Here is a 55,792-nt window from a genome sequence, read left to right on the forward strand (position 1 = left end):
CGCGCAGGCCGCATCGTGTTCGACGGGCGGCCCGACCAGCTGAGCCAGTCCGTCCTGACCGAAATCTACGGGGCCGAGGATTGGGACGCGATGCGCAAGGAGGATGCGGAGCAGAAGGCCGCCGAGGAGGACGATCGCACGCGTCTCGAGGCGATCGCCTGATGCGGGAGAGCTATCCCGCGCGCTGGAGCCGCCCGCCGCAGATCGTCACGGATCGCCGGCTTCGCATTGCGCTGCAGCTGGGTGCGGCGATCTATCTGCTTCTGGCCTTCGGCACGATCGAGGTGGACTGGCAGCGCGTGGCGGTCGGCATGGAGCGCGGACAGCGCTTCGTCGCGGGGTTCCTCCAGCCCGATTTCGTCAGCCGCTGGAACGACATTCTGCGCGGCCTGATCGAAAGCCTGACGATGACGCTGACCTCGACGATCCTGGGTGTCGCGCTGTCGGTGCCGATCGCGATCGGAGCGGCGCGCAACCTCGCGCCGCGCCCGGTCTATTATGTCTGCCGTTCGATCATTGCCGTCAGCCGGTCTCTGCAGGAGATCATCATCGCGATCTTCCTCGTCGCGATGTTCGGCTTCGGGCCGTTCGCGGGGTTCCTGACGCTTTCCTTCGCGACGATCGGATTCCTGGGCAAGCTGCTCGCCGACGATATCGAGGAGATCGACGCGCGGCAGGCTGAGGCGGTGCGCGCCACCGGGGCCTCCTGGGGGCAGCTTGTCAATTACGCGGTGCAGCCGCAGGTGATGCCGCGACTGATCGGGTTGTCGCTCTATCGTCTCGACATCAACTTTCGCGAGAGCGCCGTCATCGGCATCGTGGGGGCGGGCGGCATCGGCGCGACGCTGAACACCGCGATCGACCGCTACGAATACGACAGTGCCGGCGCGATCCTTCTCATCATCATCGGTGTCGTCATGCTCGCGGAATACGGGTCGAGCTATCTCCGGAAGTTCCTGCAATGAGCGAAATCGACCACTACTCCCAGGTCTGGACGCACAGGACGCCGCGTGCGCGGCTGTTCCTGTGGGCCTTCTGGGTGGCGCTTGCGGCGCTTGCCGTCTGGTGCTGGCAGATCATGACGGCGAACACGATCTGGGCCTTCGTCTGGGACGCCCCGCGGCAGGCGGCCGATATCGGCTCGCGCATGCTGCCGCCGCGCCTCAGCTATCTGCCGGAACTGATGGGGCCGCTCTGGGACACGATCAACATCGCGACGCTCGGCACGATCGGCGGCGTGATCATGGCGGTTCCGGTGGCGTTCATGGCCGCGCGCAACACCTCGCCCGCGCCGGTGATCCTGCGGCCCATCGCGCTTTTCATCATCGTGGCGTCGCGCTCGATCAACTCGCTGATCTGGGCGCTGCTGCTGGTCGCGATCATCGGGCCGGGGCTTCTGGCGGGGATCGTCGCGATCGCCCTCAGATCCATCGGCTTCGTGGGCAAGCTGCTCTATGAGGCGATCGAGGAGACGGATCGTCGCCAGATCGAGGCGATCGAAGCCACGGGTGCGAGCGGCGCGCAGGTCCTGAGCTATGGCATCGTGCCGCAGATCCTGCCGGCCTTCTGGGGGATCTCGGTCTTTCGCTGGGACATCAACATCCGCGAAAGCACGATCCTGGGCCTCGTCGGGGCAGGGGGCATCGGGATCAAGCTTTCGGCGTCAATGAACACGCTCGCCTGGTCGCAGGTGACGGTCATCCTGCTTCTGATCCTGGCGACCGTGATCGTCAGCGAATGGATCTCGGCCAAGGTGCGCAAGGCGCTGATCTGACGCGATCAGATCGTGCGGTCGGGCGGCTGATCCTGAGTGGCCCAGATATCGTCGTTCTGGGGCTTCGGGGGCGTGGCGTCCGTCACGCCGCGATGGATGTTCACCTTCGAGATGAAATGCGCCGAGATCGGGGCCGTCACGAAGAGAAACGCCATGATCAGCATCTCGTGCAGCGATCCATCGTGATGCGCGAAGGCGTTGATCATCGAGGCGAGAAGCAGCGCCCCCACGCCGAGGGTCGATGCCTTGGTCGGCGCATGGAGCCGTTTCATGGGGCTGTTGAGCTTCACCAGGCCGATCGAGCCCACCAGGATGAAGACCGCACCCACGATCACCCAGAAGACGATGAGGATATCGACGATCGTTTCGGTCATTCGATGATGTCCCCCCTCAGCACATAGCGGGCAAGCGCGACGGTCGAGACGAAGCCCAGCATCGCGAAGATCAACGCGCTTTCGTAATAGACTTGGGTGCCCCAGTTCATGCCGACCAGCACGATGATCGCGATGGCATTGATGACCATCGTGTCGAGCGCGAGAATCCGGTCGCCGACATTCGGACCCTTGAGCAGGCGCACGAATGCGAGGATCTGCGAAAGGGCCACGGCCCCGAACGCGATATGCAGCGCTAGGTCGATCATTCGAAGATCTCCTTCAATCGGCGCTCGAAACGGTTCTTGATGTCGTCGCGCACCACGTCCGGCTCTGGCGCGTCGAGCGCATGCACCAGAAGCGAATAGCCGTCGTCGCTCAGATCGGCGCTGACCGTTCCGGGGGTGAGGGTGATCGTGCCGGCGAGGACGGTGATCGCCTCGGGAGATTTGAGATCGAGGGGCACGACGACCCAGTTCGACTTCATCTGGCGGTTCGATTTGAACAGCACGATGATGGCGACCTGGATGTTGGCCTTGAGGATCTCCCAGATGACGACAAGCACATAGAAGGCGAGCTTGAAGGGGCGCACGATGCGGGGTCGGTCGGGCCAGTAGGCGGCGGTCAAGATCGGGATGAGAAGGGCCACGATCGTGCCGAAGACGATCGTGCCGAGGCCGATCGAACTGTTCAGCATGCACCAGACGACGACGAGCAGAAGCGTCAGGTAGGGGTGGGGAAGGATCCGCGCGATCATTCTGCCGCCTCCTCTTGGTCTGCGCCGCCCGTTGCGGCGTCGGCATCGCCGTAATCGTCACCGTGATACTCGATCACCTTGCCTTCGGTGCCAAGGATCGTCGCGATGTAGTCCTCGCCGTCGAAGAGCTGGGCGGCGGTTCTCTCGACCGTGGTCGTGACGGGGCCCGCGAAGATCGTGAGGGCGACGATCATCGCGAGGAGCATGCCGATCGAGACCGCCATGAGTGGCCCGGGATTGGGCGCACCGTCGGAAATGTTTGCCTCGTCGGCCTCGGTCTCGAACGCATCGGCCTGTTTCGCGGCGATCTGGTGCGATTTCCAGAAGACCTGGCTGCCCGCCCTTGCGAAACCGACGATCGCGACGAGGGACGTCAGAAGGATCACAGCCCATGAGATCACGGCGAGATCGGAGCCGCGCGCGGCATCGAGGACCAGAAGCTTTCCGATGAACCCCGAAAGCGGCGGAAGACCGCACATCGCGATCGCGGCGAGAAAGAACATTCCCGCCGTGAGGGGGCCGCCGCTGACGGGTGATCCCGCCTGCAGGTCGGTCCCGGCGCGACCGCGGCCCACCTGAACCGCGTCGACCAGCAGGAAGAGCACGGCCGTCGCAAGCGTCGAGTGCATCGCGTAATAGAGCGCGGCGGCGATACCCTGGGGCGTGAAGATCGCGAGCGCGGTCATCAGCATCCCCATCGATCCGATGGCTGCAAAGGCCACCAGCCGGTCGATGCGACCCGCCCCCAGAACGCCGATCATGCCGACGGCGAGCGACAGGAGCGCGGCCGGCAGGAGCCACGTGTCGAACAGCCCCTGCGTCACCGCCAGATCGGGCGGGAAGATCAGCGTGTAGATCCGGATGATGCAATAGGCACCGACCTTGGTCATGATCGCGAAGAGGGCTGCAACCGGGGCAGGGGCCTCGGAATAGCTCGCCGGAAGCCAGAAATGGAGCGGCAGCACCGCCGCCTTCACCGCGAAGACGAGGAGGAGCAGGACCGCAGCCACGCGGATCCCCGCCGAGGACCCCGCATCGATCGCGGCCACCCGCTGCGCCAGGTCGGCCATGTTGAGCGTTCCCGTCTCGGCATAGAGCGTGCCGAGCGCGAAGAGGAAGAGCGTCGATCCGAGCAGGTTGTAGAGCACGTATTGCGTGCCCGCCCTGAGCCGCGGCCCGCCGCCTGCGTGGATCATCAACCCGTAGCTCGCGATCAGGAGGATCTCGAAGAAGACGAAGAGGTTGAAGACGTCGCCCGTGAGGAAGGCCCCCATGATGCCCATGACCTGGAACTGGAAGAGGGCGTGGAAATGCTTGCCGCGCAGGTCCCAGCCGGACCCGATCGCATAAAGCAGGACGGGAAGTGCCAGCGCCGCGGTCAGCAGGGTCATCAGCGTCGACAGCCGGTCGGTGACGAGCACGATGCCGAACGGGGCCGCCCAGTCACCCAGCAGATAGACGTCGATCGACCCGTCGGACGCCCGCCAGAACAGGGCGATGGTCAGTGCGAGCAATCCGATCGTTCCGGCGACCGACAGGATCCGGGCGAGCGACGGTTGATGGCGCGCGGCGAGCACGATGATCGCCGCAAGCATGCCGGGAAGGAGGACGGGAACGACGGTCCAATGGCTCATCAGCTCGACTCTCCGCGTGCGGTGGCGGTTGCGTCGGGCTGGCCCGGGCGGACGTCGGGCGCATCGACGAGATCGTCGTCGCAGCTGAGCCACGAGCCGAGCGCGACCACGACGACCACGGCCGTCATCCCGAACGAGATCACGATCGCTGTCAGGACAAGAGCCTGCGGCAGCGGATCGGCGTAACGATCGACGCCGTCACGCAGCACGGCCGGCGCATTGGTCGTCAGTCGCCCTGCCGAGAACAGGAACACGTTCACCGCATAGGTCAGGAGCGAGATTCCGATGATTACCGGAAACGTCCTGAGGCGCAGCACGAGGTAGATGCCAGCGGCGGTCATGACGCCGATGGCGGACGCGACGAGAAGCTCCATGTCAATGTGTTCCTTCGGGTTCGTCTCGGGACGGATCGATGTCCATCGCATGTTCGCTGGGTGCGTCGCCCTGCCGGCGCGCGAGGCGCGAGAAGCTTTCGAGCGACAGCATCACGGCGCCGACGACGGCGAGGAACACGCCGAGATCGAAGCCCAGCGCGCTCGCGAGCTCGAATTCCTGCATCGGAGGAATGCGGAAATATCCGAAGGACGAGGTGAGGAAGGGATAGCCGAAGAACCATGCACCGATGCCGGTGAGGCCCGCAACCAGAACGCCAGCCCCGATGATCGTGTGATAGGGATAGCGTTGCCGCGCATCGGCCCAGGCGAAGCCCGAGGCCATGTACTGCATCACCACGCCGATCGCGACGACGAGGCCCGCGATGAAGCCGCCGCCGGGTTCGTTGTGCCCACGCAGGAAGATGTAGACGCCGACCATCAGGATCACCGGCAGGATCACCCGGGTCAGCACCACCATCATGAGCGGATGCGCGTCGCCCGCGCGCCGCTCCTCGTAGCCGCGGTTGAGCAGCCGGCGGCGCACGGAACTCGATAGGAGGGTCTCGGTAAGGGCGTAGATGACCAGCGCCGCGATTCCGAGGACGATGATCTCGCCGAACGTGTCGAAGCCCCGGAAATCGACGAGGATCACGTTGACGACGTTGTCGCCGCCGCCACCGACATAGCTGTTCTCCAGGTGATACTGGGAGATCGAGGGCTGCACGAAATCCCGCACCAGCATCGTGTAGATGAGCGCGCCGGATCCGAGGCCGCCCACGATCGCGATCACGCCGTCGCGCAAGCGCCGCGACACGGACGATTCGCTGGGTGTCCTGTTCGGCAGGAAATTGAGCGCGAGCAGCAGAAGGATGATTGTCACGACCTCCACGCTGATCTGGGTGAGCGCGAGATCCGGAGCGGAGAAGTAGTTGAAGCCGATCGAGACCACGACCCCCACGATCCCCATCAGGATCAGCGCGATGAGGCGGTTGCGATGGAACAGGACCAGCGAGATCGCGGCGACGATGAGAAGCCCCCACGAGATCAGCGCCGCGAAATTGAGCGGAAGGATCTCGCGGGTTGCAGGGCCGGCCGTGCCGGTGAACCAGGCATGCCCGGCGAGCGCCACGACCGTCACGATCATGATGCCGGCATAGCGGGTGAAGGCCCCGTTATGCAGCCCATGCGTGATCCCGCGGGCGAGGGCGACCGCACCCCCGACGACCCCGTCGAAAAGGGTCTTGGCCTCGGGGCGGGGGGCAGCCTCCCACGCGCGGGAAAGCGGCGAGAAGAGCGCAAGCAGGATCGCACCGCCCAGCACCGCGATGACCGACATGATGAGAGCGGTCGTCACGCCGTGCCAGATCGCGAGGTGATAGTCCGGAACCTCGGCCGCCGTGCCGATCACGGCACCCGTGACGATCTTGACGAAGGGCTCGGCCAGGAACGGCGCGACGCCCAGGCCCACGACGGGGATGATGAGAAGCGCGGGGGAGATCCACATGCCGGACGGCGGATCGTGCGGCTTGGCCGGGTAATCGTCGCGGACCGGGCCGAAAAAGGTGTGGACGATGAAGCGGAAGGAATAGGCCGCGGAGAAGAGCGCGGCGAGCGTCGCCACCGCAGGCACGAGCCAGGGAAGGTCGAGAAGTACGACATGCGTCGCTTCCTCGAGCATCATTTCCTTGGAGATGAAGCCGTTGAAAAGCGGAATGCCGGCCATCGCGAGGGCCGCGAGCGTGCCGATCGCGAAGGTGATCGGCATCAGCTTGCGCAGCCCGCCGAGCCGCCGCATGTCGCGCGTATGAGCCTCGTGATCGACGATGCCCGCCGTCATGAAGAGTGCGGCCTTGAACGCGGCGTGGTTGAGGATGTGGAAGACCGCAGCCATCGCCCCGAATGCCGACCCCGTTCCGAGCAGGAAGGTGATGAGGCCGAGATGGCTGACCGTCGAAAAGGCCAGAAGCGCCTTCAGGTCGTTCTTGAAGAGCGCGATGACCGCGCCGATCAGCATCGTCAGGAGGCCTGCGCCGCTGACGAGCCAGAACCACCAGTCGCTGCCCGACAGCACCGGCCAGAGGCGGGCCATCAGGAAGATCCCCGCCTTCACCATGGTTGCCGAATGAAGATAGGCCGAGACGGGCGTCGGGGCCGCCATCGCGTGCGGCAGCCAGAAGTGGAACGGGAACTGGGCCGACTTGGTGAAACACCCCAGAAGGATCAGCAGGAGCGCCGGAACATAGAGCGGCGATGACTGGATCACGTCGCGATTGTCGAGAATCACGGTCAAGTCGTAGCTGCCGACGATGTTGCCCAGGATCAGCATTCCCCCGATGAGGGCGAGCCCGCCCATCCCGGTCACCGTGAGGGCCATCCGCGCGCCCTGCCGTCCCGCGGGCAGATGCTTCCAGAAACCGATCAGGAGGAACGACGACAGCGATGTCAGCTCCCAGAAGATCAGCATCATCAGGATGTTGTCGGACAGGACGATCCCCACCATCGCGCCCTGGAAAAGCAGCAGGTAGGTAAAGAACTCGCCCATGTTGTCGTCGCGCGAGAGGTAGAACCGCCCGTATGCGATGATGAGGAGGCCGATCCCGAGGATCAGGCCCGCGAACATCAATCCCAGCGGGTCGAGGAAAAGGTTCACGTTCATCCCAAGTGCCGGCAGCCAGTCGAGACGCGCGGTCACGACCTCGCCCGAAAGCACGGCGGGAATATGCGTGGCCAACCCCAGCGCCGCGAGCAGCGTAACGAGGAACGTGGCCAGGAAACATGTCTGCCGGCCAGCCTGGTTCATCAGGCCGGGAAGCAGTGCGCCGAGGAAGGGCAGGGCGACGATCAGGAACAGAGACATGCGGCCGAATATGCCGGACCTGTCACGGGGGGCAATGGCTCCGGGGCGCGATCACGTCGATTTCAGTCGAATCGTCGTCGATTTTGCGGTTCGGCGTGCCGAACCGCAACGGCGCTAACGTATGTTGCCAGAAGGTTCGCACGTGGGCAGCCGCGGAAGCTCTCCTCCCGACCGCGGCCGCCCACGTGTCCGCCGTATCGCTGACAGATCCAGAACTGCCGCGACACGCGTCCCCTGCACAATTAACCCTCGGAGGCATTCCGGGATCGTGCCGGGAAAAGCGTTCCAAATCCTAGGCACAAAAAAATCCGTTTGAAAAGTATTTGTGCAGGTTGTGAACGAGAAAAGTGGTCGCCGACATCTGTGACATCGGCTCCCGGTTATTGACTGACCGATCAATCAACGCCATATTCCCTCTTATGAAGGACATTGCAGATTACATCGTCGTCGGGGCGGGATCCGCCGGTGCAGCCATCGCGTTCCGCCTTGCCGAGGCGGGCCACGAGGTCATCGTCGTCGAACATGGCGGCGGCGATCGTTCGCCGCTCATCCGGATGCCGGGCGCCCTCAGCTATCCGATGAACATGCGCCGCTACGACTGGGGTTTTGCGACCGACCCGGAGCCGCATCTGGGCGGGCGGAGGTTGCCCGTGCCGCGTGGCAAGGTGATCGGCGGATCGTCCTCGATCAACGGAATGGTGTTCGTGCGGGGAAACCCCGTGGATTTCGACCACTGGTCGCATATGGGTGCCGATGGTTGGGACCACGCATCCGTCCTGCCTTATTTCAAACGGATGGAAACGTGGCACGGCGGCAGCAGCGATCTGCGCGGAACGGACGGACCGCTGCACGTGACGCGGGCGGATCGATCGAACCCCCTTCATGCCATGTTCCGCGAAGCCGGACGCCAGGCCGGCCATCCCGCGACCGACGATTACAACGGGGCGCAGCAGGACGGCTTCGGCGCGATGGAGCGGACGATCTGGCGCGGCACGCGGTGGTCGACGGCGCAAGCCTATCTGCGTCCCGCACTCGCGATGCCGAATTGCACGTTGCGGCGCGGCCTTGCGTTGCGCGTGACCTTCGAGGGCGACCGCGCGACCGGTCTCGAGATCGCACAAGGCAGGCGGCGGAGCGTCCTGAATGCCCGACGCGAAGTGATCGTTGCAGCCTCATCCATCAATTCGCCGAAGCTCCTGATGCTGTCCGGCATCGGTGACGAGCGGCATCTTCGGGATCACGGCATCGATGTGCGGGCGCATCGGCCCGGCGTGGGGCGGAACCTGCAGGACCACCTCGAGCTCTATCTCCAGATGGAATCGCGCAAGCCAATCAGCCTCTATTCCCACTGGAACCTGTTCGGTAAGGCGCGTGTCGGACTCGAATGGTTGCTGACGGGGGGTGGCATCGGCGCGTCGAACCAGTTCGACAGTGCTGCTTTCCTCAGAAGCGATCCGTCGAAGGCCTATCCCGATCTGCAATACCATTTCCTGCCGCTTGCGGTCCGTTACGACGGCAAGGCCGCGAAGGGACACGGCTTCCAGGCACATGTCGGGCCCATGCGCTCGCAATCGCGCGGAGCGGTGCGGCTTGCCTCGTCCGATCCGGCGGCGGCCCCGTCGATCCGGTTCAATTACATGTCGCACGACGATGACTGGAAGGATTTCCGCCGCGCGATCGAGATGACGCGGGATATCTTCGCGCAACAGGCCTTCGACGATGTGCGCGGTGCGGAATTGCAGCCCGGATCGCATGTCAGGTCGAAGGAGGATCTCGACGACTTCATCCGCGAGCATGTCGAATCGGCGTACCATCCGTGCGGTACCTGCAGGATGGGGCGGGCGAGCGATCCGGATGCGGTGGTCGATCCCGAAACGCGGGTCATCGGTGTCGAAAACCTTCGCGTCGTCGACAGTTCGATCTTTCCGCGAATCCCGAACGGCAACCTCAATGCCCCGTCCATCATGACGGGCGAGAAGGCGGCGGATCATGTGCTCGGGCTCGCTCGTCCCGTGCGCGACGAGTTGGCGGCCTGAGCCGGGGCTTGTCGCCGGCGCACCGCGCGGCATTCTCATATTCATGAGCGCGCCGATCTGTCCCCTCTGCGGCCGGCCGATCCCGCCCGACGTGCCGCAGAGCCTCCATCACCTCGTCCCGAAACTGCGGGGCGGGAAGGGCGGCCCCGTCGTTCTGCTGCATCAGATCTGCCACAGCGAAATCCACGCCACTCTTTCCGAAGCGGACCTCGCGAGGAATTACTCGAATGTCGAGGCGTTGCGCGCGCATCCCCGTCTCGAGAAATTCGTGGCGTGGGTGTCGAAGCGTCCGCCGGGCTTTCGATCGCGCGTGCCGGGTGGGCGCAGGGCGGGCCGTGGGCGTCGCTAGAGGATTTGCTGTTTGATCGCTGCCAGATGCGCCGGATCGGCGGCGAGGGCCGAAGCGCAGAGGGCCTGTACCGCTTGATCCAGATTCTCGGCGATCTTGTCGACCAGCCCGATGCGAAGCGCCTCTTCCGCACCGATCTCCTCTGCACCGAGGAGAATGAGCTTCGTGCGTGCAGGTCCGAGGAGACGACCAAGCCTCACGACATCTGATGGCTGCGGGGGGAAGCCGAGACGCAATACCGGGTAGAAGAACCGCGCTGTCGGTATGGCGACCCTGAGGTCACAGGCGATCGCCATCCCGACAGCCCCGCCGGCGCAGGAGCCGTTGATCGCGGCCACGCTCAGGCCCGGGAATTCTGCCAGCGCCGTTGTCACCTCCCCCCAGAGCGGCGACCGGGCGAGACCCGCCCGCGCTGCCGGGAGATCCGCCCCGCCGCTGAAGACGGATCCCGCGCCCGTCAGGACGAGAACCTGCGCATCCGCTCCTCGCACGGCATCGCGAAGCGCGACGAGCATCTCCTCCGTCATCGCGTTGGCCTTGTCGGGCCGCGCGAGCGTGATGGTCAGACGGCCGCCTTCCTGTGCGAGGGCGACATCATCGGTGCGTCCGGTCATCGAGGCTCTTTGCTTTTCGAAATACGCATGGCCGAACGGTTATCCCGCGGCCATCCATCGAGGCAAGATCTAACGCCGAAGGCCGATCGTGTTCCGGATGTCCTCGTCCCTGAGAGATATCTCTCCGCCCAGATGCGCATCAGATTCGGCCCCGCACATCCAGACGAGCGCCTTGGCGGGCCATTCTGGCGGAATGTGATCGTCCCACTCGAGTTTGCTCACCGGATTGACGCCCGATGCCTTGATCTCGCGCTGCATTTCGGTCGCGACGGTTCCGGGCGAGAGGCCCATGATCCTGAGGCCCTTGTCGCGCGCCTCGTGATCCGCACAGCGCGTCAGCATCGCCGCCCCGGCCTTCGAGGCGCAGTAGTGCGACCATGCCTCGATCGGATTGTGGGCTGCCCCCGAGGAGATGGTGAGGATCGTCCCCGATCCGGCCTCGATCATCGCGGGCATCGCCGCGCGCATGCCGTTGAAGACACCCTTGAGGTTGATGTCGATGACCTGACCCCAGGCGTCCGGATCGGCGTCGCTCAGATGGGAGATCGGTTCGATGACCCCGGCATTGTTGACTAGGATATCGAGCGCCCCGAATGTCTGGATGCAGGCATCGACCGCCGCGCGCATTTCCCAAAAGCGACTGATGTCGCAGGGGATCGCGATGGCCGAATCCGCGCCGAGTTCGCCCGCGAGCTCGGCGATCTCGTCGCCCGATCGCGCCAGCAGCGCGACCTTCGCACCCTCCGCGACGAATTCCCGCGCGGCCGCGGCACCGATGCCACGGCTTGCACCGGTTATCAGTGCGACTTTTCCGTTGAGCTTGCCCATCGCAGTTCCTTCCATCGTGAGCCCGCGTGAAAGGCTAGGGCGAGGGCCTGCCTTGACCAGAGGACCTGCGAACGACATTTTCCGCGGATCGCCCGTTTCGGGCCCGAGGTTGCCGACCATGTTCCGTCCCATTCTGGCGATCTCGTTCGCCCTTATCTCCACGTCTCTGCCGCTGAGCGCCGAGATCACGGCCGACACCCTTTGGGATGTCTGGCAATCCGGCGACCGGCCGGTCGAGGCGCGTCTGGTGGATCGCGAAGCGGGTACCTTAGTGCTCGAAGGTGTGACCTTCCGTGGCGGTGCGATCACCTATCGTGCGGATCGCATGACGCTCGCGGATCGGGAAGACGGGCGCGTCGCAGTGGCGATCGAGGGGCCGATCGACATGTCGATACGTGGTTTGCCCGAGGGTGCCGTTGCGATGATCGACCCGTCCGATGCCGAAATCCTCGTGGATCGCGACGGTGACGATCTAACCTACGACATCGACGGCGACGGACTCACCGCAACGCTTTCCGGAATGGGGCCATCGTTTCCCACCGCGGATTACCGTCTCGTCGATCTCAAAGCGACATTCGTGGCCGATGCGGCGAGCGGTGCGCTGCGCGACATGACCGCTTCGGTCGGCCGCCTGCTGGCGCAGTTCGTGCTGCCGGACGGTCCGGGGACCGACGTCGATCTCAAGTTCGACGGGCTCACGGGGGGGGCGACCTGGCAGGGCGACCGAGATTACGAGACCCAGACCAACTTTGACGCGCTGACCATTGAGCTGGAAAGCGTCGTGCTAGGCGAACCGCTCGACGTCACATTGCGGGCCGGAAAAGGGCAGTTTTCGGGCGGTCTCGCGGATCTTGTCGCCACGACGCAGCTCGACCTGTCCGATGTTTTGGCGGTCGCAAAGGGCGATGCGGTCCCTCGGGACGACGGGGCGGCGACGATGAAATCTCTCCACCTCGCAGCGCGGGTGCCGGCATTTGCCGGTACCGATCCGGTGCCTGTCTCGCTCGAGATCGACGCGCGGGACGTGGTGCCTACGGCTGCATACTGGACACGGCTCGACCCCGATGCGGTGCTAACCCGCGATCCGATGCAGGTTCACCTTGCGATGTCGGGACACGCCAGCCTTCCGCAAGCGGAGGATGCAGGATGGGCTGAGACAGTGTCGGATCTGACGATCGACCGGATGCGCTTGTCGGGCCTCGGGACCGAGATCACGGGAAAAGGACAGGTGGAGATGCCGATGTCCCCGAGATCGGCGGATGGCACGCTGTCGTTCGTCGCGACCGGGCTTCTCGATACGATCGGAGCCTTGGGGAAATCGGGTCTTCTACTGCCGGGTCCGGAGCTCGGCGCGCGGATGGGGCTCGCCTTCGCGACGATGCCCAATCCCGATGGAGACGGTTTGCTGAGCAAGGTCAAGTTCGGCCCCGACGGAACGATCCGGATGAACGAGATCGTGCTGCGCTGAGCCATCGGGGGCGTCCCGCCCGGCCAGAGCCGGGCGGGGTCGTTCCGGGTACGCGTCAGCCGTCCACGCAGGCGCGGAGGTCGTCGACCGACGGTCCTTCGGGATTGCGCCCGAGATTGTAGGGCTCCGAAGCGCCACGCCATTGAGCGTAGTTGTCGAGATATTCGACCATCGACAGGTAGACGCGTCCGGCCGTCGGGCTTTCGCAGGACACCTCGACGATCACCTCGTTGGCGATCTGCTGGACTTCGGCGAGTGCCTCGTCGGTATAGCGGTCGATCTGTACGGCTTCGTCCCACTTTTCATAGGCTTCGGTCGCGCGCTTTTCGGTGAACGCCAGCGACCATAGCATGGTGGCATCGGCCGCGATCCTGACCTTCTCCTGCGTTTCGGGGCTGAGGGCGTCCCAGGCGGCCTGATTGATCATGACGCCGAAGACCGACGCGGATTGGTGCCATCCGGGCGTCGACCAATTGGTCGTGACCTGCTGGAAGCCCGCCGACCAGTCGACATTCGGCGTCGAGAATTCGCCGCCGTCGATCACACCGCGTTCCAAAGCCTGATAGACCTCGCCTCCCGCCATCGAGACCTGGCTGGCCCCGAGGCGTTCGACGATGCGGCCCTGCTCGTTTCCCGAGACCCGCAGGCGCATGCCCTGCAGATCCTCGAGCGTCGTCATCGTCTTGTTGGTGTGAAAACCGCTTTCGTTGTTGCTCACGCCGAAGGGGAGGTAGTGCATCCCGAAATTGCCGTAAGTCTCCTCATAGAGTTCGCGGCCGCCCCACTGGTTGATCCAGTTCACGTAATCGACGGCGTTGAAGAGCGCGGGCGTGGTGGCGAGCGGTGTGAAGGCCGCGTCGCGTCCGGCCCAGTAGCCCGGCCAGTCGCCGCCCGCCTGCACCGTACCCGACTGGACCGCGCCGAAGACCTCGCCCGCCGGGACGAGCGATCCGCCCTCGTAGAAGTCGATCGTCAGCTCGTCCCCCGCGAGCTTGTTGACGAGTTCCACGAAATGGCGGTCGGTCTCGATGATCTCGAGCGAGGAGGGCCAGGTCGATGTCATGGTCCACGTCGTCTGTGCGCTTGCCGCACCGGCAAAACCCGTTGCGAGCGCGCCGAGCGCTGCCACCGTGATGAATCCGGTCTTCATTGTCTTCTCCCTGTTTGTTTATTGATAGAGAACCGCAGGCAGCCACGTGACGGTGGCCGGCACCGCGGCGACGAGCAGACACATGAGGACGATGAGGCCGATGAACGGCAGCACGCCCAGGATGATGTCGGTCGTTCTGACCTCCTTCGGGGCGATCGCGCGCAGATAGAACAGCGCGTATCCGAAGGGCGGTGTCAGGAAGCTCGTCTGCAGGACGACGGCCATCAGCACGACGAACCAGAGCAGGTTCACGTTTTCCATCTCCTGGATGATCGGCAGGAAGATCGGAAAGCTTAACAGCACGATGCCGGTCCAGTCGAGGAAAGCACCGAGGATGAAGACGATCAGCAGCATGACCCCGAGCAGCATCCAGGGTTCCATGTCGAGACCGCGCATCAGATCCTGCGTCGCGCGCAGGCCACCCGTGATGTTGAATACGCCCGTGAAGGCCGTGGCCCCGACGACGATGAAGAGGATCATCGCGCTGGTCTTTCCGGTCTCCTTCAATGCGTCGTAGAACGAGGGCCAGGTGAAGCGACGCCGTGCGATGACGATCAACAGCGCGAGGATCGCACCGATCGCCGACGCTTCGGTCGCGGTGGCGATCCCCGCGAGGAGCGAGCCGAGGATGCCGAAGATGAGGAGGAGCGGAGGCATCGCCTCCTTCAGGAGCATCGCGACGAGCGCGCCGCGCGGCGGCATGTCGTCCGGTGCGACCGACGGGGCCATGTCGGGCCGGACGACGGCCACGATGAACACCCAGACCGCGTAGAGCACGCCCAGGATCAGACCGGGCACCATCGCGCCCGCGAAGAGCTCGCCCACCGAAAGCGGCGAATAGGAGGCCATCAGGATGAGCATGATCGAGGGCGGGATGAGAATGCCGAGACAGCCCGACGCGGCGATCACCCCCGTGGTCAGCGACGGCGCGTAGCCGTATTGCAGCATGGGTCTGAGCGCCATGACGCCCATGACCGTGATCGACGCGCCGATGATGCCCGTGGTGGCGGCCAGCAGGATCGAGATGAACACCACCGCAAGCGCGAGCCCGCCCCGGACGTTCGACATGAGGAGTCTCAGCGACTCGAACATCCTGTCGGTCACGCCCGAATTGCTCAGGAACTGCGCCATCAACACGAAGAGCGGGATCGCGATGAGGGTATAATTGTCGAGCACGTCGCCGTAGATGCGGTTGATGACGATGCCCAGGACCATGGTGCGATCGGCGATGACCGCCCCGAGCACGGCCGTTCCGCCCAGCACGAAGGCCAGCGGATGCCCCATCATCAGCCCGGCGAGCAGCATCGCGAACATGATCAGCGCAATGGTCTCACCGCCCATCGAGGCTCTCCCAGTAATAACGCCCGAGGACGAGTTTCAGAACCTCGGATATGCCCTGAAGCAGCAGCAGTATCGCCGCGACGCAGAGCCCGGCCTTGAGCGGATAGACCGGAATGGCGATGGCACCGTAGGTGACCTCGTTCTGCGCCCAGGAGGTGGCGGCGAAATCGTATGACCGGGTGACGAAGACCCAGGCGAACGGGAAGAAGAATATCAGGTATCCCGCGATTTCGACGATGCGCCTGACGCCGTTGCCGAATTTCTCGGTCAGCAGGTCCACGCGGACATGCGATTGATGCTTCAACGCGTAGCCGCCGAGCAGCACGAAGTAGAAGCCATAGGCCTGTTTCGCCACGTCGAAGGCCCAACGCGTCGGCGCGTTGAAGAGGTATCGCATCGTGACGTCGTAGATGATGATGGCCGCGAAGATCACGGCAAGGATCACGACGATCCGGCCCACAACCTCGTTGAGCGCGTCCAGTGCTCGGATTATCGGCACTCTTATGTCCTCCCTCGGGCGACTTTTTTTGTCGTCCGTTACGAGGGAGGCTGCCATTCTTCCCGCGACCCTGCAAGCTTTACGAGGCGTCTCGTCTTCAGCGCAGCCATTCGACGAAAATGAGGGAAAGGCGCGGCACGGCTGCGATCACCGCAAGACCCAGCAGGCTAAGGACCAGGAAGGGCAGCGCGCCGCGGGCCACCCGCTCGATCGACAGCCTGGTGACGTTGGCCGCGACGTAGAGGTTGATGCCGACCGGGGGCGTGATCAGCCCGATGGCGAGGTTCACCATGACGAGCACGCCGAACCATACCGGATCCCAGCCGAGTTCGCGCACGACCGGCATCAGGATCGGCAGGGAGATGAACATCACCGTGACCGGATCCATGAACATGCCCGAGACGAGCAGGATCACCATGATGACCGACAGGATCACCCAAGGCCTGTCACTGATCGACAGCAAGGCCTCGGAATAGGTGCCGACGAGGTCTTCGACCGTGACGACCCAGCCGAAGAGGCTGGCATAGGCCACGACCAGCATAACCACCGCCGAAGAGGCCGCTGCATCGCCCAGCGCGTCGTAGAGGTTGCGCAGCGTCAGAGTGCGGTAGGCGAAGGCCCCGACCCCGAGGGCATAGACGGTCGCGACGAGGGCGGCTTCGGTCGGCGTGAAGATCCCCGAATAGATGCCGCCGAGGATCACGAGCGGCGTCATCAATCCCCAGAAGCTTTCGCGGAAGGACCGCCAGAGCGCGCGGAGATAGCTTTCGCCGCGATAGGGGTCGGGGCTCAGTGTGTCGAGCGTCGCGCTGCGGGTCCGTCCGGCGAAGGGAAGTGCGGCGAGCATCGCGATCCCCATGAAAAGACCCGGCAGGATCGCCGCGATGAAGAGCTGCGAGATCGAGGTTTCGGCGATGACGCCATAGATGACGAGGCCGATCGACGGCGGGATCACGATCGAGAGCGCGGCCCCCGTGCAAACGAGGCCCGCGGCATAGGCGCGGGGATAGCCATCATCCTCCATCCCCTTGATCACCATCGGCCCGATCGCGGCGACCGATGCGGGTCCCGACCCGCTGACCGCCCCCCAGAAGAGGCAGACGACCGTGCCGACGAGGCCCATGCCCCCCGGCAGACGACCGACAAGGATCCGGAAGAAGCGGATCATCCGTTCCGCGATCCCGAGCGAGCCCATCAGCGTGCCCGCAAGGATGAAGAACGGAATGGCGAGAAGCGCGTATTTCGTGATGCCGGTGGCGATCAGGTCGCCCGCAAGGTCGAACCCGAACCCGATTTTCCACATGGCGAAGAGTGCCGAAAGCCCGAGTGCGAAGGCGACCGGCAGACGCAGCGCCATGAGGCCGAAGAAGACGAGCACCATCTGCGTGCCCGCAGGGATGTCAGGCAGCAGGTCAGGCATCGGGGATCTCGATCTCGGCGCGGCCCTTCAGGAAATCGCGCGCATGCTGAAGGTAGCGCAGAATGACCAGCGCAAAGCCGAAGGGGACCGCAGCCTGATAATACCAGGCCGGAACACCGAGGGCGTAGGACGCCATGCTGTTCGCATAAAGATTGGCGAGCGTCTGCCAGGAGAACCACGCCGACATCGCCAGAAGCAGAACCGACAGCGCCACCGAGAGGATAAAGACCGGACGCCAGAGACGCGGGGGAAGGGCGTCGTGAACCAGCGTCACCGCCAGATGTTCACCCCGCCGCGCGGCGAGCGCCGCCCCGAAGATGGTGAGAAGCAGAAATCCGTTCGTCAAAAGCTCTTCGGTCGCCGCGAGGGAGTAATTCGTCAGATAGCGCGCGACGACATTGGCGAAGCCCAGGAACGTCATCCCGAAAAAGATCGCCGCGCAGACGATCTTTTCCGCATCTCTGAGAAGGAAGGCCATGAAGAAAACGCCTCGATCGGGGGAGGGGGCGGGCCCCCTCGCGCCCGGGGGGTCAGTTGGAGGAATTGCCGTCCGCTTGGGCGATCGCATCCTGGAAGGCGCTCACGATTTCCGTGCCCACGCGGTCGGCCCATTCATCGAATGCGGGCTGCGTCGCTTCGCGGAAGGCCTGAAGCTCCTCGTCGCTGGGTTCGTAGACTTCCATCCCCTGCTCGCGCAGGAAGCCGATCCCTTCCTCGGTGCCCTCGCGGGTGATTTCGCGCTGATACTCCATCGCCTCGGTCGCGGCCTCCTGCATCGCCGCTTGTGTCTCGGCATCGAGACTATCCCATTTCTCGGCGGACACGCCGAGGAAGATCGGGTCGTAGGAGTAATGCCAAGCAGTCAGGTAATCCTGCATCTCGTAGACCTGCTGCGGGATGATCACGGCCCCGATCGGGTTTTCCTGTCCGTCGACGACGCCCTGCTGCAGCGCGGTCAGGGTCTCGGACCATTGCATCTGCTGCGGATTGGCACCGAGCGCGTTCATCACGTCGATATACATTGGTCCCGCGACGCGCATGTTGAGGCCCTGCAGGTCTTCCGGGCTCTGGATCGGGCGGACGCTGTTCGTGACCTCGCGGAAGCCGTTCTCGCCCCAGGCCAGCACCTTGATCCCGCTTTCCAGCAGGATTTCCGACAGCATTTCGGCGGGTGCGCCCTGCGTCGTCGCGTCGACCTCGTCGTAATTCGCATAGAGATAGGGCAGAGAGAAGACGGCCATCTCGGGGACGAGGGGCGTCACGTTGATCGCCGACGTCACCACGAGGTCGAGCGCGCCGCGGCCGACCATCTCGGCCTGGCGCATCTGATCGCCGCCCGAGAGCTGAGCATTCGGAAAGACCCGGACATCGTAGTCGCCACCGGTCTTCTCGGACAGCAATTCGCCGAAGCGTTCGGCCCCCTGATGCCACGTCGTCGTGTCGCCCACATTGTGCGACAGGCGCAGCGTCTCGGCCTGTACGCCGCCCGCAACCAGCGTCGCGGCGATCAGGCAGCCGAATTTCATGATGCTCATCGTCGTTCCCCCCTCGGAAATTCCTCGCCGACCCCTTCTCGGGGTCGCGGGATCCATCGCTGGCACATTCCGTGCGGGAGGTCCACTGCGATGGCGGAAAGATCGGGTCAGAGGGGAAGGGCCGGGGTCCGTCCTGACTTTTCCAGCATCCATTCCGCCGACCATCCACCATCGCGACGGTGGAGCATCAGATAATTGCGCTGGGCGGCATAGATGGCGCGTTGCCCTGGCAATGCACGCAGCCGGATCGGATGGCCCTTGAGCGGCGTCTCACCGAACCTCGCCAGAGTGCCGAGCCCGCGGGCATAGAGCCTGGGCGGGGCCGGATGCGTGATGCCGGAAGCCACGAGCTGATGGAGCGGGCCTGCCGGCGCGTCCATGATGGCGCGCGTCGCGAGGTGGATCTCGCCCGACAGGACGGTGACGGGCGCGTCGGGATCCTCGTGACGGTCGAGCAGCAGTCGGAGGAATCGCTGCCATTCTTCACGATGGGCAAAGCTCTGCCACTGGTCGCGCAGGTCGTCCTCGTATTTCTCCATTCGCCTCGTGATCTTCATCGCCCGCTCCACGAGGGACAGGCGCGGGCCGAGTGCGGGCACGCTCGACATGATGAAGGTATGGCCGGTGGGCAGCTCGCCCATCACACGTTCCATGTCGGCCCAGGTCCTGTCATCCATCACCCGCTCGGGCCTGCGGGTCGAGCGCAGGTCGGGCGCGACGATGGAGAAGCCCGGTGCCGTGACGCGCCACGAGAGATGCCCCTCACCCATGGCGATCTCGGGCCGCTCCGAAGGGGCGTGGCCCATCTGGAACAGCAGGAACGCCTCGCGTGCAGCTTCGAAGAGGCACCGTCCGACCTGCGAGTCGAGACTGGCCGGGCGCAGCGACCCCCAGCCGTCGCAGATGTCGTGGTCGTCCCACATCGCCAGAGTGGGGATCCGCGCCGACACCTCCGAGAAACCACCCTGTGCGGCCTGCGTCGCGTAGCGCAGGAAGAATGCCTTCCCGAGCGCCGCGCGCAGTTCCGCGATTTCGTCGTCACCCAGCTCGCGATGCGGCACGTCGGGCCAGTCCCTGGACAGCGGATGCGCCTCGGTCACCTCGTCGGCATAGATCTGGTCGCCGCCCTGGAGGAGGAGTTGGATGGGTTCGCGCGCGTTGCGTTCGGCCAGCTGCCGCCAGAGCGCGTTGCGACTGGCGACCGGACGGTCGAGATCGCCATGTTCCTGACCGTTGCAGGACACGAAGGCGATCGACATGTCGCCGCGGAAATCCGTCGCGACCTGGTAATCGCGCCCCTCGACCCGATACTGCGTCCGCGCGGCACGCGGCAGCGTGAACGCATAGCGCCAGAGCGTCGCGCCGGCCTCGGTCCGGAGCGCCTCGGCCTCGATCCTCTTGCCGTCCGCCTCGAGGATGGGTGGCGTGGCACCTTTGCGGCGCACCAGGATCGCAACGAGCCGGACATGATCTTCCGCAATCTCGCGGAGATGGAGCATCGGCAGGCTGTCGGGGGCTCGTTCGGTATTCATTCCGCGCATCTAGACCGTCCCGGGGCCCGCGCAAGGCCTGCATTGTGTCAGGGGTACTTCGGTGTACCATCGCAACTGAATTCAGCGGAGGACATCATGACGGACAAACCGATCGTCGGTTTCATCGGCGTGGGCCTGATGGGTCACGGAATGGCGAAAAACATCCTCGAAGGCGGCTATAGGCTGCAGATCAAGGGAAACCGAAACCGCGCACCGGTCGAGGATCTGGTCGGTCGCGGCGCAACCGAGGCCACTTCGGCCAAGGCCATGGCCGAGGCCTGCGACATCGTGCATATCTGCCTGTCGAATTCGCCACAGGTCGAGGAGATCATCCGAGGGTCCGACGGGATCCTCGCAAGCGGCAAGGCGGGGCTCGTGGTCGTCGACTGCACCACGTCGGATCCGAACTCGACCGACGCGTTGGCGGCTGAGCTCTCGGATGCCGGAATGACGCTCGTCGACGCGCCGCTCGGCCGCACGCCGAAGGAAGCCGAGGAGGGCACGCTTGACGCAATGGTCGGATGCGACGCCGCAACCTTCGAGGTCGTCCGGCCGGTCATCGAATGCTGGTCAGGCTCGATCACCCATATCGGCGAGACCGGGACCGCGCATCGCATGAAACTCATCATGAACTTCATCGCGATGAGCTATGGTGCGCTTTTCGCGGAGGCGTTGAGTCTGGGCGTGAAGTCCGGCATCTCGCCGCAGACGGTCCGCGACGTGATGGGCGCGAGCCGTATGTCCAACGGCTTCTTCGACACGTTCATGAGCTACGCAGTCGACCGAAATCGCGATGCCCACAAGTTCTCGATCACCAACGCGCTCAAGGATATGACCTATGTCGCGTCGATGGCGCAGGGCGCGGGCGCGATGAACCCGATCGGTGCCGCGGCGCGCAACTATTACGCCCATGTGGCGGCGATCGGCGAGGGGTCCGATTATGTGCCCATGGTGGCCGACCACGTGGCGCGCCTCAATGGCATCGACCTTGCCGATGCGGTAAAGAAGGGCGCGAAATAGCCGCGATCAGTGCGCGGTCTTGCCGAAGAGACCGACGATCGGCTTCGTGAGCGGGATGAGGATCAACCCGAGCGCGAGGCCGACCACACCGTCGAGAGCGGCGGTCACGAACCATTCGACGGCACCGGTCCAGCGCCCCACCGTTTCGGCCGCGGCGACCGCCTGATGATGAATGAAGTCGTAGGGCGCGTGCCATCCAAGCTCGTGCAGGCCGTGCACGATGATGTTGCCGCCCACCCAGATCATCGCGGCCGTGCCGACGATGACGAGGAGCTTCAGGAAGGTCGGCATGGCGCGGACGATGAAACGCCCCGTCGCGCGCGTCGCGGAAAGCCGCCCGCCCGCAGCCATCGCGAGGCCCGCATCGTCGGCCTTCACGATGATCGCGACAGCGCCGTAGACCGCGACGGTGATTAATACGCCCGCAATCGCAAGAGATCCGGCGACCTGAACGATCCCGAGTTCCGGAGGCAAGGCCGTCAGCACGATCGTCATGATTTCAGCCGACAGGATGAAGTCGGTCTTGATCGCGCCCTTCACCTTGCGTTTCTCAAGCGTGGCGTCGGCCTTCTTCTGCTCGACGAGTTCATCGCTGTGATGATCGGAAGGGTTCAGCTTGTGCCAGACCTTTTCGGCCCCTTCGAAGCAGAGATACGCCCCGCCCAACATGAGGAGCGGCGGTATCGCCCAAGGTGCAAAGGCCGAGAGCAACAGGGCCACGGGCAGCAATATCACAAGCTTGTTGAAGAGTGAGCCCTTGGCGATCTGCCAGACGATGGGCAGCTCGCGATCGGCCGAGAACCCATGGACGTATTTCGGTGTCACGGCCGCGTCGTCGATCACCGCGCCCGCAGCCTTGCCCGAAGCCTTCATCGCCTGTCCGAAGACATCGTCGACGGAGGCCGCCGCGACCTTGGCGATAGCCGCTACGTCGTCCAGTAGCGCAAGAAGCCCGCTCATGCCGCGATCCCGAAATCATGCCCGATCCCGAACCAGATAACGCGGACACGGTTTCGTGCAATGGCGGTCAGGCCGGTTTCCTCGCGAGACCCATATAGATGATCGCCGTGAGGGGCAGTTGTCCGAAGACCGGATCGCCGCGCCGGTCGATGCCCCGCGGTCCGAGACCGGTCTTCTCTTCCGGGGCAAGGCCCGCCGCGCGCAGGGCGCTTTCGAGTTCCGACGGCGTGATGAACATCTTCGGATCGTGAGTGCCTTTGGGAAGGACGCGCAGCACGTCCTCGGCCATCGTGATCGCGGCGAAGCGGGCGACGGGATTTCGGTTGATGGTGTCGTAGAAAAAGATCCCGCCGGGCTTCAGTACCCTCGCGACCTGCGACAGGACCTCTCCGAGGTCGGCGACATGTTCCAGCACGTCGACGCAGACGATCGCGTCGAACGATCCGTCCTCATGTGGCAGCTTCTCGCCCGTTCCCACCTCGTAACGGATCGAAAGCCCCGATTGTTCGGCATGGGCGCGGGCCGCCTCGATCGCCTTCTCGGCCGGATCGATACCCGTCACCTCTGCACCGCGCTGCGCCAGCGCCTCGGCCATGAAGCCGCCGGCGCAGCCGAGATCGAGGACGCGCTTGCCGTTCCAGTCGATCTTGCGATCGAACCAGGACAGCCGTCCGGGCACCATGTTCTTGAGAACGCGGATCCAGCGTATGTCGTCCGACCACCATTTCGCTGCCATGTCGTCGTAGATCGCAAGGTCGTTGCGCGCCATGAGGTCACCGTGCCGTTGTTGCCTGCCGTCGAACTAGCGCCCGATCCAGCCGTCCCAAGAAATGCGGAGAAGTTTATCGGTTAGGCTGCTCTTCACGGCTCGCTGCTACTGCCCGATCCAAAGATCCGAGGAGTGCAGGCATGGCGTCGAACAGGCCGATCATCATCAAGCGCAAGAAGGTCGTGGGCGGCGGCGGGCATCACGGTGGTGCGTGGAAGGTCGCTTATGCCGACTTCGTGACGGCCATGATGGCGTTCTTCATGCTCATGTGGTTGCTCAACGCGACGACCGACACCCAGCGCAAGGGCATCGCCGACTATTTCAGCCCGGAGATCCCGCTCATGCGCGTCTCGGGGGGTGGGGCTGGTGCGCTCGGCGGTGCCGATCCCGCATCGAACGACCAGTATCTCGGCGAAGCCGGTGGCGAGGCGCAAAATCCGACGCAGACGCTGTCCTATGCCGAAGACGCCCAGACGGTTACCGACGAACTCATGCGATATCAGGAGCTTCTGACGGCACGCGCCGGGGAGTCGACGGTGTCGGACGATCTGCTGAAACATATCGTGACGCGGGTGACCGACGAAGGTCTGATCGTCGATCTCTTTGATCTGCCCGGTGCGCGCCTTTTCGAGGTCGGCACCGCCGAACCGACTGGCCTCATGACCGATCTGCTCCTGGTGGTGCGGGACGTGTTCTCGCTTGCGACGAACGAGGTGGCGATCAACGGCCATGTCCGGTCCGAGGCGATCGTCAGGATGCTTCGCGACGAATGGGAACTTTCGGCGGCCAGGGCGCAGAAGGTGCGCGAGATGCTGACCGCCGGCGGCTTCGATGCCGGGCGGATCCGGCGGATCGGCGGCTTTGCCGACCGGGAGCACGTCCGCCCCGACCCTATGGATATCCGCAACAACCGGATCGAACTGATCCTGCTGAGATAGACTGCGAGGAGGCGAACAGGGTGGCCGTTAGCGCGGCGTTAAGCCCGAAACCGTAATCCTCCGATCAATTCACGACTCGGTCGCAAAAGAAAGGCGATATCAATGACGATTTCCTCCTCCCTGGCCGCGGGCGTCTCCGGTCTCAACGCGAATTCGCAGCGCCTTGCGAGCATCTCCGACAACATCGCCAATTCCGGGACCTATGGATACAAGCGCACCTTCACCGACTTCCACTCCATGGTGATCGACAGCACGTCCTCGTCGAAATACATCGCCGGCGGCGTGCGCACGACGACCGAACGCCTGATCGACGAGAAGGGCGCGATGCAGGGCACGGCCAACGCCACCGACATCTCGATCAAGGGGCGTGGCTTTCTGCCCGTGACCGATGCCTCTGCGGTGAAGTTCGGCGGAAACCTTCCCCTGTCGCTGATGACGACCGCATCGTTCCGACCCGATGCGGCAGGCACGCTCGTCGATGCGACCGGCAAGGTCCTGCTGGGCTCGCCCGCCAACCAGGACGGCACGATCCGTCCCTTCCCGCGCGACAGCATCGCGGGTCTCGAGCCCGTCAACATCTACCACAACCAGCTTGCCGCCAATCCGACAGGCAACATGACGATGCACGTCAACCTGCCGGCCAACGATACGCGCGTCGGTGCCGTGGCCGATCCGCAGGACATCACGCTCGAATATTTCGGCAACCTCGGTCAGACCGAAACGCTGCGCGCGACCTTCACGCCGACCCCCTCCGACGGCGTGACGCCGTCCAACGAATGGACGATGACCATCACCGACAGCGCGAGCGGCGATGCCGTGATCGGCGAGTACACGTTGGCCTTCAACAGCGGCAACCCTGGCGGCGGAACGCTCGCCTCGGTGACGCGGACCGATCCGGCGTATCCCGAGTACGAAGGCGATAGCGGAACGCTTCCCCTGACCGTCGGCGGCGGTGATATCTCGCTCAATATCGGCAAGCTCAACAATGGCAACGGCATAACCCAGCTCAACACGTCGTTCTCGCCCACGACGCTGAGCAAGGACGGATCGGCCATCGGCAACCTCGTTGGTGTGGAGATCGATGCGGGCGGGATCGTGAACGCGGTCTACGATTCGGGCTTTACCCGTTCGATCTATCAGGTGCCGGTCATCGACGTCGCGAACCCCAACGGCCTGCGCACCGGCGACGCCCAGACCTACAAGGTGACGGCCGAGAGCGGCGAGATGTTCCTCTGGGATGCCGGCGACGGCCCCGTGGGCGAGACCGCAGGCTACAGCCGCGAGACGAGCACCGTGGACGTCGCGACCGAGCTTACCAACCTGATCCAGACCCAGCGAGCCTATTCGTCGAACGCGAAGATCATCCAGACCGTCGACGAGATGCTCCAGGAAACCACCAACCTGAAGCGCTGATCCACCTTCGAAGGAGCCCCAGGGCATGAGTATTTCCGCAGCGTTCAACAACGCCCTTACGGGGCTCGGCGCGGCCAGCCGTTCGGCGCAGGTCATCTCGTCGAACATCTCGAACGCGCTCACGCCCGGCTATGCGGCCCGCGAGGCGCAGTTCGTCTCCGGCCCGACGGGTGGCGTCCGGCTCACGGGCGTCAGCCGTGCCGTCGATCCGGCACTCCTGGCCGAGAACCGCCTCGTTGGGGCCGAAGCCGGCATGGCCGGAACCCGCCGTCAGGCGGTCGAGCGGATGTCAGAGCTGCTCGGCGAACCCGGCACCGGCAATTCGCTTTCGGGACGATTGTCGCAACTCGACGCGCAGCTCATCGAGGCGGCAAGCGATCCCGCCTCGATCAATCGCCTTACGGCGGTTGCGAACACCGCGGGCGACATCTCGGATTTCCTCAACCGGGCGAGCGACGGCGTCCAGCAGGTGATCTTCGATGCCGATCGAGATATCGGCCTGCAGGTGAAGGCCCTGAACGAAGGGTTGCAGCGGGTCGAACGGCTGAACCGCGATATCACGACCGCCGCGATCCGGGGCGAGGATATCAATTCGCTCAAGGACATGCGCCAGCGAGAGATCGATACGATCTCGCAGATCGTTCCGGTCCGGGAACTCACGCGTCCGAACCAGGGCGTGTCCCTGATCACCACGAATGGCCAGATCCTGTTCGACGACCGGCCCGCCAAGATCGAGTTCGCGGCCGGTGGCGTGGCAGGGGCGGGGCTCGTCATCAACGATCGGCCTGTTGCCGTGACGGGCCCGCAATCGCGCATGGGTGGCGGGACGCTTTCGGGGACTTTCTCTGTCCGCGACGAGCTGGCACCATCGATGGGCCAGCAGATCGACGGGTTCGCGCGCGACCTGATAGCGCGGATGGACAATGTCCCGGGTCTGAGGCCCGCAGGTGCGCCCGGCCTCTTCACCGACGAAGGCGGCCTCTTCTCCGGGGCGGACGAGGCCGGGATCGCGGGGCGCATCACGCTCAACGCCGCGGTCGATCCGCGCAAGGGTGGCGAAGTCTGGCGGCTCCGCGACGGGCTCGGGGCAGCGGGACCGGGTGCGCAGGGTGACGGATCCCTCCTCAAGGCCACGAGGGCGGCCCTCGACGCCAGCCGCACGTCACCTTCGTCGGCGCTCGGATCATCGGCGCTCACGCTCGGCGGACAGGCCGATTCGGTCATGTCCTTCGCCGGCGGTCAGCTGTTCCGCGCCGAGGCCGAGGAGACATTTGCGACGACGAGATCGACGGAACTGACGGGACGCATGCTCGAGAAGGGCGTCGATACCGATGCGGAGTTGCAGAACATGCTTCTCGTCGAACAGATGTACGGGGCCAATACCAGGGTCCTCCAGGCCGCCGACACGATGCTTCAACGCCTCTTGGAGATTTGACGAAATGTCCGTTTCGACCTTTGGCGATCTTGCTCAGTCCTATGTCATCCGCCGCGCGAACGCACGTCTCGGCCGCGAGATGCAGACCCTCAGTACCGAATTGACCACCGGGCTGAAATCCGACCGCAGATCAGCCGTTTCGGGTGATACGGGCATGATCGGCGGGATCGAGCGATCGCTCGGCCGCGTCGCCGCGCTCTCATCCGCGGCGCGCGAGGCGAACCTTCACGCCGGGGGGGTGCAGAGCATTCTCGAACGCGTTCAGGGGGAAGTGAACCGTATCAAGCCCGACCTTCTCAACAGCGGCATTCTCGGGGGAGCGGCGAGCCCGAACCTCATGGCGGAGAACGCCGAGGCGGGCTTCAAGTCCGTGGTCTCGGCCATCAACACGGCTATCGGGGGGCGCTATTCGCTTTCCGGGACCGCCACCGGCACGCCGCCCTTGCGGGACGGGGATGCGATCCTGGCGGATCTCGAGACGCTTGTCGGGGGCGCGCCCGATGCAGATACGATGATCGCACGGATCGACGCCTATTTCGCGCCGACCGGTGCCTTCATGACGAACGATTATCAGGGCAACGACGGGACGCTCGCACCGCAGGAAGTAGCCGATGGCATGACGGTCACGATGGAGCTGCGCGCCGACGACAGCACCATTCGCGATACGCTCGCGGGGCTTGCGAAGGCCCGATTCGCCAATGCGGGCGCATTCGGCACGAAAGGCGTGGAATATGAGGCCGTCCTCCAGAATGCGGGTGCGCAGATGCTCCGCTCGAGCGACGAGCTGACCGACCATCGCGCAGTCATCGGCGCGAACGAAGGGCGCATCGAGCTTGCCGAGACGCGCAACGCCAACGAGGAGACCGCTCTTCAGAAGGCCCGTGCCGATCTGATCGGCATTGACCCTTTCGAAACCGCTTCTCGGTTAAGGGAAACCGAACTTCAGTTGGAGACCCTGTACGCCATGACCGCACGCCTTTCTCGTCTCAGCCTCACGAACTACCTCAGATGATCAGGTTCCTCCTGACCTTCTTCGCGGGTCTCGTCATCTCCACGGCCGTGATCGCCGCACCGGTCCGCATCAAGGACCTAGTGGAATTCGACGGCGTGCGCGGCAACGACCTGGTCGGCTACGGCCTTGTCGTGGGCCTGAACGGCACGGGCGACGGCTTGAGGAACTCTCCCTTCACCGAAGAGATCATGGCCAACATGCTCGAACGGTTGGGCGTCAACGTGACGGGCGAACAGTTCCGTCCCAAGAACGTCGCGGCCGTCCTCGTTACCGCCGAACTCCCGCCATTCTCTCGCGCGGGCAGCCAGATCGATGTGACGGTCTCGGCCATCGGCGATGCGACGTCGCTTCTGGGCGGCACGCTCGTCATGACGCCGCTCAACGCCGCAGACGGTCAGATCTATGCGGTGGCCCAGGGCACGATCATTGCCGGTGGTGCATCGGCACAGGGCGACGCCGCGACGGTCACGACCGGCGTGCCGACAGCAGGGTCAATCCCCTCCGGCGGCCGGGTCGAGCGCGAGATCGACTTCGATTTCGGATCGCTCACCGATATCCGGCTGGCCCTCCGGACGCCCGACTTCACCACCGCCGCGCGGATCGAGCAGGCGATCAACGGCGATCTCAACCGTGCGGTTGCCGTCATGCTCGATGCGGGTACCGTTCAGGTCAACATCGCGGCGACTCAGGCCCCGTCGCCCGCCCACGCGATCGGCCGGATCGAGAACATCCGTGTCGAGCCCGAGCGCAGTGCGCGTGTCGTGGTCGATCAGCGCTCGGGCACGATCGTGATGGGAGAGGATGTCCGCATCAGCCGCGTCGCGGTCAGCCAGGGTGGCCTAACGATCCGCGTCGAAGAGGCACCTGCGGTCATTCAACCGAACCCGTTCGCTCCGGGCCAGACCGTGGTCGTGCCGCGCACGAATGCCGCGATCGAGGAGGAGCCGGGGATCGGCCTCGCCGAGGTTCCGGACGGCACGTCCCTTTCGGACGTGGTCGCGGGGCTCAACGCGCTGGGCGTGGCACCGCGCGACATGATCGACATCCTCAAGAGCATCAAGGCCGCGGGTGCGCTCCACGCCGATTTCATCGTGCAATAGGGACAGCCTCGCGCGAGAGTGTATCGAGAACGACCGAGGCGGTCATGTCGGCCGCTTCCTCGTGGACGAGATGACCATAGGGGCCCATCGATAGGTGGACCCCGTCCCGTGCGATCCGTGCCGCCCGGGCAGAGATCGCGGGCGAGACCGTCGCATCCCGCTCCCCGGTCAGCAATGTCAGACGCCCGGGATAGCGCCGGACCTCGTCGTCGAAACCGCGCGTCGACCACTGCGCCATCATCGACAATGCGCCGTCGATCTGCGTCGGATCGCCAAGCAGAACACGATATCGCGCGATGCTTTCGGTATCGAGCATCGATCCGGTATTGCCGAGCAACTGTTCCACCCGGCCATTGCTGCGGGCCAGTCGCGCGAGCCCTGTGGTCAGGCCCGGCATTGCGGCCATTGCGCGCGCGGCCATGGGAAAGAGCCATCCCGCCGCGCCGTCGAATGCGCTGAGGGCCGCATTGATTCCGATAATAAGAGCGACATCGGAATTCCGCTCGGGCGACGTCGCCATCTCAAGCGCGAGTGCCGCACCGGCGGAATGGCCGATGATCGCCCGAGGCGCAATATCCTCGGCCCCAAGGAGAGACCAGAGATCCGCGGCCATCAGCGCGGGCCGGCTGCGGTGACGACTTCCCAACCGGGTAAAGCCGTGCCCCGGCAGATCCACCGCGACGACGCGATGCGCTTCGGCCAGTCGGTCGAACAATCCCGCCCAGCTATGGGTAGAGGCTCCGGTGCCATGAAGAAGAAGCAGAACCGGACCCGAGCCCTTTTCCTGCATGTGCCAGAGATGCGGACGGCTCTCGACGCGCCGCGAGACGTCGCGATGCGGCCAGTCTGCCGGCATGTTCTCCCACTCCATCTCAGCCCGCCATGATCGGCGCGACGGCCCGCCCGAGCCGCGCGGCATCCGCGCGTGGCAGCGGCAGATAGTGCGCCGCCATCGCGTCTGCGAGTGCGGCGAGGTCCGGCGTGGGGCGTCGGCCCGTATCGATCACGATGCCGCCGGGACAAAGGGCGAGGATCTGCGCCGCTGCAAGGCGCGCATCGCGTGCCGCCGCCTGCCGATCCGCCGCCCCGTCGAGCGCGATATTGGCCCGTCCATCGGTCAACAGCGCCAGTGACGGCGTGAAGCCGCGCCCGCGAACCTGGCGCGCCAGGTTTGCTGCTGTGAACAATCCGGCGGCCAAAGGTGTCCCGCCTCCGCCCGGAAGGGCAGCCAGCCGCTTTCGCGTCTGGACGAGCGATCGTGTCGGTGGCAGCAGGATTTCGGCCCCGGTGCCTCGAAACGCGACGAGCGCGACATGATCGCGGCGTGCATAAGCCTGCGACAGCAAGATCTCGATCGCGCCTTTTGCCTCCGCGAGCCGGCTCATCGCCTGAGAGCCTGACGCATCGACGACGAAGATCAGCAGGCGGTCGGATTTCTGCTCGAACTGGCGGACATGCAGATCCTCGAGCCGGAGCGTCAGACGCTGCTCGGGTCCTGCGCCGCCCCTGACCTTCTGCCATGGAGCCGCCGCGCGCAGCGTCGCGGCGAGGTCGAGGCGTGCTGCATCCGAGGGGCGTCCCTGCCGCGCGGGCAGGGGGCGACCGCGCCGGTTGCTGCGGATCGCCGCGCCGGATCCGCGCGCGGCGCTCTGGACCCGTGCCGCCCGTCCGGCGGCAAGAGCGCGGAGCAGATCGGCGGGAAGTTCGGCGCGAGCGGCATCGACCAGCATGTCCTGCGGGGGGGTGCCCTGCATCGCGTCGTCCTGCGGGGGCTCCGGCGGTTCGACCGCATCGTCGTCGGGGGGTGCGTCACTTTGGTCCGGCGGCGCATCCTCGGCCGCAAGGGCCCGATGTGCGAGCGTCAGTTCGACCGCGCGGCGCAGATCGTCGATTTCCACCCGGTCGCGCCCGGCCAGCGCCGCGAGGCCGCGCGCCGCTTGCGCGGCCAGCATCGGCGCGCGCAGGCTCCGGATTCCCAGTGACATTGCCGTCGCCACCAGGGTTTGCCGGTCGTCGTCGGTGAGCATGACGCGCGCGCGCCGCGCGCGCGCCGCGTCGAGATTGCGGAGCTCCACCTGGCCGAGATCCGCCAGTCGGAGGTCCGACAGATCGAGGAAAAGGCTCAGCCGATCGACGAGCGGCGCGGCCAGTGTCTCGTCCTCGCCCGCCGCCTCGTCCAGTACGAGAAGGGCGGTCTCGCGTCGGTCGATCGCCTGTCCCAGGCGCGCAGCCAGGCCCGGCGCTGTCCTCTCGGCCATGCCGAGGCAGATCAGATCCCCGCGTGCCAGAATTCCGTCACGTTCGACGGGCCGCCCGAGTGCGAGTGTCGCGGCAAGGTCCATTCCGCCATCGAGCGTCTCGTCGGCGATATTCGGCGTGATGCGCCGGGCCCCGAGCGGTGCCAGCAGGTCGAGCACCCGATCGCGGGCCGGGCCCGGCCTTGAGCGGATCCAGATGCCCCCCATGGCCTTCGGGTCGAGTGCGAAGAGCCGTAGAGCGTCCCGCACCCGCGCCCAGCCGGGTGATCCGCTCATTCCGCGGCGGCCCGCCGGGGGCCCAGCACCTCGGTCACGATCCGGTCGACCCTTGCCGCGGTCCCGGCCTCGTCCATCGGGTCGCGGCGCAGACGGTGCTGCAACGCCATCGCCGCCACGCGGCGCAGATGGTCGCGGCCGATCAGGGTCGCACCCTCGAACGCAGCCTCGGCGCGGGCAGTCCTGAGGAGCGTCAGTTCGCCCCTGAGCCCGTCCGAGCCGAGCGCGATGCAGATAGCCGCGCAATCGTGCAGGATCTCCTCGGGTGTCTCGACCATGGGCAGCATCTTGCGGGCGGCGACGATCGCCTCGCGCAGGGTTGTGTCTTCTGCATCCCAGTGCCGCGCGAAGCTCCTTGGGTCGCGGTCGAACGCGTCGCGCCGCCGCATGACCTCTACCCGTGTCCCGACATCCTGCGGCGAGGTCACGTCGACCGACAGGCCGAAGCGGTCGAGGAGCTGTGGCCTGAGTTCGCCCTCTTCGGGATTGCCGGAGCCCACGAGGACGAAGCGCGCGTCGTGGCGGATCGACATTCCCTCGCGCTCGACAAGGTTCTCGCCCGATTGCGCGACGTCGAGCAGCAAATCGACGATGTGGTCCTCGAGCAGGTTGACCTCGTCGATATAGAGGTATCCGCGATTGGCGCGTGCGAGCAGGCCGGGTTGGAATGCTTTCTCGCCGCGGGTGAGAGCGCGTTCGATATCGAGTGCCCCGGTCACGCGATCCTCGGTCACGCCGAGCGGCAGGTCGACCACCGGTGTCGGTCGCGTCACAATCTTCGCTGATCCGATCTCGGCCCAGTCAGGACAATCGGTCTTGCGCGCGGAATTGACGGGGCATCCATCGACCACACGCATCTTCGGCAGGAGGGCGGCAAGCGCGCGTACGGCCGTCGATTTCCCGGTGCCGCGATCGCCGAGGACGAGTACGCCGCCGATCCGCGCGTCGATCGCGGTCAGCACCATCGCGCGCTTCATGTCGTCCTGCCCGACGATGGCAGAGAAGGGGAAGGTCCGGCTCATGCGGCCATTCCCGGTATTGCCCGTGCGCCCGACCACGTGCCTTCGGTCCCGATGACACGGAAACGGGCATAAAGTTCCTCGGAGAACCACCCGCCGTCGCGGACTGCGCGGATGGCTCGGGCATGGGGGCCGTCGCGCCGGGCGAACTCGGCCATCGTATCCGCGTCGGGCCAGACCGAGAAGGTCGCCTGATGCAGCCAGGGAAGCGCGCTGATCCCGATCTTGAAGGCGACGTTGCCATCCTTCGCAACCGCATCCGAAATTCTGGGCACGCGCTTCCAGAATGGGGCGAGGTGCCGGGTCCGGATCGTCGCGCGGGTCAGCGCCGCGAGGGGCCCCTCTGTCTCGGGGCCGGCATCGAAGGGCTGTCGCCCCGACCACGCACCGCGTGCCGAGACGGGTCGAAGATAGAGCGTCCAGCTTTCGGCCGCACGGGCGCGCCAGCGGCGGAAGACGCCAGCCTCGGCCAGCTGCCTGCGGGCAGTGGTCTCGTCCGGCCAGCAGGCGAGGATCGCCCAAATCGATGGTTCGGGAACGGCCGCGAAGCCGTCGCCGCTTCCCGAGCCACAGAGTTTCCAGAACCGGCATTCGGAAAGGCGCCAGAGCGGCCAGCGGGCAAAGGTCATCTGGCCGAATGCCCAGATCCGCGCGCGCCACGTATCGAAGCGGTGAAAGGACAGCGTCACGGTTTGGATGGCGACCCCTCCCGAAGGCATCGTGCGGTGTAAACGCAGTCTGACATCTCTGCGCGCTTTTGCAACGGGGGCCGGTCGCGATCTGCGATTGTCAGGTTCGGTTGACACAGCTAGGCTCGATCCCATGAGCGCAACATCCTCTTCCTCCGGTCCGAGCCGCGCCATCGTCGTGGGGGCGGGTCTCGGTGGTCTGTCGGCCGCCATGCGGCTGGGGGCCAAGGGGTATGCCGTCACGGTGATCGACCGTCTCGACACGCCGGGTGGGCGGGGGTCGGCCATTCACAAGAACGGCCACCGCTTCGATCTGGGGCCGACCATCGTCACGGTTCCCCAGCTCTTTCGCGATCTCTGGCGCGCCTGCGGGCGCGATTTCGATGCGGATGTCGATCTGCGCGCGCTCGATCCGTTCTACGAGATCCGCTGGCCGGACGGATCACGGTTCGCCGCACGGCAGGACACGGACGCGATGCGGGCCGAGGTGGCGCGGCTCTCTCCGCGCGATGTGAAGGGATACGATCGGTTTCTGCGCGATGCGGAGGCGAGGTATGCCTTCGGCTTCGAGGATCTCGGGCGACGCTCGATGCACAGGTTCGCGGATCTCCTGGCCGTGCTCCCGAAATTTGCCGCATTGCGGGCCGATCGTTCGGTCGCGTCCCATGCGAAGCGCCGTTTCCGCGATCCGCGGCTGCAGATGGCGTTCAGCTTCCACCCGCTCTTCATCGGTGGCGACCCGTTCAACGTGACGTCGATGTATATCCTGGTGAGCCATCTGGAGAAGGAATTCGGCGTCCATTACGCGATGGGCGGCGTTGCCGCGATTGCCGAGGCGATGGCGCACGTGATCGCGGATCAGGGCGGGGAACTCTGCTTCGGGACCGAGGTCGACGAGATCTTGGTCGATAAGGGTCGCACGACCGGTGTGCGCCTGATCGACGGGCGGATCGAACGCGCCGATCTCGTCGTGTCGAATGCCGATGCGGGTCATACCTATGACCGCCTTCTGCGCAATGGCAGCAAGCGGCGGTGGACGCCGGAACGGCTGCGCAAGCGGCGCTGGTCCATGGGACTCTATGTCTGGTATTTCGGCACGTCGGATACTGCGGGTATGTGGCGTGACGTGGGCCACCACACGATCCTGAACGGGCCCCGATACGAAGGGCTCGTACGTGACATCTTCATCGAGGGGCAGCTCTCCGAGGATATGTCGCTCTACCTGCACCGCCCCTCCGTCACCGATCCATCGGTCGCGCCCGAAGGTGACGACACGTTCTATGCGCTTTCGCCGGTGCCGCATCTGGGATTCCCGCATCACGCCGACTGGGAGGCCGAAGGGACCGCCTATCAGGAGAAGGTCGCAGCCCAGCTCGAGACGGTGATCCCGGGATTCCGCGATCGCATTTCTGCGAGCCACGTGATGACGCCACCCGATTTTCGCGACCGCTATCTTTCGCCGCACGGATCGGGGTTCTCGATCGAACCGCGGATCCTGCAATCGGCCTGGTTCCGGCCCCACAATGTCAGCGAGGAGGCGGAGGGCCTCTATCTCGTGGGCGCTGGGACGCATCCGGGTGCGGGACTTCCGGGCGTGCTCTCGTCCGCCGAGGTTTTGGGCAAGCTCGTGCCCGACCCCGCGCGGCCCGTTTCGACACCGATGGGACTTGCCGCCGAATGATCGATCCGACCGACCTCGAGCATTGCCGCGAAGCGATCCGTCACGGATCACGCTCCTTCCATGCAGCCTCGAAGCTGCTGCCCGCGAAAGTGCGCGATCCGTCGCTCGCGCTCTATGCCTTCTGCCGGCTTGCCGACGACGCGGTCGATCTCGGGGCCGACAAGGCGGGGGCTGTCGCGCGGCTGCGCGCGCGGCTCGATCTGGCTTATCGCGGCACGCCGCGCGACGCACCCGCCGACCGCGCCTTCGCCGCGGTGATCGAGGATGTCGGGATGCCCCGTGCTCTTCCTGAAGCGCTGCTCGAAGGGCTCGAATGGGACGCGTCGGTGCGGCGTTACGGCGATCTGTCGGAGCTGCGCGGCTACGGCGCGCGGGTCGCGGCGAGCGTCGGGGCGATGATGTGCGTGCTGATGGGCGTGCGCGATGCCGACGCGCTGGCCCGCGCCTGCGACCTTGGCGTGGCGATGCAGCTGACCAACATCGCCCGCGATGTGGGCGAGGATGCACGGGAAGGCCGGCTCTATCTGCCGCTGGACTGGCTTGAAAAAGAAGGAATCGATCCCGAGGCGTTCCTTGCGGACCCGCGGCCCGACCGGCGGATCGAGATGTTCGTACGCCGGCTTCTCGATCACGCGGACGAACTCTATGCGCGGTCGGAAGCGGGCATCGCGGCACTGCCGCGCAGCGTCCGCCCGGGGATCTTCGCCGCACGCCACATCTATGCCGGGATCGGCGTGCCCCTGCGTCGCGCGGGATGCGACGCGATCAGCAATCGCGCGCGAACGACGGGGATGCAGAAAGGCGGCTGGCTCGCGCTGGCGGGCGCGCGAACGGCGCTGACCATGGCAATGCCGCGTTCCGCGATCCTTTATGCACGACCGTTGCCGGAAGTTGCGTTCCTCGTTGACGCGACGGCGCGGGCGCGTCGGACCGAAGCCCCGTGGGGCGAAGGGCGCGCGGGCGCGCTGGTCGGTGCCTTCGCCCGGCTGGAGGAAACAGATCGCGCGCGGATTCGCGCCGGAATCTGAGAATCCCCGTCTTGTAACGGGGTGATGTCTATGGCTCACTCCGCCCCGTGTTTGGACGCTAACGAACGACAGGATCGAAGATGAGCAAGCTCGAGCAACTGCGCGACATGACGGTCGTTGTGGCCGATACCGGCGATGTCGAGGCCGTCCGGCGGCTGAAGCCGCAGGATTGCACGACGAACCCGTCTATCGTTCTCAAGGCGGTAGGCAGCGAGTATTTCGCCGATACCCTGAGCGAAACGATCCAGGCCAATCGCGGCAAGGATCCGTCGATGGTTGCCGATGCGCTGACCGTCGCAGTCGGGGCCGAACTCGCGGGCATCGTACCGGGCCGGGTTTCGACCGAGGTCGATGCGCGGCTGAGCTTCGACGAGAATGCGGCGGTCGACAAGGCGATGCGGCTGATCGAGGCCTACGACAAGCGCGGCATCGGATCCGAGCGTATTCTCATCAAGCTGGCCTCCACGTGGGAGGGAATCCGCGCGGCGGAACGCCTTCAGAAGGACGGTATCGACTGCAACCTGACGCTGCTTTTCTCCATGGCCCAGGCCAAGGCCTGCGCCGATGCGGGGGCGTTCCTGATCTCGCCCTTCGTCGGGCGCATCACGGATTGGTACAAAGCCGCGGAAGGTGTCGAAGGCTATGCTCCGGACGAGGATCCGGGTGTGAAGTCGGTGCGTGCGATCTATGATCACTACAAGTCGAATGGGATCGATACGGTGGTGATGGGCGCGTCCTTCCGCAATGCCGGACAGATCGAGGCACTGGCGGGCTGCGACCGGCTGACGATTTCGCCCGACCTGCTCGACGAGCTTGAGGGGGACCAGGGCGATCTCACGCGCAGGCTTTCGCCCGCGCAGGCGTCGGGCACGGCCACCGCGATCGACGAACCCACATTCCGCTGGGATCTCAACGAGGATGCGATGGCGACCGAGAAGCTCGCCGAGGGGATTCGCAAGTTCCACGCCGATGCCGAGAAGCTCGAACGTCTGATCGCGGAGCGCACATGAGCTACCTCGGAATCGATCTCGGCACGTCGGGGCTGCGTGCGCTTCTGATGGGCGATGACGGCGCGCCCATCGGGTCCGCCGAGCGGCCCTGCGGGGTCAGCAATCCCCGGTCTGGATGGAGCGAACAGGACCCCGCCGAATGGATCGAGGCGCTGGAGGGCGCGGTAGCCGAGCTTGCCGCGAACCACCTCGAGCTGGCCGGTCTGAAGGGGATCGGTGTCGCGGGGCACATGCACGGCGCGACCCTTCTCGACGATGCGGATCAGGTGATCCGGCCCTGCATCCTCTGGAACGATACCCGCTCCCACGAAGAGGCCGCCGGGCTCGACGCGATGGAGGGCGTACGCGATATTTCCGGCAATATCGTGTTTCCTGGATTCACCGCACCGAAGCTCGAATGGGTGCGTCGCAACGAGCCGGAGAATTTCGACCGTGTGGCGAAGGTCCTGCTGCCCGCCGCCTACATGAACCTCTATCTGACCGGAGAGCACGTCACGGACATGTCCGATGCCGCCGGTACCGCCTGGCTCGACGTGGGTGAGCGTGACTGGTCGAACAGGCTGCTTGACGCATCGCACATGCGGCGCGATCAGATGCCGCGCCTCGTCGAAGGGTGTGCACAGGCAGGACAGCTTCGAACCGACCTGGTCCGGAAATGGGGGATCGAGGGGGGTGTCGCCGTCGCGGGCGGCGCGGGCGACAATGCGGCTGCGGCCTGCGGGATCGGTGCGCGGGCCGAGGGGGATGGCTTCCTGTCGCTCGGCACGTCCGGCGTTCTGCTGGCCGCGCGCGACGGTTACGCACCCGTGCCCGAGAGCGCGCTCCATACCTTCTGCCATGCGCTGCCGGGACTGTGGTACCAGATGGGCGTCATGCTTTCGGCGACCGACAACCTCAACTGGCTAGCCAAGATCGCCGGTGTGTCGCCAGCCGAGCTGACTTCGGGCCTCGGAGACGAACCCGCGGCCCCGGGCCGGGTGCGGTTCCTGCCGTACCTTTCGGGCGAGCGGACGCCGCATAACGACGCGGCGATCCGCGGCAGCTTCACCGGCCTCGGCACCGATACGGGCCGCGACGAGCTGACCCGCGCCGTTCTCGAGGGGGTGGCTTTCGGTTTGCGCGACAGTCACGAAGCATTGAAGAGTGCGGGCGGGCATATCGACCGGCTGATCGCCATCGGCGGCGGCACGCGGTCGGACTACTGGCTGCGGGTGATCGCCAATACGCTTGACGTCACCGTCGAGTTGCCTGCGGGCGGCGAGTTCGGTGCGGCCTTGGGCGCGGCGCGTCTCGGGCGGATGGCGACGACGGGCGAGAGCCCGGAAGACGTCGTGAAAAGCCCGGAGATCGGTCTCACCTTCGAGCCGGATGCGAACCTCGTGCCGGCATTCGATGAAGCCTACGACCGATTCCGCGCGGCCTATCCGGCGATCCGCGGTATCCAGTAGGGGCCGCGACCTCCCGGCCCCTGTCGCAGGTCCCGGTTCCGGGATATGGAAAGGGCGCTTGCGAAGGGGGATAGGGTGCCATGCGGCGAGATGAACTGGGTGCGCGGCCCGATTGGCAAGAGAAAGCCGAGGCCGCCGGCTTTACGTTCCACCATCTGGGCGGCCCGCTTTATTGGGACGAAGGGGCGGCATATGCCTTCACGCTCTCCGAGATCGAGGAGCGGTTGGAACGCCCGGCCGAGGAGCTTCACGCGATGTGTCGTGAGGCCGTCGCGCGTATCGTCACCTCCGAAGAATTGATGGAAAAGCTTTCCATCCCCGAAGCACATCGCGATCTGGTCGCGCAGAGCTGGCGGGATGGGGCACCCGAGCTTTATGGCCGGATGGACTTTTCCTATGGCGGGGAAGGGCCCGCGAAGTTGCTGGAATACAATGCCGATACGCCCACGACCCTCTACGAGACGTCGGGTTTCCAGTGGGACTGGCTTGAGGACATGATCGCGACGGGCCGCCTGTCGGAGGGCAGCGACCAGTTCAACGGCATCCACGAAGCCATCGTGGAGCGGTTCCGCGCGATGTTCGAACCCGACACGGACATCCATTTCGCGGCCTTCGAGGATTCGGTCGAGGATTACGCCACGGTCGAAACAATCGCCTGGGCCGCACGCGAGGCTGGGATGGGTGCGCATTTCACCGATCTGCGCAAGATCGGCGTGACCGAGGACGGACAATTCGCCGATGGCGAGGACAGGGTGATCGGGACGCTCTTCAAGCTCTACCCATGGGAGGACATGCTGCGGGACGACTTTGCCGATGCCATCGCCGGATCGAGCTGCCGGATCCTCGAGCCGCCCTGGAAGGCGCTGGTCTCGAACAAGGGGATCCTGCCGATCCTGTGGCAGATGTTCGAAGGCCATCCGAATTTGCTTCCCGCCTTCTTTGCAGGCGAGGAGACCGATGCGCTGGGCCCGTCCCACGTCGAGAAGCCCATCTTCTCGCGCGAGGGGGCGGGGATCCGCATTCATGCAGGCGACGAAAGCGAGGTCTCGTCCGACACCGCCTACGATTCGCATCCCCGTATCCTGCAGGCCTATGCGCCTTTGCCGAAATTCGGGGACGAGCATGTCATGTGCGGAATCTGGCTGGTCGGGACCGAGGCGCACGGGATGGGCCTTCGCGTCGATCACTCTCGCATCACCCAGGATACAAGCCGTTTCCGCCCGCATTATATCGAGGCCTGAGATGACCCAATCGCACCCGATCCGCAAACGCGCCCGCCATGCCCGCGTACTCCTCCTCGGAACCGCGGCGTTCAGTCTCGCCGCCTGCCAGCCTGAGGAGCAGGTGGATACGAACGTGTTTCCCTCGCTTGAGGAATGTCGCGCTCTTGCCGACCTGCCCGAGAACGACTTCACCCCCGAGGATTGCGCCGCCGGATTCGAGGAAGCCCAGGCGATCCACGCCGAGAGCGCGCCGCGCTACGACGATCAGGCCCTGTGCGAGGAAGAGCATGGTGGCGAATGCGTGGTCGAGACGCGATCCGACGGCACGTCGATCTTTCTTCCGCTTCTGGCGGGATACATGATCGGCAACATGATCGGCGGTCGCGGCATGGCGGCCCAGCCGCTCTATCGAACGCAAGGCGGCCGTTTCGCCACCCCCGGGGGCGGTACCACCGTTTCGGGGTTGAGGGGCAATACGCAGCTTCGTCCCAATTCCTTCGCCGCCGCGCCGAACACCAGGGCCGCCGCGCCACTCAGCCGCGCTGCCGTCCAGAGCCGTGGCGGCTTCGGGGCGTCGCGGACCGGTGGCGGTGTCGGGGCCCGCGGCTTCGGCGGCTAGCCAGCGAGGAACCTCGGACAGAAAAAAGCCCCGACGCAGCATTCTGCGCCGGGGCTTTTCGGCTTCGCAAGAACCGCGATCAGGCGGTCAGATCGAAGCGGTCCGCGTTCATCACCTTGGCCCAAGCGGCGACGAAATCGCGCACGAAATGCGCACCTGCATCGGCCTGTGCGTAGACTTCGGAGATCGCCCGGAGCTGCGAGTTCGAGCCGAAGACAAGATCGCAGCGCGTCCCGGTCCAGAGCTCCTCGCCAGTCTTGCGGTCGCGGCCGACATAGGTGGTCGCGCCGTCGCTCTCCGGCTTCCACTCTGTCCCCATGTCGAGCAGGTTGACGAAGAAATCGTTCGTCAGCTGGCCCGGACGCTTGGTCAGGACACCGTGCTTCACGCCGCCCGTATTGGCGTCGAGCGCACGAAGGCCACCCACCAGAACCGTCATTTCGGGCGCGGTCAGCGTCAGGAGCTGCGCACGGTCGACCATGAGCTCTTCCGGCGCGATGGAGTAGGATTGCTCCTGATAGTTGCGGAAACCGTCGGATTTGGGCTCGAGAGGCTCGAAGCTTTCGGCGTCGGTCTGCTCCTCGCTCGCATCAGCGCGTCCCGGAGTGAAGGGAACGGTGATGTCGTATCCCGCATCCTTCGCGGCCTTCTCGACCGCGACGCAACCGCCCAGGACAATCATGTCGGCGAGCGAGACGGGCTTCGAGAATTTCTCGCGGATGCCGTCGAGCACGGCGATCGTGCTGGCCAGACGTTCCGGATCGTTCACCGGCCAGTCTTTCTGCGGCGCGAGACGCACGCGGGCGCCGTTGGCACCGCCGCGCTTGTCGGAGCCGCGGAAGGTCGATGCCGAGGCCCAGGCCGCAGAGACGAGTTCCTGAACGGAAAGACCCGAAGCCAGGATCTGCGACTGCAGCTCGGCTACGTCGCTGTCGGAAACGACATAATGTTCCCATGCGGGGATGGGATCCTGCCAGATCAGGTCCTCGGCCGGCACTTCGGATCCGAGATAGCGAACCTTCGGTCCCATGTCGCGGTGGGTCAGCTTGAACCAGGCGCGGGCATAGGCGTCCGCGAACTTCTCGGGATTGGCAAAGAAGTCCGATGCGATGCGGTTGTAGACCGGATCGACCTTCATCGCCATGTCGGCCGTCGTCATCATCGGCGCGTGGCGCACGCCGTCGCGATGCGCGTCCGGAACCGCATCCGACATCGCGTCATCCTTGGGCTTCCACTGATGGGCACCGGCGGGCGACTTGGTCAGTTCCCACTCGTTGCCGAGCAGCGTCTCGAGATAGGACATGTCCCAGGTGATGGGCGTCGGCGTCCAGGCTCCTTCGATGCCGCTGGTCGTCGTGTGCTCGGAATGCCCGGTCTCGAAGGCGTTCTTCCAGCCGAAGCCCATGTCTTCCATCGCGCCGCCCTCGGGCTCGGCACCGACGAGGCCTGCGTCGCCCGCACCGTGGGCCTTGCCGAAGGTATGTCCGCCGGCGGTCAGCGCGACGGTCTCCTCATCGCCCATCGCCATCTTGGCGAAGGTTTCGCGAATATCCTCGGCCGACTTCATCGGGTCGGGCTCGCCGTTGCGGCCTTCGGGATTGACGTAGATGAGACCCATCTGCACGGCCGCGAGCGGGTTCTCGAGGAACCGGCCCTCGCCGTCATGCGAAAGGTAGCGCTGGTCCTTCGTGCCCAGCCACTCGTCTTCCATGCCCCAGTAGACGTCTTCCTCGGGCTCGTAGATGTCCTCGCGGCCACCGGCGAAGCCGAAGGTCTTGAAGCCCATCGTCTCCATAGCGACGTTGCCCGTCAGGATGAAGAGGTCGGCCCAGGAAATCGAATTGCCGTATTTCTGCTTGATCGGCCACAGAAGGCGGCGTGCCTTGTCGAGATTGCCGTTGTCGGGCCAGGAGTTCAGCGGCGCGAAGCGCTGCGACCCGCTCGACGATCCGCCGCGGCCATCGCCGGTGCGATAGGTGCCGGCGCTGTGCCAGGCCATGCGCACGAAGAACGGTCCGTAATGACCATAATCGGCCGGCCACCAATCCTGGCTGTCGGTCATCAGCTTGGCCAGATCGGCCTTCACCGCCCCGAGGTCGAGCTTCTTGAATTCCTCGGCGTAATCGAAGGCCGGGCCGTTCGGATCGGTCTGCGGCAGGTTCTGGTGCAGGATCTTGAGGTTGAGCTGGTTGGGCCACCAATCGCGATTGCTGCGGCCGCGCGCCGAAGTGGGCCGCGCCGCGCCGTGGGCCACAGGGCATCCGCCCGGATTATCGCTTCCGTCCATCATGTCGAACTCTCCGTTCATTGCAGGGGCCGGTCATAACCGGCCGACGTATCTGGAATCGTTCTAACAGGTCGGGACGATACGTATAAGTTGCGTCTGCATATGGCAGCGATAAGGTGCGCTTATGATGTCGCCCACCCTCAAGCAGATGCGCTATTTCGAAGCGCTTGCACGCCACGGTCATTTCGGTCGCGCAGCCGAAGTGTCCAACATCTCGCAACCGGCCCTTTCGATGCAGATCCGCGAAATGGAGGCTCATCTCGGTATCGCTCTCTTCGAAAGGGGGCCGAAAGCCGTCCGGCTGACCGCATTCGGCGAGACGGTGCGCGAACGCGTGCGCGAGATCCTGCGTGCGACGGACGACATTGCCGACCTGGCAAGGCTGGCTCGGGGCGGTCTGACGGGGCGTCTGCGGCTCGGGGTGATTCCGACGATCGCGCCTTACCTGCTTCCGCGGATCGTTTCGGCAATAGATCCCGAGGGGTCCGGGCTCGAACTCGACATCCGGGAAACGACGACCTCGCACCTTTTGCGAGAGCTTTCGGAGGGTCGGCTGGATACCGCCATCGTCGCGCTGCCCATTTCGGAACCCGGGATCGAGGAGGCCGCGCTGTTTGCCGAGCCCTTCGTGCTCGTCCGACCCGAGGTCGAGGGGGGTGACCGCATGCCCGCCCGCGAAGAGCTTCGCGAGATGCGCCTTCTGCTTCTGGAGGAAGGGCACTGCTTTCGCGATCAGGCGCTGTCCTTCTGCGACATGGGTCCCCGGACATACGGTCTCGACGCGACTTCTCTCGGGACGCTGGTGCAGATGGTGGGCGCGGGAATGGGCGTGACGCTCGTTCCTCAGATGGCCGTCGCGGTCGAAACGCGTGCCGCCCCCGTGGCGATCGGCCGGTTCGACCCGCCCGAACCCGAACGCACGATCGGTCTCATCTGGCGCAGGAGCACACCCCTTTCGGACGAGCTTCGAGCGCTTGCCCTGCGTCTTCGCGATGTCATCGCCGATGACGGGCCCTCGCCGCGGGAGAACGGCCTCGTGCGGGAGGGCGAAACCTTGTCAGACCGGAAGCCGCGCGCCATCTAGATCGCGAAACGACATGTAGATGAGGATGAGATGATGATCGAACTGGGACAGGGCACCGGACAACCTCCTGCCGGAGACCTGATCAAGGACGGCTCCGAGGCGAGCTTCATGGCCGATGTCGTCGAGGCGAGCCAGCAGGTCCCGGTGATCGTCGATTTCTGGGCTCCCTGGTGCGGCCCGTGCAAGACGCTCGGCCCCATGCTCGAACAGGCGGTGACGAACGCCAAGGGTGCCGTCAAGATGGTCAAGATCAACGTGGACGAGGCGCAGTCGATCGCGGCGCAGCTTCGTATCCAGTCGATCCCGACCGTATATGCCTTCTACAAGGGCCAGCCCGTCGACGGCTTTCAGGGAGCGGTCCAGCAATCCGAGATCACGGCCTTTGTCGATCGGCTGGTGCAGCAGGCGGGCGGCGCGGTCGAGGGCGGTGACGGGCTGGCCGAGGCGGTTGCCGCAGCAGACGAAATGCTCGAACAGGGCTCCGTTGCGGATGCTGCACAGACCTATGCGGCGATCATCGGCGAGGCCCCCGAAATGGCCGCGGCCCATGCGGGTCTCGTTCGTGCGCACATCGCGATGGGCGATCTGGAGCAGGCGGAAGCGATCCTGAACGGCGTCGATGCGAGCATCAGTCATGCCCCCGAACTCGAAGCCGCGCATGCGCAGCTCGAGCTCGCCCGTCAGGCCGAAGGTGCGGGTCCGGTGGAGGAGAAGCGCGCGGCGTTGGAGGCCAACCCCGATGATCACCAGGCCCGGTTCGATCTGGCGCAGGGTCTTCATGCGAAGGGCCAGACCGAAGAAGCCGTGGACGAACTTCTAGAGCTTTTCAGGCGCGATCGCGACTGGAACGACGATGCCGCACGCAAGCAGCTCTTCACTATTTTCGAGGCACTTCCGGCAAAGGACCCCATCGCGCTCAAGGGGCGTCGCAAGCTGTCGTCGATGATATTTGCCTGACGGGTATTGCGGTCTAAGTGGCCGGTCATGTTCAAAGCAGCGGACCTCCCCGAGACCATACCCGTGTTTCCGCTTCCCGGCGCGTTGCTGCTGCCGCGCGGGAAGCTCCCCCTGCATATCTTCGAGCCGCGCTATCTGGCGATGATCGAGGATTGCATGAAGACTCCGCATCGTCTGATCGGGATGGTGCAGCCGCGAGACGTGCCCGAAGGGGCCGAGAAGCGACTTCACTCCATCGGATGTGCCGGACGGCTGACCGGCTTTTCCGAAACGGAGGACGGCCGCTACATGATCACCCTCTCCGGCGTGTCTCGGTTTCGCGTCAAGAGGGAGACCGAGGGGTTCGAGCCCTATATCCGGTGCGACATCGGATGGGACGCATTCTCGCGCGATCTGGGCCAACCCGAGCGCGACGAAGGCTTCGACCGGGAACGCTTTCTGGGCTTGCTCGGGCGATACTTCGATGCGGAAGAGCTCAAGACCGACTGGGATTCGCTGTCCGATGCCGAGGACGAGCTGCTCATCAATGCGTTGTCGATGCTCTGCCCGTTCGAGCCCGAGGACAAGCAGGCGTTGCTCGAGGCACCGACCCTTTCAACCCGCCGCGAGACATTGGTCACGCTGATCGAATTCGCCCTCCGCGGCGGCGGCAACGACGAAGAGCGGATGCAATGAGCGACCCGTCTGACCAAGCCTATGACCGCAAGATGCTCGAGGCGCTCGTTTGTCCACAAACGCAGGCCCCGCTGCATTACGATGCCGAGGCGCAGGAGCTGATCTCGAAGGCTGCCCATCTGGCCTATCCGATCCGCGACGGAATCCCGATCATGCTCATCGACGAGGCCCGCGCGATCGACGATTGATCCGCGATCAGATCGGCCGTCCCGAGAGGAGTGCGGGCCGGTCACCGGTCAGTCCCGCCGCCTCGCGGATGAAAGTCCGCCGCAGACCCGGCAATCTGTTCACGACAGCCAGTCCCGTATCGCGCATCAATCTAAGCGCGGGATTGTCGTTGGAGAACAGGCGATTGAATCCATCAGTCGCAATGGCCAGTGCATTCACGTCGAACCGACGCCATTGTTCGTATCGCGCAAGCACGTCCGCGCGTCCGATCTCCTCGCCGCGACGCCGCGCGAGGATCAGGACTTCGGCAAGGGAGGCCACGTCGCGCAGCCCGGCGTTGAGACCCTGTCCTGCAATCGGATGCACGTTGTGCGCCGCATCGCCCGCAAGCGCGATGCGTGGGGCCACGAAACGCTCGGCGACACCGAGGCTCAGCGGATAGGTGAACCTCGCTCCGGCGAGGGAGATATCGCCGAGGAAATCGCCGAAGCGGGGTCTCAAGACTTCCAGATAATCCGCTTCTGGCAGTTTCATCAGCGTATGCGCGCGTTCGCTTCGCTCGGTCCAGACAATCGAGGAGCGATCACCTTTGAGCGGAAGGATCGCAAGTGGTCCTTCGGGGAGGAAATACTGATGCGCGGTGCCGTGATGCGGGCGTTCATGCGCGATGGCGGCGACGAGCGCGCTTTGCCCGTACTCCCAACCCTGCCGCCGTATCCCGGCCCGCGCGGCCACGCCCGAACGACGACCGTCGCATCCGACAAGGACCTGGGCACGCAATGCCTGCCCGTCATCAAGTGTGACTTCGATGCCCGACGCATCGACACGCTGTCCCGAAACAGATGCACCGTTCAGGGCCGTGATTCCGGTCTCATCCGCAACAGCATCGAGAAGGGCAGGGCGCAGATGCCGGTCCTCGACCATGAAGCCCATCGGCCCTTCCTCGATCTCGGCATGGTCGAATTCGAGCGTCAGAGGCGACGGCCCCGATCCCACGCGCCCGTCGCTGATGCGGATGTCGAGGATCGGCTGCGCGCCCTCACCGAGCACCGGCCACAGATCCAGCGTGGAAAGCATCGTCTTTGACGCTATCGACAATGCGTAGGATCGTCCGTCGAAGCCCGGATCCGCACGCCGCTCCGAGCGTACCGGATCGACGATTGCGACGGATAGCCCGCCCCGGGCGAGGGCGAGAGCAAGGGTGCAGCCGTTGAGGCCGCCGCCCGCGATGACGACGTCATAATCCATCCCCCCTGACTATGGTGCCTGCGGTACCATTGTCCATGCGCCGGTCTGCCGCTACCACGGATCGGGAACCGGATGGGGAGGGCGCGTGATGGACTATCCGAGACAAGCTACGGCCGCTGCGTTGGGCCGCGCCATCGGCGCAGGCGATCTCGACCCCGTCACCCTGACCGAGACGTTCCTCGAAGCGGCCCTGACGCATCCGCACCGCGAAGACATCTATGCCCGCCTGACCGAGAATCGCGCCTTGTCCGAAGCAGTCGCGGCACGTGCGCGGGCGCGGGCGGGCACGCGCCGCGGACCGCTCGACGGTGTACCCATCTCCTGGAAGGATCTCTACGACAGCGCGGGCACGGCGACCGAGGGCGGCAGCGCCCTGCTGATGGGCCGCGTTCCGGATCGCGATGCGGAAATCCTGCGCAATGCTACTGCCGCCGGCCTTGTCTGTCTCGGCAAGACCCATCTGAGCGAACTTGCCTTTTCGGGTTTGGGCTTCAATCCACGAACGGGGACACCCCCCAATCGCAACGATCCGGACGCCGTGCCTGGCGGTTCGTCTTCGGGAGCCGCCGCGTCTGTCGCGTTCGGGCTTGCGGCGGCCGGGATCGGTTCCGATACCGGCGGCTCGATCCGGCTGCCCGCCGCGTGGAACGACCTTGTGGGCTTCAAGCCTGCGCATGGCGCTTTGCCGATGGCCGGGGCGTTGCCGCTTTGCCCGAAATTCGACACCGCCGGACCGCTTGCCAGAAGCGTCGAGGATGCGGCGCTGCTCTTTTCCGCGCTGTCCGGGCGGACTGCTCCGGATCTCAAGACCGCGCGAATCGACGGGATGCGGCTTCTCCTGCTCGAGACCGGTGCGATGGAGGCGCTCGAGGCCCCGGTCGCGCACGGGTTCGAGAGCGCCGTCTCAAGGCTCGAGTCCGCAGGCGCAAGGATCGAACGCCGTGAACTTCCGCTGGTCGCGCGCGCTGCCGCGCAAAGCGCCACTGTCTTCGCGGCCGAGGCCTACGGCACCTGGCGCGAGACGATCGAGGCGGATCCGGACGTGATGTATCATCAGGTCCGGACCCGCTTTCGTGCCGGGGGCGATGTCTCGGCTGCCGATTATGTTGCGGCCTGGCATGTGCTCGATCAGGCGCGGCACGATTATGCGGCCGCGACGGCGGGTTTCGATGCGGTGATCCTGCCGACCTGCCCAATCCTGCCGCCGAAGCGCGACCGCCTGGAGGCCGACGACGATTACTACGTCGAGCGCAACCTCATGACGCTGCGAAATACGCGGATCGGCAATCTGCTCGGGCTGTCCGGCATCACGCTGCCGACCGGTACGCCGTCGGTGGGCATTCTTTTCCAAGGGTTAGCGGGGAACGAGGCGCGGCTTCTGCGGCTCGCCCACGCCGCCGAACGTGTCCTGACCTAAAAGTCACAGGGACGCGGAGGGGGTCGATTTCGGCCTCCGGCCACTGGACCGTTCTCCCCCGCTCGGGCTAGTCTCACTTCCAAATGGGACGACAGATCCCGTATCCCGAGGCACGATATGCAGCTCCCCGCGAGGTTTCAGACCCTGCCGGCCTATGCGTTTCCGCGTTTGCGGGAGCTTCTCGACCCGCATCCGGGCGGTGGCGAGCCGATCCACATGACGATCGGCAACCCGCGTCACGCGTCACCCCCTTGGGTGATGGACGTGGTTGCTGAACATGCCGCGAGCTTTGCGAATTATCCTCAGAACGACGGCACGGACGGGTTGCGCGCGGCCATCGCCGGATGGATCGATCGCCGCTACGGCGCAACGGTCGATCCGGCGGGCCAGATCCTGCCCCTCAACGGGACGCGCGAAGGACTCTTCAACGCCGCCGTGGCGATCTGTCCGGAACGGAAGAACGGCACGACCCCCGTCATCCTGACACCCAACCCGTTCTATCAGGTCTATGCCGTCGCCGCGCTCGCGATGGGAGCCGAGCCGCATTACGTTCCAGCGACCGAGGCGACTGGTTTCCTCCCCGATTACGCAAGGCTCGACCGCGAAATCCTCGACCGGACGGCCATCGCCTATATCTGCTCTCCGTCGAACCCGCAGGGTGCCGTGGCAGATGCCGAATACTGGCGGACGTTGTTGAACCTCGCAGAGCGGCACGATTTCCGCATTTTTGCGGATGAATGCTATTCCGAGATCTACCGGGACCGGGCCCCGACCGGCGCGCTCGAAATCGCGCAGGAAATCGGCGCGGATCCCGAGCGCGTCGTGATTTTCAACTCGCTGTCCAAACGATCCAACCTTGCCGGGTTAAGGTCGGGTTTCGCCGCTGGCGGCCCGAAGACGCTCGCCGCGATGAAGCAGCTCAGGAACTACGCGGGCGCGCCGCTTCCGACGCCGCTGCAGGCCGTCTCGGAGCGTGCCTGGTCGGAAGAGGCGCATGTCGAGGCGAGCCGTGCGCGCTACGCCACGAAATACGACATCGCCGACAGCATTCTTGGCGAGGTGCCCGGCGCGGCCTCGCCGCAGGCGGGCTTCTTCCTCTGGCTTCCGGTCGAGGATGGCGAGGCAGCCGCGCTGAGGCTCTGGCGTGAGACGGGCGTGAGGGTCTTGCCCGGTGCCTATCTCTCGCGCGATGTGAACGGGGCAAACCCGGGTCGCGGCTACGTTCGCGTAGCGATGGTGGCCGAAGAAGACGAAATGGCACGCGGACTGACGGCGATCCGCGACTGCCTCTACGCATGAGAACGAGGTAACGATGGCTTATTCGACGCGCGGGCGCGACCCTCTCTTCGACAGCAATACCCAGGCTGCGCTCGAGCGGCGCGGCCGCGAGCTTCTGGGCATCGTGCTGATCGGGGTCGGAATCGCCTGCGCGCTTATGCTCGCGAGCTATGCGCCGGACGATCCGAGTTGGCTGGCCGCGACGTCCGAGCCTGCGCGCAACGTTCTGGGCCGCCTCGGCGCCTCCATCGCCTCGCCGCTCCACGTCATCGTCGGCTGGGGCGCTTGGGGCTTTGCCGCAACCTTTCTGGTGTGGGGCGGGCGGTTCCTCTTTCATCTTGGCGAGGAGCGGGCGTTGTCGCGGGCTCTCTTCGCACCGATCGCCATCGCGCTTCTGTCGGTCTATGCCTCGACCCATGTTCCTGGACCGAACTGGGGCCATTCCTTCGGGCTGGGCGGGCTTTTCGGCGATACGGCGCTCGGCACGCTTCTGGGGCTTCTGGGTGTATCCGGAGCTTTCGGGCTCAAGATGACGTCGCTGGGTACGATGATCGCCGCCCTCGTCATGGGCGGGTTCGTTCTGGGCTTTGACCGGGCCGAGCTTCGCGGGATTTCGTCGTGGCTGCTGCGCGGCACGATCATGGCCTATGTCGGGCTCCTTTCGATGCTGGGGCGCGCGCGGACGACGGCCATCTCGGGCGCGGGAGCCGGGCTTCAGGCCGCTGCGCAAGCCCGGGCGGCCCGCGCCGAGCGCCGCGCGGAGCTGTCCGAGACGCCGAGCGTGACGCCGCTCGAGACTCCCGAAACCGAGGCACCCCGCAGGCTCATCCCGCGCTCCAGCTATACCCCCGAGACACGCTGGACTGACGAGGAAGAGGAAGATGACGAGGATATCGTGATCGAACGTCCCTCGCTTTTCGGACGGATCACCGGTGCCCTGCGTCCTGCCGAAACGCCCGAGCCCGAAGTCGCGCCCGATGGCGACGAGCGCATCCGCTCGAAGATCAGCGACGCAATCCGCTCGCGCGCCCGTGCTCAGCCGCGTTTCAATGCCGCCGCGCATACCGGTCGGGCCGAGCCGACGCTCGTCCGTCGGCATCCGCGCGGGCCGAAGCCGCTGCGCTACGATCAGCCGCCCACGGTAAGCACTCCGCCGGCTCCCGCACCGCGCGCGCCGATGGAGGAAATCGTCGAAGACGATCATATCGATCTGGACGATCGTCCGCTCGCCTATGCGGAGGCGGAGGAGGCACTGCAGGAGAGCTCGACGCCCGAGATCGATTCCACCCCCGAGCCGCGTCCCGCCGCGCGCGAGAGCGCGAAGCCCGTGGTGCAGCACAATCCACGCCGCGCGGAAAAGCCCGTCGCCCGTACCCGCGCGGCAGAGGCCTCGCCGACCCCCGCCTTCGAGGCCGGCGACAGCAGCTACGAGACGCCACCGCTATCGCTCCTGGCGAGTCCCGATACCATTACGCGGCACGTGCTGAGCGATGAGGCGCTTGAGGAGAATGCCCGGATGCTCGAGAACGTGCTCGACGATTACGGCGTGAAGGGCGAGATCGTGAGCGTTCGCCCTGGCCCCGTCGTCACGATGTACGAGCTCGAACCCGCTCCGGGCCTCAAGGCCAGCCGCGTGATCGGTCTGGCGGACGATATCGCCCGGTCGATGTCCGCGCTTTCCGCGCGGGTCTCGACCGTGCCGGGGCGGAGCGTCATCGGCATCGAACTTCCGAACGAGCATCGTGAGATGTGCGTCCTGCGCGAGATCCTGTCGAGCCGCGATTTCGGCGACGGCAACCACCGCCTGCCGCTCGCGCTCGGAAAGGATATCGGTGGCGATCCGGTGGTCGCGAACCTTGCCAAGATGCCCCACCTGCTGATCGCCGGGACCACCGGGTCGGGCAAGTCGGTGGCGATCAACACGATGATCCTGTCGCTGCTCTACAAGCTCACTCCGGACGAATGCCGGATGATCATGATCGACCCCAAGATGCTGGAGCTCAGCGTCTATGACGGCATCCCGCATCTTCTCTCACCCGTCGTCACCGACCCGAAGAAAGCGGTCGTGGCCCTCAAATGGGTCGTGGGCGAGATGGAAGAGCGTTACCGCAAGATGTCGAAGATGGGCGTGCGCAACATCGAAGGCTATAATGGCCGCGTGCGCGAGGCGCTGGGCAAGGGCGAGATGTTCGAGCGCACGATCCATACCGGCTTCGACGAGGAAACGGGCGATCCGATCTACGAGACCGAGGAGATCCAGCCCGAGATCCTGCCATTCATCGTCGTCATCGTCGACGAGATGGCCGACCTGATGATGGTCGCGGGCAAGGAGATCGAGGCTTGCATCCAGCGCCTTGCACAGATGGCACGGGCCTCGGGCATCCATCTCATCATGGCGACGCAGCGTCCATCGGTCGACGTCATCACCGGCACGATCAAGGCGAACTTCCCGACGCGGATCAGTTTCTCGGTCACGTCGAAGATCGACAGCCGCACGATCCTGGGCGAGCAGGGGGCCGAACAGCTTCTGGGCATGGGCGACATGCTCTACATGGCGGGCGGGTCAAAGATTACCCGCGTCCACGGGCCCTTCTGTTCCGACGAAGAGGTCGAGGAGATCGTGAACTACCTGAAAGGGTTCGGTCCGCCGGAATATATCGGCGGCGTGGTCGAAGGTCCGCCCGAGGACAAGGGCAGCGATATCGACGCGGTACTGGGCCTCGGATCCAGTGGCGGCGAGGGTGGAGAGGACCAGCTTTACGATCAGGCGGTCGCGATCGTCATCAAGGATCGCAAATGCTCGACCTCCTACATCCAGCGCAAGCTGGCCATCGGCTACAACAAAGCGGCCCGTCTGGTGGAGCAGATGGAAGACGAGGGCGTTGTTTCCAGTGCGAACCATGTCGGCAAACGTGAAGTGCTGGTGCCGGAACAGGCCTGAGCGCATGAAAAAGGCCCGCCGGAAAGGCGGGCCTCAAGCTGTTCATTCAGCAAGTTCTCGACTCAGGCCGGGGTCGGAGCGTTCGCACCGATGAACCATGCATCCTTGTCAATCTGACGCGACACCTCGGTAAACAGGTCCTCGGTATCGTCGTCGCCGATCTCTCCGGCTTCCTCGAGCGCTGCGCGGACCTTTTCACCCACGTCGAGGAACCGCTCGCGCAGGGCCTCGATATGAATCTGGATCTCCTTTTCCTCGACCGGGTAGGCCGCCATGGTCGTCTTCTCGGCCACGACTTCCGTCGTACCGCGCGCGATACCACCGAGGATCACGGCGCGTTCCGCAATCAGGTCGGAGCTTTCGCGCAGCCGGTCGGCCACGTCGTCGAGAAGCTCATGCACGCCGATGAAGCCGGGACCGCGCAGGTTCCAGTGGGCCTGCTTGACCGCGAGGGTAAGCGAGATAACGTCGCTCAGCCGCGCGTTCAGGAGGTCGACGATCTTGCCACGGGTATTGTCATTCAGTCCGGCGACGAAAGCTTCGGGCATATCTGTATCTCCGCTTGTTCCAAATCTGTCGACCGCACAAAGCCCGATAGCCGGGCTTGGTTCCGCGATGGCGGGCGGTTGATATTGCGTGACATTGGTGATCCGCCACAGAGCCCTTATATCGACTGCCAACTTGCCACGGACGGAGTTCCCATGCTGACCAAACGCCAGTTTCTCGCCACGAGTGTCGCGGCGATCGCTGCCGGACCGGCCTTGGCCGCGCCGATTTCACTCGATGCGCTCTCGCGGTATCTCAATGGTCTGAGTACGGCCGAAGCGGATTTCACCCAGATCGCACCGGACGGGTCGATCTCGACCGGCCGGATCTACATCCAGCGTCCGGGGCGCGTCCGCTTCGACTACAATCCTCCGGAAGAGACGCTGGTGATGGCCGGCGGCGGGCAGGTCGCGGTTTTCGACGGAAAGTCGAACTCCCGCAGGCCCGAACAGTATCCCCTAGCCCAGACACCGCTCAACATCATCCTGGAGCGCAACGTGAACCTCGCGCAGCGCAACATGGTGGTCGGTCATCGTCAGGAGGGGGCGAAGACGATCGTGACAGCGCAGGATCCGCAGAACCCGCAATACGGCCAGATCGAGCTCGTCTTCACGGCCAATCCGACGCAGCTCAGGCAGTGGGTGATCGTCGACGGGTCCGGGAACCGCACAACGGTTGTCCTGGGAGATCTGACGACCGGCGGCAGCTTTCCGTCGCGGTATTTCTCGATCAATTCCGAGATCGCCAGCCGGAGCTGAGCCCCGGCTTCCGGCCTGCCGCTTCAGAGCTTGCGGCAGGCCCTCAGCTGATCCTCGTAGCGGCGTGCGCGGGTCGCCACGCGGCCTGCGACCGAGACGAGCCAGGGCTTCGCGTTGTAGCTGCCCCGCGAGTATCCGGTGCGACCCTCGTGATAGGCGAGATACTGATTGCGCGCGTCGTTGCGGGGAATGCCGAGGCGGCTGGTCGATTGGGCCATGTACCAGCCCATGAAGTCCGTCGCATCGCGGATATCGTCCCGACGCGCGCGCCTGTTTCCGGTATCCTGCTTGTATTCGTCCCACGTGCCGTCGAGTGCCTGGCTGTAGCCGTAAGCGGAACTCTGACGGCCCATAGGGATGACGCCAAGAGAGAACTGCAACGGCGTGCGGGCGTTGCCAATGAATTTCGACTCCTGATGGATCGTCGCCATCTGCACGGGGATCGGTATGCCATGACGCCGCTCGGTCTGACGCATGGCCCGCAGGTAATGCGGACGTTCGTCGAGGATGGCACAGGCGTTTTCAAGGTCTCGAGGCGCGGTCCGTTCGCTGCTGCCGCAACCGGCGACGAACAGCAAAAGAACGAGGGCGCGGATTTTTCTGCTCATCTGCCGCTCATTCGTTTGTTCTTGGGTTTTTTGAGAAAAAGCCTAGCCCAGATCGGGCAAGCGATAAACCTGCAATCGGTCCGGCTCAGATCACAAAAGCAAGGGTGAGCGGCAGGGTCGCTATGCTGAGCGCGGTCGAGACGACGACCAGCCCCGCCACTGCCTCGGCATCTGCGCCATATTTCTGCGCGAGAAGATAGCTCGTCACCGCGACAGGGGTCGAGAGCTGTACCACGAGCACAGCGAAGGCCGACGGTGGCAGGTCGAATGCCACACCGACACCCCATCCGATCGCCACGCAGATAACTACCTTTGCGAGCGACAGAAGGACGGGCAGGGTGAAACTGCGCGGGTTGAGCCGCGCGACCGCCACGCCCAACGTGATGAGCATGAGCGGAATGGCGAGTTGTCCGATCAGGTCGAGAGTGTTCTCGACGACGGTGGGAAGCGTCCAGCCGCGCCAGAGGAACAGGGCCCCCAAAAGCGTGGCCCAGACCAGCGGCTCGCGCAGTGCCTTGTTGAGCGATCCGCGTCCCGCGACCATCCAGATCCCGAGCGTGAAGGAATAGATCGCCATGATCGCGAAAACCACGACAGCGTAGCCGAGCCCCTCGTTCCCGAATGCGAAAAGCGCGAGTGGCAAACCCAGATTGCCGGTATTGCCGTAAATGAGCGGCGCGAGAAAGGTCCGCGCATCGAGTCCGCCGATCCGGACCATCAGTACCATCGCACCGGTCACGAGCGCATAGGCCGCGACCGTCGCGATCGATAGCGTGGCCAGCGCGTCAGGCGCAATCTCGGTGTCGGTCAGCGCGACGAAGATCAGGCACGGGATCGACAGCGTCATGGCCAGCCGCGTGACGAACTCGATCTGGTAATCCCAACCCGCCCGGACCCAGACGAACCCTATCGCCGCAAGGATGAAGACAGGCGTGACCACCTCTCCAACTGTCAGGATCACGTCCACAATCTGTTTCTCCCGTCCGGAGATGCTAAGCGTTGCTTAACGAATTTGCCCGGACTACATGTCCCCGCGGAGGTCGAGATGCTCAAGGCACGTGCACGTTATCATCTGGGACAGATCGTCCGTCATCGCAAGCATCCCTTTCGGGGGGTGGTCTTCGATGTGGACGCCGAGTTCAACAATACCGAAGAATGGTATCAGGCCATTCCAGAGGACGTGCGCCCCGTGAAGGATCAGCCCTATTACCATCTGCTCGCCGAAAACGATCAGAGCTACTACGTGGCCTATGTCTCGGAGCAGAACCTCATCGCGGATTACTCGGGGCAACCCGTGGATCATCCGGATCTCGAGGATTTCTTCGGCGATATCGAGGACGGAACCTACCCGCTTCAGTTCCAGATGAACTGATGCAGGTGTCGGGCTT

Annotated in this window: 53 protein-coding genes (1 of these 53 running past the window's edge); 27 read left to right on the forward strand and 26 right to left on the reverse strand. The window is 65.0% G+C overall.

Annotated features, from left to right (window positions below; genetic code table 11):
• The 3 genes in view from phnC to phnE (RVY76_RS00490) are tightly spaced (each overlapping or abutting the next) and all read left to right on the forward strand, a layout consistent with a single transcriptional unit that may run on beyond the window.
• A protein-coding gene (gene phnC / locus RVY76_RS00480; RefSeq protein ID WP_317375062.1) for a phosphonate ABC transporter ATP-binding protein crosses the window boundary here: on the forward strand, nucleotides 1-162 show its 3' end. Its footprint begins 657 nt before the window's first position; the window shows 162 of its 819 coding nt (coding positions 658-819); its start codon lies beyond the left edge, outside the window; the stop codon is at nucleotides 160-162.
• Nucleotides 162-965 carry a phosphonate ABC transporter, permease protein PhnE gene (gene phnE, locus RVY76_RS00485; protein ID WP_317375063.1) on the forward strand — a complete coding sequence of 268 codons (804 nt, stop codon included), beginning with the start codon at nucleotides 162-164 and terminating at the stop codon, nucleotides 963-965. The genes phnC and phnE (RVY76_RS00485) overlap by 1 nt, the downstream gene beginning before the upstream one ends.
• Entirely contained in the window at nucleotides 962-1,774 is an 813-nt protein-coding gene (gene phnE, locus RVY76_RS00490; RefSeq protein ID WP_317375065.1) for a phosphonate ABC transporter, permease protein PhnE, read from the forward strand. The genes phnE (RVY76_RS00485) and phnE (RVY76_RS00490) overlap by 4 nt, the downstream gene beginning before the upstream one ends.
• Nucleotides 1,775-1,779: 5 nt before the next feature.
• Here the strand turns inward: phnE (RVY76_RS00490) and RVY76_RS00495 are convergent, their stop codons facing one another.
• From RVY76_RS00495 to RVY76_RS00520, 6 genes are read right to left on the reverse strand one after another with little or no spacing between them, the layout of a single operon-like run.
• Nucleotides 1,780-2,148 (reverse strand): Na+/H+ antiporter subunit G, encoded by a 369-nt coding sequence (locus RVY76_RS00495; RefSeq protein WP_317375067.1) that lies wholly within the window; start codon nucleotides 2,146-2,148, stop codon nucleotides 1,780-1,782.
• Nucleotides 2,145-2,414 (reverse strand): K+/H+ antiporter subunit F, encoded by a 270-nt coding sequence (locus tag RVY76_RS00500; RefSeq protein WP_317375069.1) that lies wholly within the window; start codon nucleotides 2,412-2,414, stop codon nucleotides 2,145-2,147. Before RVY76_RS00500 ends, RVY76_RS00495 begins: the two co-directional genes overlap by 4 nt.
• Nucleotides 2,411-2,902: a Na+/H+ antiporter subunit E gene (locus RVY76_RS00505; RefSeq protein ID WP_317375070.1), complete on the reverse strand. Its 492-nt coding sequence runs from the start codon at nucleotides 2,900-2,902 to the stop codon at nucleotides 2,411-2,413. Before RVY76_RS00505 ends, RVY76_RS00500 begins: the two co-directional genes overlap by 4 nt.
• Nucleotides 2,899-4,536, reverse strand: coding sequence for a monovalent cation/H+ antiporter subunit D (locus RVY76_RS00510; protein ID WP_317375071.1), 1,638 nt, complete (start codon nucleotides 4,534-4,536; stop codon nucleotides 2,899-2,901). The genes RVY76_RS00505 and RVY76_RS00510 overlap by 4 nt, the downstream gene beginning before the upstream one ends.
• The gene (locus RVY76_RS00515; protein WP_317375072.1) at nucleotides 4,536-4,910 is read right to left on the reverse strand and encodes a Na+/H+ antiporter subunit C; all 375 of its coding nucleotides are present in this window, start codon (nucleotides 4,908-4,910) and stop codon (nucleotides 4,536-4,538) included. Before RVY76_RS00515 ends, RVY76_RS00510 begins: the two co-directional genes overlap by 1 nt.
• Before the next feature lies 1 nt (nucleotide 4,911).
• Nucleotides 4,912-7,767, reverse strand: a complete 2,856-nt coding sequence (locus RVY76_RS00520; RefSeq protein WP_317375073.1) for a monovalent cation/H+ antiporter subunit A — start codon at nucleotides 7,765-7,767, stop codon at nucleotides 4,912-4,914.
• Between the two features lie 419 nt (nucleotides 7,768-8,186).
• Here RVY76_RS00520 and betA point away from each other — a divergent pair, with 419 nt between their 5' ends.
• Both betA and RVY76_RS00530 read left to right on the forward strand, forming a co-directional pair.
• A complete protein-coding gene (gene betA / locus RVY76_RS00525) occupies nucleotides 8,187-9,803 on the forward strand; it encodes a choline dehydrogenase (RefSeq protein WP_317376685.1) in 1,617 nt (538 codons plus the stop codon).
• A 43-nt stretch (nucleotides 9,804-9,846) separates the two neighbouring features.
• The gene (locus tag RVY76_RS00530; protein WP_317375075.1) at nucleotides 9,847-10,152 is read left to right on the forward strand and encodes an HNH endonuclease; all 306 of its coding nucleotides are present in this window, start codon (nucleotides 9,847-9,849) and stop codon (nucleotides 10,150-10,152) included.
• Here RVY76_RS00530 and RVY76_RS00535 read toward each other — a convergent pair.
• Nucleotides 10,149-10,766 (reverse strand): enoyl-CoA hydratase/isomerase family protein, encoded by a 618-nt coding sequence (locus tag RVY76_RS00535; protein ID WP_317375077.1) that lies wholly within the window; start codon nucleotides 10,764-10,766, stop codon nucleotides 10,149-10,151. The genes RVY76_RS00530 and RVY76_RS00535 overlap by 4 nt on opposite strands.
• A gap of 69 nt (nucleotides 10,767-10,835) precedes the next feature.
• Nucleotides 10,836-11,594 (reverse strand): SDR family oxidoreductase, encoded by a 759-nt coding sequence (locus RVY76_RS00540; protein WP_317375078.1) that lies wholly within the window; start codon nucleotides 11,592-11,594, stop codon nucleotides 10,836-10,838.
• A gap of 118 nt (nucleotides 11,595-11,712) precedes the next feature.
• On the opposite strand from RVY76_RS00540, the gene RVY76_RS00545 reads away from it, so the two are divergent.
• Nucleotides 11,713-13,062 (forward strand): DUF2125 domain-containing protein, encoded by a 1,350-nt coding sequence (locus RVY76_RS00545; protein ID WP_317375079.1) that lies wholly within the window; start codon nucleotides 11,713-11,715, stop codon nucleotides 13,060-13,062.
• A gap of 55 nt (nucleotides 13,063-13,117) precedes the next feature.
• Here RVY76_RS00545 and dctP read toward each other — a convergent pair whose 3' ends face one another.
• The 7 genes from dctP to RVY76_RS00580 all read right to left on the reverse strand — a co-directional run bounded on the left by dctP (nucleotide 13,118) and on the right by RVY76_RS00580 (nucleotide 20,548).
• A complete protein-coding gene (dctP, locus tag RVY76_RS00550) occupies nucleotides 13,118-14,212 on the reverse strand; it encodes a TRAP transporter substrate-binding protein DctP (protein WP_317375080.1) in 1,095 nt (364 codons plus the stop codon).
• A gap of 18 nt (nucleotides 14,213-14,230) precedes the next feature.
• On the reverse strand, nucleotides 14,231-15,553 hold the full coding sequence (locus RVY76_RS00555) for a TRAP transporter large permease subunit (RefSeq protein WP_317375081.1): 1,323 nt from the start codon (nucleotides 15,551-15,553) through the stop codon (nucleotides 14,231-14,233).
• Nucleotides 15,543-16,052: a TRAP transporter small permease subunit gene (locus RVY76_RS00560; protein ID WP_317375082.1), complete on the reverse strand. Its 510-nt coding sequence runs from the start codon at nucleotides 16,050-16,052 to the stop codon at nucleotides 15,543-15,545. The genes RVY76_RS00555 and RVY76_RS00560 overlap by 11 nt, the downstream gene beginning before the upstream one ends.
• Before the next feature lie 97 nt (nucleotides 16,053-16,149).
• Nucleotides 16,150-17,472 (reverse strand): TRAP transporter large permease, encoded by a 1,323-nt coding sequence (locus RVY76_RS00565; protein WP_317375083.1) that lies wholly within the window; start codon nucleotides 17,470-17,472, stop codon nucleotides 16,150-16,152.
• Complete coding sequence (locus RVY76_RS00570) at nucleotides 17,465-17,950, reverse strand: TRAP transporter small permease (RefSeq protein WP_317375084.1); 486 nt, start codon at nucleotides 17,948-17,950, stop codon at nucleotides 17,465-17,467. Before RVY76_RS00570 ends, RVY76_RS00565 begins: the two co-directional genes overlap by 8 nt.
• A gap of 52 nt (nucleotides 17,951-18,002) precedes the next feature.
• Nucleotides 18,003-19,007 carry a DctP family TRAP transporter solute-binding subunit gene (locus tag RVY76_RS00575; RefSeq protein ID WP_317375086.1) on the reverse strand — a complete coding sequence of 335 codons (1,005 nt, stop codon included), beginning with the start codon at nucleotides 19,005-19,007 and terminating at the stop codon, nucleotides 18,003-18,005.
• Between the two features lie 107 nt (nucleotides 19,008-19,114).
• A complete protein-coding gene (locus RVY76_RS00580) occupies nucleotides 19,115-20,548 on the reverse strand; it encodes an alkaline phosphatase D family protein (RefSeq protein WP_317375087.1) in 1,434 nt (477 codons plus the stop codon).
• 87 nt (nucleotides 20,549-20,635) lie between these two features.
• Here RVY76_RS00580 and RVY76_RS00585 point away from each other — a divergent pair, with 87 nt between their 5' ends.
• Nucleotides 20,636-21,559, forward strand: a complete 924-nt coding sequence (locus RVY76_RS00585; RefSeq protein WP_317375089.1) for an NAD(P)-dependent oxidoreductase — start codon at nucleotides 20,636-20,638, stop codon at nucleotides 21,557-21,559.
• 6 nt (nucleotides 21,560-21,565) lie between these two features.
• Here the strand turns inward: RVY76_RS00585 and RVY76_RS00590 are convergent, their stop codons facing one another.
• Both RVY76_RS00590 and ubiG read right to left on the reverse strand, forming a co-directional pair.
• Nucleotides 21,566-22,519: a DUF808 domain-containing protein gene (locus RVY76_RS00590; protein WP_317375091.1), complete on the reverse strand. Its 954-nt coding sequence runs from the start codon at nucleotides 22,517-22,519 to the stop codon at nucleotides 21,566-21,568.
• A 67-nt stretch (nucleotides 22,520-22,586) separates the two neighbouring features.
• Entirely contained in the window at nucleotides 22,587-23,288 is a 702-nt protein-coding gene (gene ubiG, locus RVY76_RS00595; protein WP_317375093.1) for a bifunctional 2-polyprenyl-6-hydroxyphenol methylase/3-demethylubiquinol 3-O-methyltransferase UbiG, read from the reverse strand.
• Between the two features lie 140 nt (nucleotides 23,289-23,428).
• On the opposite strand from ubiG, the gene RVY76_RS00600 reads away from it, so the two are divergent.
• From RVY76_RS00600 to RVY76_RS00620, 5 genes are all read left to right on the forward strand, one after another.
• A complete protein-coding gene (locus RVY76_RS00600) occupies nucleotides 23,429-24,226 on the forward strand; it encodes a flagellar motor protein MotB (RefSeq protein WP_317375094.1) in 798 nt (265 codons plus the stop codon).
• A 102-nt stretch (nucleotides 24,227-24,328) separates the two neighbouring features.
• Nucleotides 24,329-25,639: a flagellar hook-basal body complex protein gene (locus RVY76_RS00605; RefSeq protein ID WP_317375096.1), complete on the forward strand. Its 1,311-nt coding sequence runs from the start codon at nucleotides 24,329-24,331 to the stop codon at nucleotides 25,637-25,639.
• 25 nt (nucleotides 25,640-25,664) lie between these two features.
• Nucleotides 25,665-27,074 (forward strand): flagellar hook-associated protein FlgK, encoded by a 1,410-nt coding sequence (flgK, locus tag RVY76_RS00610; RefSeq protein ID WP_317375097.1) that lies wholly within the window; start codon nucleotides 25,665-25,667, stop codon nucleotides 27,072-27,074.
• Between the two features lie 4 nt (nucleotides 27,075-27,078).
• Nucleotides 27,079-28,086 (forward strand): flagellin, encoded by a 1,008-nt coding sequence (locus tag RVY76_RS00615; RefSeq protein WP_317375099.1) that lies wholly within the window; start codon nucleotides 27,079-27,081, stop codon nucleotides 28,084-28,086.
• A complete protein-coding gene (locus RVY76_RS00620) occupies nucleotides 28,083-29,186 on the forward strand; it encodes a flagellar basal body P-ring protein FlgI (protein WP_317375101.1) in 1,104 nt (367 codons plus the stop codon). Before RVY76_RS00615 ends, RVY76_RS00620 begins: the two co-directional genes overlap by 4 nt.
• Here the strand turns inward: RVY76_RS00620 and bchO are convergent.
• The 4 genes from bchO to crtA are packed head-to-tail and all read right to left on the reverse strand — an operon-like array spanning nucleotide 29,173 to nucleotide 33,428.
• Nucleotides 29,173-30,042 (reverse strand): alpha/beta fold hydrolase BchO, encoded by an 870-nt coding sequence (gene bchO / locus RVY76_RS00625; RefSeq protein WP_317375103.1) that lies wholly within the window; start codon nucleotides 30,040-30,042, stop codon nucleotides 29,173-29,175. The genes RVY76_RS00620 and bchO overlap by 14 nt on opposite strands.
• A 16-nt stretch (nucleotides 30,043-30,058) precedes the next feature.
• A complete protein-coding gene (locus tag RVY76_RS00630; RefSeq protein ID WP_317375104.1) occupies nucleotides 30,059-31,720 on the reverse strand; it encodes a magnesium chelatase subunit D in 1,662 nt (553 codons plus the stop codon).
• Nucleotides 31,717-32,742: a magnesium chelatase ATPase subunit I gene (gene bchI / locus RVY76_RS00635; protein WP_317375106.1), complete on the reverse strand. Its 1,026-nt coding sequence runs from the start codon at nucleotides 32,740-32,742 to the stop codon at nucleotides 31,717-31,719. The genes RVY76_RS00630 and bchI overlap by 4 nt, the downstream gene beginning before the upstream one ends.
• The gene (crtA, locus tag RVY76_RS00640; protein WP_317375108.1) at nucleotides 32,739-33,428 is read right to left on the reverse strand and encodes a spheroidene monooxygenase; all 690 of its coding nucleotides are present in this window, start codon (nucleotides 33,426-33,428) and stop codon (nucleotides 32,739-32,741) included. The genes bchI and crtA overlap by 4 nt, the downstream gene beginning before the upstream one ends.
• A gap of 133 nt (nucleotides 33,429-33,561) precedes the next feature.
• Here crtA and RVY76_RS00645 point away from each other — a divergent pair, with 133 nt between their 5' ends.
• The 6 genes from RVY76_RS00645 (at nucleotide 33,562) to RVY76_RS00670 (ending at nucleotide 40,437) form a co-directional block, all read left to right on the forward strand.
• Nucleotides 33,562-35,109: a phytoene desaturase gene (locus RVY76_RS00645; RefSeq protein ID WP_317375109.1), complete on the forward strand. Its 1,548-nt coding sequence runs from the start codon at nucleotides 33,562-33,564 to the stop codon at nucleotides 35,107-35,109.
• Entirely contained in the window at nucleotides 35,106-36,137 is a 1,032-nt protein-coding gene (crtB, locus tag RVY76_RS00650) for a 15-cis-phytoene synthase (protein ID WP_317375111.1), read from the forward strand. Before RVY76_RS00645 ends, crtB begins: the two co-directional genes overlap by 4 nt.
• Before the next feature lie 80 nt (nucleotides 36,138-36,217).
• Entirely contained in the window at nucleotides 36,218-37,147 is a 930-nt protein-coding gene (gene tal / locus RVY76_RS00655) for a transaldolase (protein ID WP_317375113.1), read from the forward strand.
• The gene (gene xylB / locus RVY76_RS00660) at nucleotides 37,144-38,595 is read left to right on the forward strand and encodes a xylulokinase (RefSeq protein WP_317375115.1); all 1,452 of its coding nucleotides are present in this window, start codon (nucleotides 37,144-37,146) and stop codon (nucleotides 38,593-38,595) included. Before tal ends, xylB begins: the two co-directional genes overlap by 4 nt.
• Nucleotides 38,596-38,675: 80 nt before the next feature.
• Nucleotides 38,676-39,836 carry a glutathionylspermidine synthase family protein gene (locus tag RVY76_RS00665; protein WP_317375117.1) on the forward strand — a complete coding sequence of 387 codons (1,161 nt, stop codon included), beginning with the start codon at nucleotides 38,676-38,678 and terminating at the stop codon, nucleotides 39,834-39,836.
• 1 nt (nucleotide 39,837) lies between these two features.
• On the forward strand, nucleotides 39,838-40,437 hold the full coding sequence (locus RVY76_RS00670) for a DUF1190 domain-containing protein (protein WP_317375119.1): 600 nt from the start codon (nucleotides 39,838-39,840) through the stop codon (nucleotides 40,435-40,437).
• A gap of 79 nt (nucleotides 40,438-40,516) precedes the next feature.
• On the opposite strand, the gene katG is transcribed toward RVY76_RS00670, so the two are convergent.
• Nucleotides 40,517-42,724 (reverse strand): catalase/peroxidase HPI, encoded by a 2,208-nt coding sequence (katG, locus tag RVY76_RS00675; protein ID WP_317376686.1) that lies wholly within the window; start codon nucleotides 42,722-42,724, stop codon nucleotides 40,517-40,519.
• A 124-nt stretch (nucleotides 42,725-42,848) separates the two neighbouring features.
• Between katG and RVY76_RS00680 the strand changes: the two genes are divergently transcribed.
• The 4 genes from RVY76_RS00680 to RVY76_RS00695 are packed head-to-tail and all read left to right on the forward strand — an operon-like array spanning nucleotide 42,849 to nucleotide 45,628.
• Nucleotides 42,849-43,808, forward strand: coding sequence for a hydrogen peroxide-inducible genes activator (locus RVY76_RS00680; protein ID WP_317375120.1), 960 nt, complete (start codon nucleotides 42,849-42,851; stop codon nucleotides 43,806-43,808).
• Nucleotides 43,809-43,841: 33 nt separating this feature from the next.
• Entirely contained in the window at nucleotides 43,842-44,765 is a 924-nt protein-coding gene (trxA, locus tag RVY76_RS00685; protein ID WP_317376687.1) for a thioredoxin, read from the forward strand.
• 27 nt (nucleotides 44,766-44,792) lie between these two features.
• Nucleotides 44,793-45,440: an LON peptidase substrate-binding domain-containing protein gene (locus RVY76_RS00690; RefSeq protein ID WP_317375121.1), complete on the forward strand. Its 648-nt coding sequence runs from the start codon at nucleotides 44,793-44,795 to the stop codon at nucleotides 45,438-45,440.
• Nucleotides 45,437-45,628 (forward strand): Trm112 family protein, encoded by a 192-nt coding sequence (locus RVY76_RS00695; RefSeq protein WP_317375122.1) that lies wholly within the window; start codon nucleotides 45,437-45,439, stop codon nucleotides 45,626-45,628. The genes RVY76_RS00690 and RVY76_RS00695 overlap by 4 nt, the downstream gene beginning before the upstream one ends.
• 7 nt (nucleotides 45,629-45,635) lie before the next feature.
• On the opposite strand, the gene RVY76_RS00700 is transcribed toward RVY76_RS00695, so the two are convergent.
• Nucleotides 45,636-46,856, reverse strand: a complete 1,221-nt coding sequence (locus RVY76_RS00700; RefSeq protein WP_317375123.1) for a UbiH/UbiF/VisC/COQ6 family ubiquinone biosynthesis hydroxylase — start codon at nucleotides 46,854-46,856, stop codon at nucleotides 45,636-45,638.
• Nucleotides 46,857-46,944: 88 nt separating this feature from the next.
• Here RVY76_RS00700 and RVY76_RS00705 point away from each other — a divergent pair, with 88 nt between their 5' ends.
• The 3 genes from RVY76_RS00705 (at nucleotide 46,945) to RVY76_RS00715 (ending at nucleotide 52,492) form a co-directional block, all read left to right on the forward strand.
• Nucleotides 46,945-48,273, forward strand: coding sequence for an amidase (locus RVY76_RS00705; protein WP_317375125.1), 1,329 nt, complete (start codon nucleotides 46,945-46,947; stop codon nucleotides 48,271-48,273).
• Nucleotides 48,274-48,390: 117 nt separating this feature from the next.
• Nucleotides 48,391-49,572, forward strand: coding sequence for an aminotransferase class I/II-fold pyridoxal phosphate-dependent enzyme (locus RVY76_RS00710; RefSeq protein WP_317375127.1), 1,182 nt, complete (start codon nucleotides 48,391-48,393; stop codon nucleotides 49,570-49,572).
• Between the two features lie 13 nt (nucleotides 49,573-49,585).
• A complete protein-coding gene (locus tag RVY76_RS00715; protein WP_317375129.1) occupies nucleotides 49,586-52,492 on the forward strand; it encodes a DNA translocase FtsK in 2,907 nt (968 codons plus the stop codon).
• A 62-nt stretch (nucleotides 52,493-52,554) separates the two neighbouring features.
• On the opposite strand, the gene dps is transcribed toward RVY76_RS00715, so the two are convergent.
• Nucleotides 52,555-53,040 carry a DNA starvation/stationary phase protection protein Dps gene (gene dps / locus RVY76_RS00720; protein WP_317375130.1) on the reverse strand — a complete coding sequence of 162 codons (486 nt, stop codon included), beginning with the start codon at nucleotides 53,038-53,040 and terminating at the stop codon, nucleotides 52,555-52,557.
• A 153-nt stretch (nucleotides 53,041-53,193) separates the two neighbouring features.
• Here dps and RVY76_RS00725 point away from each other — a divergent pair, with 153 nt between their 5' ends.
• Nucleotides 53,194-53,796, forward strand: a complete 603-nt coding sequence (locus RVY76_RS00725) for an outer membrane lipoprotein carrier protein LolA (protein WP_317375132.1) — start codon at nucleotides 53,194-53,196, stop codon at nucleotides 53,794-53,796.
• 23 nt (nucleotides 53,797-53,819) lie between these two features.
• Here RVY76_RS00725 and RVY76_RS00730 read toward each other — a convergent pair whose 3' ends face one another.
• Nucleotides 53,820-54,404, reverse strand: a complete 585-nt coding sequence (locus RVY76_RS00730) for a lytic transglycosylase (RefSeq protein ID WP_317375134.1) — start codon at nucleotides 54,402-54,404, stop codon at nucleotides 53,820-53,822.
• Between the two features lie 85 nt (nucleotides 54,405-54,489).
• Entirely contained in the window at nucleotides 54,490-55,371 is an 882-nt protein-coding gene (locus tag RVY76_RS00735) for an AEC family transporter (RefSeq protein ID WP_317375136.1), read from the reverse strand.
• Between the two features lie 78 nt (nucleotides 55,372-55,449).
• Here RVY76_RS00735 and hspQ point away from each other — a divergent pair, with 78 nt between their 5' ends.
• On the forward strand, nucleotides 55,450-55,776 hold the full coding sequence (hspQ, locus tag RVY76_RS00740) for a heat shock protein HspQ (protein ID WP_317375138.1): 327 nt from the start codon (nucleotides 55,450-55,452) through the stop codon (nucleotides 55,774-55,776).
• Nucleotides 55,777-55,792 lie beyond the last annotated feature (16 nt).

It is taken from the genome of Palleronia sp. LCG004 (assembly GCF_032931615.1).
Lineage (GTDB): Bacteria > Pseudomonadota > Alphaproteobacteria > Rhodobacterales > Rhodobacteraceae > Palleronia.

Excerpts from the sequence above, each read along its gene's own strand:
- RVY76_RS00725 (WP_317375132.1), top strand. The coding sequence starts at position 53,194 with ATGCTGACCAAACGCCAGTTTCTCGCCACGAGTGTCGCGGCGATCGCT.
- betA (WP_317376685.1), top strand. The coding sequence starts at position 8,187 with ATGAAGGACATTGCAGATTACATCGTCGTCGGGGCGGGATCCGCCGGT.
- RVY76_RS00715 (WP_317375129.1), top strand. The coding sequence starts at position 49,586 with ATGGCTTATTCGACGCGCGGGCGCGACCCTCTCTTCGACAGCAATACC.
- RVY76_RS00495 (WP_317375067.1), bottom strand. The coding sequence starts at position 2,148 with ATGACCGAAACGATCGTCGATATCCTCATCGTCTTCTGGGTGATCGTG.
- RVY76_RS00555 (WP_317375081.1), bottom strand. The coding sequence starts at position 15,553 with ATGGGCGGTGAGACCATTGCGCTGATCATGTTCGCGATGCTGCTCGCC.
- RVY76_RS00580 (WP_317375087.1), bottom strand. The coding sequence starts at position 20,548 with ATGCGCGGAATGAATACCGAACGAGCCCCCGACAGCCTGCCGATGCTC.
- hspQ (WP_317375138.1), top strand. The coding sequence starts at position 55,450 with ATGCTCAAGGCACGTGCACGTTATCATCTGGGACAGATCGTCCGTCAT.
- RVY76_RS00710 (WP_317375127.1), top strand. The coding sequence starts at position 48,391 with ATGCAGCTCCCCGCGAGGTTTCAGACCCTGCCGGCCTATGCGTTTCCG.
- RVY76_RS00695 (WP_317375122.1), top strand. The coding sequence starts at position 45,437 with ATGAGCGACCCGTCTGACCAAGCCTATGACCGCAAGATGCTCGAGGCG.
- RVY76_RS00510 (WP_317375071.1), bottom strand. The coding sequence starts at position 4,536 with ATGAGCCATTGGACCGTCGTTCCCGTCCTCCTTCCCGGCATGCTTGCG.
- dps (WP_317375130.1), bottom strand. The coding sequence starts at position 53,040 with ATGCCCGAAGCTTTCGTCGCCGGACTGAATGACAATACCCGTGGCAAG.
- RVY76_RS00615 (WP_317375099.1), top strand. The coding sequence starts at position 27,079 with ATGTCCGTTTCGACCTTTGGCGATCTTGCTCAGTCCTATGTCATCCGC.
- RVY76_RS00630 (WP_317375104.1), bottom strand. The coding sequence starts at position 31,720 with ATGAGCGGATCACCCGGCTGGGCGCGGGTGCGGGACGCTCTACGGCTC.
- phnE (WP_317375063.1), top strand. The coding sequence starts at position 162 with ATGCGGGAGAGCTATCCCGCGCGCTGGAGCCGCCCGCCGCAGATCGTC.
- RVY76_RS00730 (WP_317375134.1), bottom strand. The coding sequence starts at position 54,404 with ATGAGCAGAAAAATCCGCGCCCTCGTTCTTTTGCTGTTCGTCGCCGGT.
- trxA (WP_317376687.1), top strand. The coding sequence starts at position 43,842 with ATGATCGAACTGGGACAGGGCACCGGACAACCTCCTGCCGGAGACCTG.
- RVY76_RS00665 (WP_317375117.1), top strand. The coding sequence starts at position 38,676 with ATGCGGCGAGATGAACTGGGTGCGCGGCCCGATTGGCAAGAGAAAGCC.
- RVY76_RS00575 (WP_317375086.1), bottom strand. The coding sequence starts at position 19,007 with ATGAGCATCATGAAATTCGGCTGCCTGATCGCCGCGACGCTGGTTGCG.
- RVY76_RS00570 (WP_317375084.1), bottom strand. The coding sequence starts at position 17,950 with ATGGCCTTCCTTCTCAGAGATGCGGAAAAGATCGTCTGCGCGGCGATC.
- RVY76_RS00505 (WP_317375070.1), bottom strand. The coding sequence starts at position 2,902 with ATGATCGCGCGGATCCTTCCCCACCCCTACCTGACGCTTCTGCTCGTC.
- RVY76_RS00705 (WP_317375125.1), top strand. The coding sequence starts at position 46,945 with ATGGACTATCCGAGACAAGCTACGGCCGCTGCGTTGGGCCGCGCCATC.
- RVY76_RS00690 (WP_317375121.1), top strand. The coding sequence starts at position 44,793 with ATGTTCAAAGCAGCGGACCTCCCCGAGACCATACCCGTGTTTCCGCTT.
- RVY76_RS00605 (WP_317375096.1), top strand. The coding sequence starts at position 24,329 with ATGACGATTTCCTCCTCCCTGGCCGCGGGCGTCTCCGGTCTCAACGCG.
- RVY76_RS00565 (WP_317375083.1), bottom strand. The coding sequence starts at position 17,472 with ATGCCTGACCTGCTGCCTGACATCCCTGCGGGCACGCAGATGGTGCTC.
- ubiG (WP_317375093.1), bottom strand. The coding sequence starts at position 23,288 with ATGGCGCGCAACGACCTTGCGATCTACGACGACATGGCAGCGAAATGG.
- katG (WP_317376686.1), bottom strand. The coding sequence starts at position 42,724 with ATGGACGGAAGCGATAATCCGGGCGGATGCCCTGTGGCCCACGGCGCG.
- RVY76_RS00645 (WP_317375109.1), top strand. The coding sequence starts at position 33,562 with ATGAGCGCAACATCCTCTTCCTCCGGTCCGAGCCGCGCCATCGTCGTG.
- flgK (WP_317375097.1), top strand. The coding sequence starts at position 25,665 with ATGAGTATTTCCGCAGCGTTCAACAACGCCCTTACGGGGCTCGGCGCG.
- dctP (WP_317375080.1), bottom strand. The coding sequence starts at position 14,212 with ATGAAGACCGGATTCATCACGGTGGCAGCGCTCGGCGCGCTCGCAACG.
- RVY76_RS00680 (WP_317375120.1), top strand. The coding sequence starts at position 42,849 with ATGATGTCGCCCACCCTCAAGCAGATGCGCTATTTCGAAGCGCTTGCA.
- RVY76_RS00590 (WP_317375091.1), bottom strand. The coding sequence starts at position 22,519 with ATGAGCGGGCTTCTTGCGCTACTGGACGACGTAGCGGCTATCGCCAAG.
- RVY76_RS00670 (WP_317375119.1), top strand. The coding sequence starts at position 39,838 with ATGACCCAATCGCACCCGATCCGCAAACGCGCCCGCCATGCCCGCGTA.
- RVY76_RS00500 (WP_317375069.1), bottom strand. The coding sequence starts at position 2,414 with ATGATCGACCTAGCGCTGCATATCGCGTTCGGGGCCGTGGCCCTTTCG.
- RVY76_RS00620 (WP_317375101.1), top strand. The coding sequence starts at position 28,083 with ATGATCAGGTTCCTCCTGACCTTCTTCGCGGGTCTCGTCATCTCCACG.
- RVY76_RS00600 (WP_317375094.1), top strand. The coding sequence starts at position 23,429 with ATGGCGTCGAACAGGCCGATCATCATCAAGCGCAAGAAGGTCGTGGGC.
- RVY76_RS00540 (WP_317375078.1), bottom strand. The coding sequence starts at position 11,594 with ATGGGCAAGCTCAACGGAAAAGTCGCACTGATAACCGGTGCAAGCCGT.
- RVY76_RS00700 (WP_317375123.1), bottom strand. The coding sequence starts at position 46,856 with ATGGATTATGACGTCGTCATCGCGGGCGGCGGCCTCAACGGCTGCACC.
- bchI (WP_317375106.1), bottom strand. The coding sequence starts at position 32,742 with ATGAGCCGGACCTTCCCCTTCTCTGCCATCGTCGGGCAGGACGACATG.
- xylB (WP_317375115.1), top strand. The coding sequence starts at position 37,144 with ATGAGCTACCTCGGAATCGATCTCGGCACGTCGGGGCTGCGTGCGCTT.
- RVY76_RS00535 (WP_317375077.1), bottom strand. The coding sequence starts at position 10,766 with ATGACCGGACGCACCGATGATGTCGCCCTCGCACAGGAAGGCGGCCGT.
- RVY76_RS00545 (WP_317375079.1), top strand. The coding sequence starts at position 11,713 with ATGTTCCGTCCCATTCTGGCGATCTCGTTCGCCCTTATCTCCACGTCT.
- tal (WP_317375113.1), top strand. The coding sequence starts at position 36,218 with ATGAGCAAGCTCGAGCAACTGCGCGACATGACGGTCGTTGTGGCCGAT.
- RVY76_RS00530 (WP_317375075.1), top strand. The coding sequence starts at position 9,847 with ATGAGCGCGCCGATCTGTCCCCTCTGCGGCCGGCCGATCCCGCCCGAC.
- crtB (WP_317375111.1), top strand. The coding sequence starts at position 35,106 with ATGATCGATCCGACCGACCTCGAGCATTGCCGCGAAGCGATCCGTCAC.
- phnE (WP_317375065.1), top strand. The coding sequence starts at position 962 with ATGAGCGAAATCGACCACTACTCCCAGGTCTGGACGCACAGGACGCCG.
- bchO (WP_317375103.1), bottom strand. The coding sequence starts at position 30,042 with ATGCCGGCAGACTGGCCGCATCGCGACGTCTCGCGGCGCGTCGAGAGC.
- RVY76_RS00585 (WP_317375089.1), top strand. The coding sequence starts at position 20,636 with ATGACGGACAAACCGATCGTCGGTTTCATCGGCGTGGGCCTGATGGGT.
- RVY76_RS00515 (WP_317375072.1), bottom strand. The coding sequence starts at position 4,910 with ATGGAGCTTCTCGTCGCGTCCGCCATCGGCGTCATGACCGCCGCTGGC.
- RVY76_RS00520 (WP_317375073.1), bottom strand. The coding sequence starts at position 7,767 with ATGTCTCTGTTCCTGATCGTCGCCCTGCCCTTCCTCGGCGCACTGCTT.